This is a genomic window from Streptomyces sp. NPDC028305, assembly GCF_055569495.1.
The window spans coordinates 342,095-399,765 of record NZ_JBVHTN010000008.1 but is presented as its reverse complement, the minus strand read 5'-3'; the positions used below and the strand labels follow the sequence as shown (position 1 = coordinate 399,765).

46 protein-coding genes, 1 pseudogene and 1 riboswitch (2 of these 48 running past the window's edge) are annotated in these 57,671 nt (G+C 71.7%); of the genes and pseudogenes, 29 read left to right on the top strand and 18 right to left on the bottom strand.

The features are described from left to right. Positions 1-476 carry the 5' portion of a glutathione peroxidase gene (locus ACZ4WQ_RS35090; RefSeq protein ID WP_361185287.1) on the bottom strand. It extends 13 nt beyond the left edge of the window, so the window shows 476 of its 489 coding nt (coding positions 1-476); its start codon is at positions 474-476; the stop codon falls past the left edge of the window. A gap of 157 nt (positions 477-633) precedes the next feature. On the opposite strand from ACZ4WQ_RS35090, the gene ACZ4WQ_RS35085 reads away from it, so the two are divergent. Further along, positions 634-1,179 (top strand): hypothetical protein, encoded by a 546-nt coding sequence (locus tag ACZ4WQ_RS35085; RefSeq protein WP_398376318.1) that lies wholly within the window; start codon positions 634-636, stop codon positions 1,177-1,179. Between the two features lie 80 nt (positions 1,180-1,259). Beyond that, the gene (locus ACZ4WQ_RS35080) at positions 1,260-2,339 is read left to right on the top strand and encodes a phosphorylase family protein (RefSeq protein ID WP_398376316.1); all 1,080 of its coding nucleotides are present in this window, start codon (positions 1,260-1,262) and stop codon (positions 2,337-2,339) included. 314 nt (positions 2,340-2,653) lie between these two features. Here ACZ4WQ_RS35080 and ACZ4WQ_RS35075 read toward each other — a convergent pair whose 3' ends face one another. Next, positions 2,654-2,896 carry a hypothetical protein gene (locus tag ACZ4WQ_RS35075; protein ID WP_398376314.1) on the bottom strand — a complete coding sequence of 81 codons (243 nt, stop codon included), beginning with the start codon at positions 2,894-2,896 and terminating at the stop codon, positions 2,654-2,656. 95 nt (positions 2,897-2,991) lie between these two features. Here ACZ4WQ_RS35075 and ACZ4WQ_RS35070 point away from each other — a divergent pair, with 95 nt between their 5' ends. From ACZ4WQ_RS35070 to fxsT, 6 genes are all read left to right on the top strand, one after another. Beyond that, entirely contained in the window at positions 2,992-3,981 is a 990-nt protein-coding gene (locus tag ACZ4WQ_RS35070) for a twin-arginine translocation signal domain-containing protein (protein ID WP_398376313.1), read from the top strand. Positions 3,982-4,761: 780 nt separating this feature from the next. Then, entirely contained in the window at positions 4,762-5,607 is an 846-nt protein-coding gene (locus ACZ4WQ_RS35065) for a hypothetical protein (protein ID WP_398376312.1), read from the top strand. A gap of 143 nt (positions 5,608-5,750) precedes the next feature. Next, positions 5,751-5,963 (top strand): hypothetical protein, encoded by a 213-nt coding sequence (locus ACZ4WQ_RS35060; protein WP_385348611.1) that lies wholly within the window; start codon positions 5,751-5,753, stop codon positions 5,961-5,963. A 579-nt stretch (positions 5,964-6,542) separates the two neighbouring features. Continuing rightward, a complete protein-coding gene (locus tag ACZ4WQ_RS35055) occupies positions 6,543-8,015 on the top strand; it encodes a VMAP-C domain-containing protein (protein ID WP_358848845.1) in 1,473 nt (490 codons plus the stop codon). Further along, positions 8,012-9,199 (top strand): AAA family ATPase, encoded by a 1,188-nt coding sequence (locus ACZ4WQ_RS35050; protein WP_398376311.1) that lies wholly within the window; start codon positions 8,012-8,014, stop codon positions 9,197-9,199. The genes ACZ4WQ_RS35055 and ACZ4WQ_RS35050 overlap by 4 nt, the downstream gene beginning before the upstream one ends. After that, on the top strand, positions 9,196-13,605 hold the full coding sequence (fxsT, locus tag ACZ4WQ_RS35045) for an FxSxx-COOH system tetratricopeptide repeat protein (protein ID WP_398376307.1): 4,410 nt from the start codon (positions 9,196-9,198) through the stop codon (positions 13,603-13,605). The genes ACZ4WQ_RS35050 and fxsT overlap by 4 nt, the downstream gene beginning before the upstream one ends. A gap of 19 nt (positions 13,606-13,624) precedes the next feature. Here the strand turns inward: fxsT and ACZ4WQ_RS35040 are convergent, their stop codons facing one another. The 3 genes from ACZ4WQ_RS35040 to ACZ4WQ_RS35030 form a co-directional block, all read right to left on the bottom strand. Continuing rightward, positions 13,625-15,430, bottom strand: coding sequence for an HEXXH motif domain-containing protein (locus ACZ4WQ_RS35040; protein WP_398376305.1), 1,806 nt, complete (start codon positions 15,428-15,430; stop codon positions 13,625-13,627). Positions 15,431-15,559: 129 nt separating this feature from the next. After that, positions 15,560-15,730 carry a hypothetical protein gene (locus tag ACZ4WQ_RS35035; protein WP_398376303.1) on the bottom strand — a complete coding sequence of 57 codons (171 nt, stop codon included), beginning with the start codon at positions 15,728-15,730 and terminating at the stop codon, positions 15,560-15,562. 235 nt (positions 15,731-15,965) lie between these two features. Then, positions 15,966-16,670, bottom strand: coding sequence for a DUF4232 domain-containing protein (locus tag ACZ4WQ_RS35030; RefSeq protein WP_311726901.1), 705 nt, complete (start codon positions 16,668-16,670; stop codon positions 15,966-15,968). Between the two features lie 379 nt (positions 16,671-17,049). Next, positions 17,050-17,232: riboswitch (cyclic di-AMP (ydaO/yuaA leader) on the top strand. A gap of 5 nt (positions 17,233-17,237) precedes the next feature. Between ACZ4WQ_RS35030 and ACZ4WQ_RS35025 the strand changes: the two genes are divergently transcribed. Further along, positions 17,238-18,548 (top strand): transglycosylase family protein, encoded by a 1,311-nt coding sequence (locus ACZ4WQ_RS35025; protein ID WP_311726902.1) that lies wholly within the window; start codon positions 17,238-17,240, stop codon positions 18,546-18,548. Between the two features lie 66 nt (positions 18,549-18,614). On the opposite strand, the gene ACZ4WQ_RS35020 is transcribed toward ACZ4WQ_RS35025, so the two are convergent. Then, positions 18,615-18,908: a dsRBD fold-containing protein gene (locus ACZ4WQ_RS35020; protein WP_014174730.1), complete on the bottom strand. Its 294-nt coding sequence runs from the start codon at positions 18,906-18,908 to the stop codon at positions 18,615-18,617. Positions 18,909-18,934: 26 nt separating this feature from the next. Then, a pseudogene (locus tag ACZ4WQ_RS35015) lies at positions 18,935-19,567 on the bottom strand (phosphoribosyltransferase); the annotation flags it as partial. Between the two features lie 150 nt (positions 19,568-19,717). Between ACZ4WQ_RS35015 and ACZ4WQ_RS35010 the strand changes: the two are divergent. Both ACZ4WQ_RS35010 and ACZ4WQ_RS35005 read left to right on the top strand, forming a co-directional pair. Continuing rightward, complete coding sequence (locus ACZ4WQ_RS35010) at positions 19,718-19,957, top strand: hypothetical protein (RefSeq protein ID WP_352130838.1); 240 nt, start codon at positions 19,718-19,720, stop codon at positions 19,955-19,957. Further along, entirely contained in the window at positions 19,954-20,712 is a 759-nt protein-coding gene (locus tag ACZ4WQ_RS35005; RefSeq protein ID WP_352130837.1) for a DUF72 domain-containing protein, read from the top strand. Before ACZ4WQ_RS35010 ends, ACZ4WQ_RS35005 begins: the two co-directional genes overlap by 4 nt. A 25-nt stretch (positions 20,713-20,737) precedes the next feature. Here ACZ4WQ_RS35005 and ACZ4WQ_RS35000 read toward each other — a convergent pair whose 3' ends face one another. From ACZ4WQ_RS35000 to ACZ4WQ_RS34985, 4 genes are read right to left on the bottom strand one after another with little or no spacing between them, the layout of a single operon-like run. Continuing rightward, positions 20,738-21,562, bottom strand: a complete 825-nt coding sequence (locus tag ACZ4WQ_RS35000; protein WP_311726905.1) for a carbohydrate ABC transporter permease — start codon at positions 21,560-21,562, stop codon at positions 20,738-20,740. After that, positions 21,559-22,476 carry a carbohydrate ABC transporter permease gene (locus ACZ4WQ_RS34995; protein WP_311726906.1) on the bottom strand — a complete coding sequence of 306 codons (918 nt, stop codon included), beginning with the start codon at positions 22,474-22,476 and terminating at the stop codon, positions 21,559-21,561. The genes ACZ4WQ_RS35000 and ACZ4WQ_RS34995 overlap by 4 nt, the downstream gene beginning before the upstream one ends. Then, on the bottom strand, positions 22,473-23,903 hold the full coding sequence (locus ACZ4WQ_RS34990; RefSeq protein ID WP_398376298.1) for an extracellular solute-binding protein: 1,431 nt from the start codon (positions 23,901-23,903) through the stop codon (positions 22,473-22,475). Before ACZ4WQ_RS34990 ends, ACZ4WQ_RS34995 begins: the two co-directional genes overlap by 4 nt. A 50-nt stretch (positions 23,904-23,953) precedes the next feature. Next, positions 23,954-25,051: a carbohydrate kinase family protein gene (locus tag ACZ4WQ_RS34985; protein ID WP_311726908.1), complete on the bottom strand. Its 1,098-nt coding sequence runs from the start codon at positions 25,049-25,051 to the stop codon at positions 23,954-23,956. 155 nt (positions 25,052-25,206) lie between these two features. Here ACZ4WQ_RS34985 and ACZ4WQ_RS34980 point away from each other — a divergent pair, with 155 nt between their 5' ends. The 10 genes from ACZ4WQ_RS34980 (at position 25,207) to ACZ4WQ_RS34935 (ending at position 36,114) form a co-directional block, all read left to right on the top strand. Then, positions 25,207-25,968 (top strand): DeoR/GlpR family DNA-binding transcription regulator, encoded by a 762-nt coding sequence (locus ACZ4WQ_RS34980; protein WP_311726909.1) that lies wholly within the window; start codon positions 25,207-25,209, stop codon positions 25,966-25,968. Next, positions 25,965-27,326, top strand: coding sequence for a 6-phospho-beta-glucosidase (locus tag ACZ4WQ_RS34975; protein WP_311726910.1), 1,362 nt, complete (start codon positions 25,965-25,967; stop codon positions 27,324-27,326). The genes ACZ4WQ_RS34980 and ACZ4WQ_RS34975 overlap by 4 nt, the downstream gene beginning before the upstream one ends. Positions 27,327-27,896: 570 nt before the next feature. Further along, the gene (locus ACZ4WQ_RS34970) at positions 27,897-28,658 is read left to right on the top strand and encodes a DeoR/GlpR family DNA-binding transcription regulator (protein ID WP_311726911.1); all 762 of its coding nucleotides are present in this window, start codon (positions 27,897-27,899) and stop codon (positions 28,656-28,658) included. 64 nt (positions 28,659-28,722) lie between these two features. Next, on the top strand, positions 28,723-30,078 hold the full coding sequence (locus tag ACZ4WQ_RS34965) for an ABC transporter substrate-binding protein (RefSeq protein ID WP_385351006.1): 1,356 nt from the start codon (positions 28,723-28,725) through the stop codon (positions 30,076-30,078). After that, positions 30,071-31,054, top strand: coding sequence for a carbohydrate ABC transporter permease (locus ACZ4WQ_RS34960; protein WP_311726913.1), 984 nt, complete (start codon positions 30,071-30,073; stop codon positions 31,052-31,054). Before ACZ4WQ_RS34965 ends, ACZ4WQ_RS34960 begins: the two co-directional genes overlap by 8 nt. Further along, positions 31,051-31,938 (top strand): carbohydrate ABC transporter permease, encoded by an 888-nt coding sequence (locus tag ACZ4WQ_RS34955; protein ID WP_311726914.1) that lies wholly within the window; start codon positions 31,051-31,053, stop codon positions 31,936-31,938. Before ACZ4WQ_RS34960 ends, ACZ4WQ_RS34955 begins: the two co-directional genes overlap by 4 nt. Beyond that, on the top strand, positions 31,935-32,924 hold the full coding sequence (locus ACZ4WQ_RS34950; RefSeq protein WP_311726915.1) for a zinc-dependent alcohol dehydrogenase family protein: 990 nt from the start codon (positions 31,935-31,937) through the stop codon (positions 32,922-32,924). Before ACZ4WQ_RS34955 ends, ACZ4WQ_RS34950 begins: the two co-directional genes overlap by 4 nt. Before the next feature lie 105 nt (positions 32,925-33,029). After that, positions 33,030-34,403, top strand: a complete 1,374-nt coding sequence (locus tag ACZ4WQ_RS34945) for an NAD(P)/FAD-dependent oxidoreductase (protein WP_468022699.1) — start codon at positions 33,030-33,032, stop codon at positions 34,401-34,403. Between the two features lie 10 nt (positions 34,404-34,413). After that, entirely contained in the window at positions 34,414-35,031 is a 618-nt protein-coding gene (locus tag ACZ4WQ_RS34940) for a hypothetical protein (RefSeq protein WP_398376293.1), read from the top strand. 60 nt (positions 35,032-35,091) lie between these two features. Further along, positions 35,092-36,114, top strand: a complete 1,023-nt coding sequence (locus ACZ4WQ_RS34935) for an asparaginase (protein ID WP_361185315.1) — start codon at positions 35,092-35,094, stop codon at positions 36,112-36,114. Between the two features lie 44 nt (positions 36,115-36,158). Here the strand turns inward: ACZ4WQ_RS34935 and ACZ4WQ_RS34930 are convergent, their stop codons facing one another. After that, positions 36,159-36,926, bottom strand: a complete 768-nt coding sequence (locus ACZ4WQ_RS34930) for an HpcH/HpaI aldolase family protein (protein WP_385350996.1) — start codon at positions 36,924-36,926, stop codon at positions 36,159-36,161. 174 nt (positions 36,927-37,100) lie between these two features. On the opposite strand from ACZ4WQ_RS34930, the gene ACZ4WQ_RS34925 reads away from it, so the two are divergent. After that, positions 37,101-37,931 (top strand): DeoR/GlpR family DNA-binding transcription regulator, encoded by an 831-nt coding sequence (locus ACZ4WQ_RS34925; protein ID WP_311726920.1) that lies wholly within the window; start codon positions 37,101-37,103, stop codon positions 37,929-37,931. Here the strand turns inward: ACZ4WQ_RS34925 and ACZ4WQ_RS34920 are convergent. The 3 genes from ACZ4WQ_RS34920 to ACZ4WQ_RS34910 are packed head-to-tail and all read right to left on the bottom strand — an operon-like array spanning position 37,921 to position 45,938. Beyond that, complete coding sequence (locus ACZ4WQ_RS34920) at positions 37,921-40,521, bottom strand: family 78 glycoside hydrolase catalytic domain (RefSeq protein WP_468022698.1); 2,601 nt, start codon at positions 40,519-40,521, stop codon at positions 37,921-37,923. The genes ACZ4WQ_RS34925 and ACZ4WQ_RS34920 overlap by 11 nt on opposite strands. A gap of 33 nt (positions 40,522-40,554) precedes the next feature. Beyond that, complete coding sequence (locus tag ACZ4WQ_RS34915; protein ID WP_468022697.1) at positions 40,555-44,610, bottom strand: hypothetical protein; 4,056 nt, start codon at positions 44,608-44,610, stop codon at positions 40,555-40,557. Then, complete coding sequence (locus ACZ4WQ_RS34910) at positions 44,607-45,938, bottom strand: MFS transporter (RefSeq protein WP_311726923.1); 1,332 nt, start codon at positions 45,936-45,938, stop codon at positions 44,607-44,609. The genes ACZ4WQ_RS34915 and ACZ4WQ_RS34910 overlap by 4 nt, the downstream gene beginning before the upstream one ends. A 218-nt stretch (positions 45,939-46,156) precedes the next feature. Between ACZ4WQ_RS34910 and ACZ4WQ_RS34905 the strand changes: the two genes are divergently transcribed. Then, entirely contained in the window at positions 46,157-47,200 is a 1,044-nt protein-coding gene (locus ACZ4WQ_RS34905) for a LacI family DNA-binding transcriptional regulator (protein ID WP_311726924.1), read from the top strand. 176 nt (positions 47,201-47,376) lie between these two features. Here the strand turns inward: ACZ4WQ_RS34905 and ACZ4WQ_RS34900 are convergent, their stop codons facing one another. Next, positions 47,377-47,949 carry a snapalysin family zinc-dependent metalloprotease gene (locus tag ACZ4WQ_RS34900; RefSeq protein ID WP_358848066.1) on the bottom strand — a complete coding sequence of 191 codons (573 nt, stop codon included), beginning with the start codon at positions 47,947-47,949 and terminating at the stop codon, positions 47,377-47,379. Positions 47,950-48,172: 223 nt separating this feature from the next. Here ACZ4WQ_RS34900 and recQ point away from each other — a divergent pair, with 223 nt between their 5' ends. Continuing rightward, on the top strand, positions 48,173-50,059 hold the full coding sequence (gene recQ / locus ACZ4WQ_RS34895; protein WP_468022710.1) for a DNA helicase RecQ: 1,887 nt from the start codon (positions 48,173-48,175) through the stop codon (positions 50,057-50,059). A gap of 51 nt (positions 50,060-50,110) precedes the next feature. On the opposite strand, the gene htpG is transcribed toward recQ, so the two are convergent. Then, positions 50,111-52,096, bottom strand: coding sequence for a molecular chaperone HtpG (gene htpG / locus ACZ4WQ_RS34890; protein ID WP_468022696.1), 1,986 nt, complete (start codon positions 52,094-52,096; stop codon positions 50,111-50,113). Positions 52,097-52,374: 278 nt separating this feature from the next. Here htpG and ACZ4WQ_RS34885 point away from each other — a divergent pair, with 278 nt between their 5' ends. Next, positions 52,375-53,343: an acetylxylan esterase gene (locus ACZ4WQ_RS34885; protein ID WP_468022695.1), complete on the top strand. Its 969-nt coding sequence runs from the start codon at positions 52,375-52,377 to the stop codon at positions 53,341-53,343. Positions 53,344-53,537: 194 nt separating this feature from the next. On the opposite strand, the gene ACZ4WQ_RS34880 is transcribed toward ACZ4WQ_RS34885, so the two are convergent. Beyond that, on the bottom strand, positions 53,538-54,281 hold the full coding sequence (locus tag ACZ4WQ_RS34880; protein ID WP_311726928.1) for an SDR family NAD(P)-dependent oxidoreductase: 744 nt from the start codon (positions 54,279-54,281) through the stop codon (positions 53,538-53,540). A 230-nt stretch (positions 54,282-54,511) separates the two neighbouring features. Between ACZ4WQ_RS34880 and ACZ4WQ_RS34875 the strand changes: the two genes are divergently transcribed. The 4 genes from ACZ4WQ_RS34875 to ACZ4WQ_RS34860 all read left to right on the top strand — a co-directional run. After that, complete coding sequence (locus tag ACZ4WQ_RS34875; RefSeq protein WP_468022694.1) at positions 54,512-55,909, top strand: cytochrome ubiquinol oxidase subunit I; 1,398 nt, start codon at positions 54,512-54,514, stop codon at positions 55,907-55,909. Between the two features lie 25 nt (positions 55,910-55,934). After that, entirely contained in the window at positions 55,935-56,954 is a 1,020-nt protein-coding gene (locus tag ACZ4WQ_RS34870; RefSeq protein ID WP_468022693.1) for a cytochrome d ubiquinol oxidase subunit II, read from the top strand. Positions 56,955-57,086: 132 nt separating this feature from the next. Next, complete coding sequence (locus tag ACZ4WQ_RS34865) at positions 57,087-57,566, top strand: SPW repeat protein (protein WP_361185338.1); 480 nt, start codon at positions 57,087-57,089, stop codon at positions 57,564-57,566. A gap of 28 nt (positions 57,567-57,594) precedes the next feature. Next, positions 57,595-57,671 carry the start of a hypothetical protein gene (locus tag ACZ4WQ_RS34860; protein ID WP_311726932.1) on the top strand. It continues 85 nt past the right edge of the window, so only the first 77 of its 162 coding nucleotides appear in the window; its start codon is at positions 57,595-57,597; its stop codon lies beyond the right edge, outside the window.

Genomic DNA, 57,671 nt, shown 5'->3' with positions numbered 1-57,671 from the left:
TGCGCCTCGATCGCCGCGACGACCTCCGCCGCCTCCGGCTCGGTCCGCGGCCGGAACCGGCCGACGACCTCGCCGCCCGGCGAGACCAGGAACTTCTCGAAGTTCCACTGGATGTCGCCCGCCTCGCCCGCCGCGTCCGCGGCCTTCGTCAGCTCGGCGTACAGCGGATGCCGGCCGTCGCCGTTGACCTCGATCTTCTCCATGAGCGGGAAGGACACCCCGTAGGTGGAGGAGCAGAAGGTCTGGATCTCCTCGCCGGTCCCGGGCTCCTGGCCCGCGAACTGGTTGCAGGGGAAGCCCAGCACGGTGAAGCCGCGCTCGGCGTAGCGCTGCTGAAGCCGCTCGAGGCCCTCGTACTGCGGGGTCAGCCCGCACTTGGAGGCCACGTTGACCAGCAGCAGCGCCGTGTCCCGCTGCGCGCCGAGGGTGGTGGGCTCGCCGGAGAGGGTGTGCAGGGGGATGTCGTACAGACTCATCGGGAGAACTCGCCTTCGTCGTTCCGTCGGTGCACGGGTCGGTGCACGGATGGGTACACGGATGGGTGCACGGCAAATCTATGCGCTGCCGCCGGCCGTCCGCGGATCCACTCCAGGGTCCGGCGGCCGGTGGCGCGGCGCTCGTCGAGGGGGATGTGTGTCACGGGACGAGGAAGCCGTCGTCGGCTGGCTGCTCATCGTGGAGTACGAGCAGGTGAAGGAGGAGCAGCGGGCACGCATCGGGTTCCGGGACAATCTGCTCTACGCCACCCTCGCCTCCATGGCGGCCATCATCACCTTCTCGCTGCAAGGCGGCGGCCGGCCGGAACTGCTTCTGCTGCTGCCGCCCGCCTCGGTGCTGCTGGGCTGGACCTATCTGGTCAATGACGAGAAGATCTCGGCCATCGGCCGCTACATACGCCAGGACCTGGACCCGCGGCTGTCCGCGCTCGTCCCCGACCGGCCCCGGGTCTTCGGCTGGGAGACGGCCCACCGGGACGACCGCCGCCGGATCTCCCGCAAACGGCTCCAGCTCGCGGCCGACCTGCTGCTCTTCTCGGTGGCGCCGGTCGCCGCCCTGATCGTCTACTGGACCTCCGGCCGGATCGAGGGGCCGCTCGTCGCGATCTCGGTGGCCGAAACCCTGCTGATCTCGGTGTTGACGGTGCAGATCGTGGTGTACGCGGACCTCCTCCGGCCCTGACACCATGGGTCGCTCGGACCGGGCACGCGCGGACGTAGGGGGACAAGGTGTGGGCTGACGGGGGCGGAGGGCGCGCGGAGGTGGTCATCCTCACGGCGCTCGAGGTGGAGTACCGGGCCGTGCGGGCGCATCTGGAGGAGCTGCGCACCGTGGCGGCCGAGCGGGGATCCCTGTTCGAGGTGGGCGTCTTCCGCGACGGCCACACCGGCACATCCGTCGCGATCCATATGACGGGCCCGGGGAATCCGGGCGCCGCGGCCCTGGTGGAGCGGGCGTCGGCGCTGTTCGCGCCGCGGGCCCTGCTGTTCGTGGGGGTGGCCGGCGGCCGCAAGGATGTGGGCCTGGGGGATGTGGTGGCCGCGGACGCGGTGTACGACTACGAGACCGGCAAGGACACCGAGGGCGGTTTTCTGCCCCGCCAGAAGACCCATCAGTCGGCATACGACCTGGTCCAGCTGGCCAGGCATGTGGCGGCCCTGGACGAGTGGCAGCGGAGGATCCACCCGGCCGGGGGCGAGCCGGCGCCGCTCCCCCGGGCCCATGTCAAGCCCATCGCCGCGGGCGGGCGGGTGGTGACGCACCAGCGGTCGGACGTCGGCCGCAGGCTCGCGGCGAGCGCGGGGGACGCGGTGGCGGTGGACATGGAGGGCTTCGGGTTTCTGGCCGGCGCCTATGTCAACCGGGATGTCGACGCTCTGGTGATCCGCGGCATCTCGGATCTGCTCGCCGACAAGAACGAGGCACACGACGAGCGCTGGCAGCCCGTGGCCTCCCGGCACGCGGCGGCGTTCGCCTTCGAACTCCTCCGTCGGCTCCCCGCGACCGCGGCGCCCGCCCCTGTCACCGCGACTGCCCCGGGCCGCCCCGCAGCACGCCGCAAGCTGACGATCCGGGAACTCGGTGAACTCACCGACCTGTTGCTCACCGTGCCGGGGCTGACCTCCCCGGCCGGCTGGCAGCAGCTGCTGGACGAGCTGCCGGGTGTGGGCACGGCAGTGGCCAGGCAGTCGGCGAGCCGGACGGAGGCGCTGGCCCTGCTGCGCACCTGCGAGACGTACGGCGCATGGGCCCAGCTGATGGACGTTCTCGCGGCCATCGCGCCGGACGCCCCGGCCACGGCGGAGCTGACCGCGCGGCTGGCGCTGCTCGGCCCGAGCTGATCGCCAGGATGCGGCTTCCGCGTAGCGGACACTCCACTCGGCGGGGTGAGCGATGCCGTGCCCGTGGTAGCCGTCTTCACCGAATGCTCCCCCTGGTCAGCGCCGTCCGACGAGCTTCAAGCGGGCGGAACGCCGGAGGGAACAGCGAACGGGAGACCCCACAGGTCATTTCGGGAAGCAACCACCGAATTGGGGAACCCCGATCACAACTGCGGACTACGCTTGGAACAGATCACCGCCGTCCCGCAAGGTGCCCCATGGACGAACGCGAAGCCCGCCGCAGCAACTACCCGCTCACGATCCCCGACGGGCTCTTACACAGCGAGGCCCTGCAACGCGCCTGCGCCGCCCGCGACTTCCAGGAAAACTTCCGCCTCGTCAACCGGCGCACCGGCTCCAGCCATGCAGCGATGGCAGCAGCCATCGGAAAGATGACCAGTTCGCGCGTCAGCGACATCATCAGGGGCGTCAGAGATATCCGGGGACAAGAGGTCATCGAACGGGTTGCCGACGGCTTCGGCATCCCGGGCGAAAGCTGGGCTTGCCGACACGCCCATGGGAGTGTTCCCCGGAAAACGGCGGTGCGTCCGATCCGTTCGGCGCGGCAACCCAGTACTTTAATAATACGGTCGAAAGTGGTGGGGAGGAGGATATGGACGTGGATCGACGACGCTTCCTCGGCGCGGCAGCGGTGGCTGCGACCGGTGTCGTGGCTCTGCCCGGCATCGCGGAGGCACGGCAAGAGATCAACGCCGCGTTGTCCGGCTCCAACGCCGGCGACCTGGCCTACCTTGACGAAGCATTCGAGCGGCATCGCGGAGGGTATCGCGGTCGAGCGCCGGCAGTCGCCCTTGCGGAGATGCGAGGAGACCTCGATCTGCTGCGGGATGTCCTGCTCCGTCCGCACCCGGCAGCGGTGCGGACGGATCTGGCCCGTACGGCAGCCGGTATCACCGGGCTGGTGGCAATCATCCAGCATGACCGCGGTGACCAGCGTGACTCACACGGCTGGTTCACCACCGCCGAGCACGCAGCCCGCGGGTCGGGAGACCGTCACATGCTGGCTTGGACGCTGGCCCGATATGCAATGGTCCCGCTCAACTACGGCGCCCCAAGAGCAGCGGCCGAACTTGCCGTCCGAGCACGTGCCGAGGCCGGGCGGAAGCCCTCCGCGTCCGCGGCACTGGCCGCCGCGGTCACCGCGCGGGCTCTGGCAGCGAGCGGCGACCGGCAGGCGGCTCTCCGTGCGGTAGCCGACGCTCGTTCCATCGTCGAGCAATTGGACGGTTCACAGGCTGCCGACACGTGGTTCGGCTACCCGGCCCAGAAGCATCACGTACACCTCTCGCAGGCGTTCACCCTTATGGGCCGAACGCGCGAGGCGTACGCAGAACAGGCCGCAGCGCTCGCACTTACACGCTCATCGTCGGTGATGGCTCGGGCCCTGCTCACAATGGACGAGGCGACCTGTCTGTCTGCGGACGGGGATCCCCTTGGCGCGGCCGACGTGACCGTCGCCGTCTGGGAGGAGTTGCCGCAGGAGTACCGAGGCGGCCTGGTCCGTTCACGGGTCGAAGCCCTGCATCAGACGCTCTCCGGCACCGCTCGGGCCAGAGTAGGTGACGCGCTCGCCGGGCGGTGACCGACGGGCGTCGCCGAAGCCGAGCCGAACCACGCCTTCCCCTCTGCTATCGGCCTTCACGGGGCGCCGGTCGCACCCCGGACTTCGCCTGCTCCACCCACACACGTGGCACACTGCCAACCGAACTCGCAAAAAACCGGTCATACGGCGCCCTTTTCGGGTTACCCTGCGGCTCTTTCTGACCTGATCGACAGCATCAGGGAGCAGCTGTCAAGCACGGCCAGACGTAAACGCAGCCTCCGACCGCTCACACAACAGCAACCACCCTTCCGGCATCATCAACGACTCACGGCGGGAAGCAGGCTCACCGGGCAGGATCTCTTTCAAGTCCCGAGCCACCGGGCCGACGCATACCGGACCTGCAAGATCTTGTACTGCCATTCGAGAGCCTCGTCGTAATCCCTGGGCGTGCAGCTCGTCTCCGTGCTTCGCGCGGAACTCCGCGAACGCCAGCAGCTCTACCCGGTCCGCCGTGATCGAACCGTGCTCGTGCTCGCACTTGTACAGCAGGCGCTTACGGCACCGCAGTCCGCCATCCATCCGGCACCCGAGCGACCACACGACCGCCGCCCATTCAGCTCATCTGGGGCGGGCGGACGCCCCGCGCGCCTTGGAACTCATCCAGATGTTCCTCGAGCGCAGCCGCCTCTCAGGCTGGCTGGCGGCCGACCAGCTGCTCAGCGCGGTGAATCTGGTGACGTCTCAGGCCCATCGTCCGGGTCCCGAGTGGGAGGAGCTACTGCACGCCGTCTGGCACCGGCTGGGTACAGCAGGCCCGACATGACACAGGACCCAGGCAGCAGGTCCTCCGAGCACAGCCGGCCGGACCTCGACTGGCAGCAGATCGCCAACGCGTTATGGCTCACGGTCGTCAGGGCGGAGGCCGACCGCGAGACCGGCCGCCCCGCCCTCCGCCGCGCCCCCGACCCGCCATGGAGTTCGCCCGCGGACGCCGAGGACGAGGAGCCGGAGTCCGAGGGCGAACTGGTCCTGCCCGCGCCGCGGCAGGCCACGGTCGCTGTGCTGCACGTGCTGACTCAAGGTCTCTGGTATCACACGGGGCTCACGCCCGAACGGGTTCGGGTGCGCGTGCCCGAGCCGGGCGCGCCCAACGGCACCTGGCAGCGCCCCGACAGCGCCCCCTGGGCCGGAGGCGAACCGCCGGTCCCGGTACTGGAGCTCGAGGCGCGGTGGCTGCACCGCTGGGCACAGCTCGTGACCCGGCCCTCGGCCCGCGGCCGCGACACCCTCGCACTGCTGCCGGGAGTACCGGCCGAACGCTGGGAGCGGGAACCGGAACCCACCGCCCGGGAGCGGGTGTTCCGCTTCCGCGCCACCGCGTCGCCGAGCGCCTTCAAACTGGCCTCCCGACTGGCGGCCGCGCCGCTGAACATCCCGGTGATGGAGTTCGTCCAGGGCATGCACGAGCCACAGGGCGTCGCAGACCCTGCCCGAGCTCCCGGACACCGAGCGGCTGCTGCCCTACATGCGCGTCCAGGAGCAGGTCTGCAAGGCGCTCTCCGGGCCCTACCTGGAGGGCGCGCGCACCTTCCACGCGCACGTGCTGGCGCACCAGGCGCTCGCCCGGTCGGGCGGTCGATCGGGACGCCCCGGCGAACCAGTTGAAGATCCACCGAATAGGGGAAGTCCGATCCCCGAGGCGGCTGCCGTGACTGATTCCATGAAGTCCCGATCCGACGGGTTGATAGCGACGCTTCGCCCCGTTCCGCATGGGGCCTCCCGCACGCCTGAATTCGAAGGAGAGGCAGATGGCCAACGACCCGAACCAGCACCGCAATGATCGGAATCACGACATACGGGTGTACCTGCTCTTGCTTACCCTGGCAATGATCCTGGTTGTCGTCACGGCACTGGTCTATGTCACCTACCAGCATCCGGCCCTCACCGGCCCGCTGGGAGTCGGCTGCACAGCTGCCGCGGTGCTGGTGTCCGGGCTCGGGTTCGCCATCACGAGGCGGTGAAGCAGCGGCCGCCCGGTCGCGCTCGCCTCGTACCTCCCCGACCGCCGCTGGATGTCATCGCCACGTGTACACGCCGGGCTGCTGGCGCCAATGGTGCTGACGTCTGGCCACAGCCCGGACGCAGGGCCGACCGACCGCGCCCCCAGCCCCGCGGGCTAGCCACCAGATGCCCCGACCTGCGAAGACGACCCGGTCCTCGCCCCGCAGCGCGAGCATGAGGAATGGCGAGAAGCAGCGGAGCGCACTGGCACCACGGTAATGCTCCTGTGCCGTTTCCAGGGGCGCCGCGACGTGCCTGGAGTGTGCTGTCGACGGCGGGCCACGGGCGGAGCCGGCAGCCCGAGGTTGGCCCAGCGGCGCGCCCCTTCGACTCGCCGCGCCCTGCCTCTGACAGCCCGCCATATGCCGGCCACAGCCGTGTGACGGGCGCGACTCTCGCGTCTAACGGGGTGTTATGTATGGCGTTCCGGGCATACAAGTGGTCCGGAGCCCGGGCCGGGCGGCGTCCGCCTGTGGCAAGGTCTCCAGCAAAGATCACCGGCGGCGGGGACTGGTGATGGGGGCGCGGGAGGTCATGGCATGGTGGCCACGGGGGAAGGTGGCCTGGCATCGGTCAACCATCTCGTCACGGCTTTGCGGGAGTTCCGGGTGCTGAGCGACCCGGACTCGCGTGCGCTGTGTCTGGAGCTGGTCGCCAGGGAGCTGGACACGGCGCCGCCGGTCCGCAGCCATCGGGTGACCGACTACTTTCTGGCGGAGCTCGCCAAGGAGTGCCTGGACAACGAGCGGTTCATGCGCGCGCTGCGCGAGTCGCTCGCCATCCTGGCACCGTCGGACGCTACCGCCATCCGCCAACTCGACTCGGTCATACACCAGATGACGGCCCGCCCGGTACTGTCCGCGGCCGCCACCGAGCGGCTGCGCCCGCTGCTGGCGGGTCTGCAGGTGGCCGATCTGGCGGGGCTGTGCCGCGGCGCGGCGGGGCCGCTGCCGGAGGTGCCTCCGGTCACCGACCCGTGGCAGGCCTTCGAGATCCTGAACCGGATGAACGCCAGGCCGGACGGACTGCCGCCGGGCCTGGCCCTGGTCGAGTATCTGGCCGCCTCGGCCTGGCCGCTGGGTCTGGCCGACCGCCTGCGGAGCTGGGCGGACGAGCAGGCGCGCGAGCTGTCGCTGACCTCGCAGCTGAGGTCGCTGCGGCAGCAGGTGGGGCATGCCGCGCCCGCCGAGGCGATCGACGCGTATCTGGTGATCCAGTTGCTGCCGCAGGACGAGCCCGGCCGCTATGAGCTCTCCTCATGGCACCACTACGACCCGGCGGACTGGAATCCGGTCCGCGGCCCGGTCAGCAAGGTCACGGCCGCCACGGTCGAGCGTGCCGTGCAGGACCTGGTGCACGAGGCCGTGGTGGAGTGGGAGGACGCGCACTGCATCCACCTGGAGTTCGTGCTGAGCGCCGAGGACCTCCATCTGCCGGTGCACATGTGGCGCGACGAGCTGGACAGCGACTTCGCCACTCCCCTGTGCTCGACCTACTCGGTGGTCGTACGGAGCCTGGAGCGCAGCCGGACCCGGCACTGGTACCCCTCTTGGAAGAAGCGGTGGAATACCTTCCGCTCGCAGCCGGAGCGGTCCCGGCAGTTGGTCGTCGACGGGCCGGATCCGGACAGTCCGCGCGCCGGTGACCCGAGTGCCCTGGTGGCCCGGCTCAACGCCGACGAGCATGTGGCCGCCCTGGTGCTGAACGCGCCGCCGGGCGCGAGCCGGGAGGGAAACCTCCAGGCCGCGGCGGCGTGGCGGGCGGGCGTCCCGGTCGTCGTATGGGATCGGCGGCACCCCAGGAATCCGGATTTCGTTCATCAGTTGGGCGGGGACCTGGCACGGTTGCGCGAAGCCGTGAAAGAGTTGCGGATGGAGGCCCAAGGCATCGCGCCCGCGGAGCGCGAGGACCACCTTGGGCAACACGTCATGATCGTTTGGGACGACGCGAACCGTCCTGTGGGCGTGGCCGGGCGCTTGGCGGGGCCGGACGAAGGGGTGGGCGGTCGATGACCGACGCAGGGCCTACGAGGCGGCACAACGGACACGCCAACGGCGAACCGGGCCCCGCCTCCCATCTCGGCCCGCCGTCGTCCAGTATCCCCCGCCCCTGGTGGATCTATCAGGGCACCGGCCGCCCGCTGCACGACGTCAGCCTGGAAGAGATCCTTCCGCCGCCGCCTCCCTGGCGCACCTTCAACGGCGTCTCCGCGGGCCCCGCCGACGGCGGCGAGGCGTTATCACCGGAGGACGGCGAGGCGCCGACCGAGCCGCCCGCCCCGCCGGAGGACGAGCAGGACGCCGCGCGGCGGCTGGGCGCCGCTCCCCTGGGCATGCGGTCGGACCCGGAGGAGGCCGATGTCGTCAACGCGGCGCTGATCCTGCGCCGCCCCCTCCTGGTGACGGGCCGCCCGGGGACGGGCAAGTCCACGCTGGCGTACCGGATCAGCAGAGAGCTGGGTCTTGGCCGCGTGCTGCGCTGGCCGATCACCACCCGCACCACGCTGCGGTCGGGGCTGTACGACTACGACGCGGTCGGCCGGGTGCACGCCGCGGCGGCCGGGCAGGCCGCGGACGCCGAATACGCCGAGCACCATGCCCCTGGGCCGGAGGACATCGGGGACTTTCTCCAACTCGGCCCGCTGGGCACGGCGATGCTGCCGCACCGGCTGCCCCGCGTCCTGCTCATCGACGAGTTCGACAAGAGCGATATCGATCTGCCCAACGACCTCCTCGACATCTTCGAGGCCGGCGAATACGCCATTCCGGAGCTGGTGCGCATCCGCAGCCGCCGCCCCGCCGTCCGCGTGCTCACCGACGACCCGGACCGCAGCGCCGTCATCGCCTCCGGGCGGGTGCGCTGCCGCGCCTTCCCGGTCGTCATCATCACCAGCAACGACGAGCGGGAGTTCCCGCCCGCGTTTCTGCGCCGCTGTCTACAGCTGCGGCTGCCCGACCCGGACGCCGACCGGCTCGCCGCGATCGTGGCCGCGCACCTGGGGCGGGCCGACGACCCGCGCGCCCTGGAACTCGTCCAGATGTTCCTCGAACGCAGCCGTCTCGAAGGCGGGCTGGCCGCCGACCAGCTGCTCAACGCCGTGTATCTGGTGACGTCTCAGGCCCATGTTCCGGGTCCCGAGTGGGAGGAGCTGCTGCACGCGGTTTGGCACCGATTGGATGTCGCGGGCCCGCAATGACACAGGACCCGGGCGGCAGGTCCTCCCAGCGCGGTCGGCCGGATCTCGACTGGCAGCAGATCGCCGACGCGTTATGGCTCACGGTGTGCAGGGCGGAGACCGACCGCGAGGCCGGCCGCCCCGCCCCCGCCCCGCCTTCGGCCGCACCTCCCGCGCAGGAGCCGCCCCGCGCCCCGGACCCGCCGCGGGGCTCACCCCCGGACGCCGAGGACGAGGCTCCGGAGCCCGAGGGCGAGCTGGTGCTGTCCGCGCCCCGTCCGGTGGAGCTCGTCGGCGTGCCGGCGCCGTCCGGCGAGCCCCTAGGGCAGGCGGTCGCCGCCGATGTCGTCACGCCCGCACCCCGCCTGGCCGCCGTCTCCCCGCCAACCGCCGAGCGTGCCCTGTCCCGGGCGCTGCGGCCGCTGCGGCGCACCTCGCCCTCGCCGGTCGCGAACGAGGTCGACGAGGAGGCCACGGCCGAGCGCGCGGCGCGCGAGGGGCTGTGGCTGCCCAGTTGCGTCCCCGTGCGGGAGCGCTGGATGGACATGGTCCTGGTGGTGGACCGCAGCAGCTCCATGGTGGTGTGGCGCAGAACCGTCGACCATCTGGTCACCGTCCTGGTGCGCACCGGGGCGTTCCGTACGGTCAGCGTGCAGCGGATCAACTTCGACCACCCCCTCCCCGCGGATCCCGCGGGCGACCGGAGTGGGCCGGTCCGCGAGCGGGGCGGCGGGCGCTCACCGGTGGACGGGATTCCGCCCCGCGGCAAACGGGCCGTGCTGGTCCTCACCGACGGCATCGGCGCGGCATGGGCGGACGAGACCGGCAAGCGCGCTCTGGCCCGCTGGGCCCGGCAGGCCACCGTCGCCGTCCTGCATGTGCTGAACCAGGGCCACTGGCACCACACGGGGCTCACCCCCGAACGGGTGCGGGTGCGCGTGCCCGAGCCGGGCGCGCCCAACGGCACCTGGCAGCGCCCCGACGGCGCCCCCTGGCCCGGAGGCGAACCGCCGGTCCCGGTACTGGAGCTCGAGGCGCGGTGGCTGCACCGCTGGGCGCAGCTGGTGACCCGGCCCTCGGCCCGCGGCCGCGACACCCTCGCACTGCTGCCCGGAGTACCGGCCGAGCGCTGGGAGCGCGAGCCGGAACCCACCGCCCGGGAGCGGGTGTTCCGCTTCCGCGCCACCGCGTCGCCGAGCGCCTTCAAACTGGCCTCCCGGCTGGCGGCCGCGCCGCTGAACATCCCGGTGATGGAGTTCGTCCAGGGCATGCACGAGCCGCAGGGCAGCCCCGGCGACCTCGCCGAGATCCTGCTGGGCGGGCTGCTGCGCAAGGTCGGCGCGGCGGACCCGATGGACGAGACCGGGATCGGCTACGAGTTCCACCAGGGAGTGCGGGAACTCCTGCTGTCGGCCGGGATGCGGGACGAGTCGCTGTACATCCTGCGCAGCGTCCTGGACCGGCTCGGCCGCCGCTGGAAGCCCCTGCACGTCCTGCGGGACGCACTCAACCACCCCTCGCAGACCCTGCCCGAGCTCCCGGACACCGAGCGGCTGCTGCCCTACATGCGCGTCCAGGAGCAGGTCTACAAGGCGCTCTCCGGGCCCTATCTGGAGGGCGCGCGCACCTTTCACGCGCGCGTGCTGGCGCATCAGGCGCTCGGCCGGTCGGGCGAACGCCGCGGCGAACCAGTTGAAGATCCACCGAATAGGGGAAGTTCGTTTCCCGAGGCGGCTGCCGTGACTGATTCGATGATGTCCCGAAATTCCCGTTCCAACCCGTCCTCCCCGAAGGACGAATCGTCACCCCCGTCGGCGCACGGCACGCCGGGCGCCGCGGGTGAGCATCCGAGAGGAAGTTTTGTGCCCGTGACCGCTGCCCGGTCCCTGCCCGCCGTGGAGGAGCGCCGTGCCGGGGATCCCCCGGCCATCTGGGGGAACGTCCCGCCCCGGAACAACAACTTCACCGGGCGCCAAGCGTTGCTCGACACCTTGCACGAGCGTCTGAGCAGCGAGGGCACGGCCGCCGTGCTCCCCGAGGCCCTGCACGGGCTCGGCGGCGTGGGCAAGTCGCAGATCGCCCTGGAGTACGTGCACCAGCACGCCTCCGACTACGACGCGGTGTGGTGGATCCCCGCGGAGCGCCCCGAGCAGATCCGGCAGGCACTGGTCCAGCTGGCCGACCGGCTGGGGCTGCACGTCGGCCAGGAGTCCAACATCGCGGTGCCCAGCGTTCTGGAGGCGCTGCGCACCGGCCGCCCCTGCCGCGACTGGCTCCTGGTCTTCGACAACGCGGAAGAGCTGGATACGGTACGGCCCTTCTTCCCCAGCGGCGGCCCCGGCCGGATCCTCGTGACGTCCCGCAACGCCCAGTGGTCCCGGGCCGCCCGCACGGTCGAGGTGGATGTCTTCGACCGGGAGGAGAGCATCGAGCTGCTGCGGCGCCGGGGCCCTGAGCTGCCGGACGAGCAGGCGGACCGGGTGGCCGAGGCGCTGGGCGATCTGCCGCTGGCGATCGAGCAGGCGGCCGCGTGGCTCACCGAGACCGGCATGCCGGTCGACGAGTATCTGCACGTCTTCGAGGACGAGCGGGCCGATGTCAGCACCCGGCGCGCCGAGTTGCTGGCCCAGGGCGTCCCGGTCGACTACCCCGAGCCGGTCGCGGCGGCCTGGAACATGTCGCTGCGGCGGCTCTCCGAGCACCACCCCGGGGCGCTGCAACTGCTCCAGGTGTGCTCCTTCTTCGCTCCGGAGCCGATCTCGCGACGCCTGTTCTCCGGGGTTCGCGGGGTCTCCCTCTCCCCCGAGCTCTCCGAAGTGCTACAGGACCCGATCAAGCTCGGTCATGCGATCCGCGAGATCAATCGCTACGCGCTGATCAAAATCAATCACCGGAATAACACCATCGAGATGCACCGGCTGGTGCAGGCGGTGCTGATGGGCCAGATGTCCCCGCAGCAGCAGGCGGACATGCGGCACAGCGCCCATGTGCTGCTCGCCTACGGCGACCCCAACGACGTCGCCCCCGTCAACTGGCCGCGCTACGCGGATCTGCTGTCGCACGTCCGCGCCTCCCGCGCGCTGGACTGCGACGACAAGTGGGTCCGCCAGATGGTGCGCAATCTGATCAGCTTCCTGTTCGCCTGGGGCGACCACCAGGGCGCCCGCGAGTTCGGCAGCCAGGTGGTGGAGTCCTGGCGCCAGTCCCTGGGCGAGGACAGCCTGGAGACGCTGTCGGCCTCCCGGACCCTCGGCCACGCCCTGACTGCGCTCGGCCACTACAAGGAGGCTCGGGAGCTCAACGACCGGATCCTGGAGTTGCTGCGGGCCCATGCGCAGGCGGGCGAGAACCACGAGGACACCATCGCGACCATGGGGGCGGTCGCCAACAGCGCCCGACTCCAGGGGGATTACGCCCGGTCCGTAGAGCTGGAGAAGGACCGGTGGACCAGGGCGCTGCGCGTCTTCGGTGACGAGGACCCGTACACCCTGGGTGCCGCGAACGACTACGGGCTGGCGCTTCGCGCCATGGGCGACTTCTCACTCGCTCAGGAGATCCACGAGTCCGCGCGCGACGCCGCGGCCATCGTGCTCGGCGAGGACTCCCTCAGCGCGATCCTGCTCGCCACCAACCTCTCCAGCGACATCCGCGGCAACGGCCAGTACCACGCGGCCCGCGCCATGCAGGAGGAGACTTTCGCGCGCGCCTTGCGCAGCGTGCCGCCGAACGCGCCCGTGTTCGTCAACGCGATGCGCACCCTGGCCGTGGCCCGTCGCAAGGCGGGCGATCACGAGGGGGCTATCGAGCTGACCCGGCAGGCCCTGGACAGCTACCGGCTGCGCTATATCGAGCCCAACCTCGACATCACCACGGCTGAGATGAACCTCTCGATGGACCTGCGCCAGAACGCCGACCTGGCCGGCGCCCGGGAGCTGGGGATGAAGTCCCTGGAAGACCTGCGGATCATTCTCGGCCCCCGGCACCCCTACACCTCGAGCGCGGCGACCAACCTGGCCGTCACGCTGCGGCTGCTCGGCGAGACCGAGGAGGCGCTGGCGCTCAACAAGGAGACGCTGCCGGTGTTCGTGGAGACGCTGGGGTCCGACCACCCCTCGGCCCTCGTCTGCGCCATCAACCTGGCCAGCGATCTGTACACGCTGGCGGACTACGAGGAGGCGCACGGCCTGGACACCGAGAGCCTGGCCGTCTGCCGGGAGCGGCTGGGCGAGGACCATCCCACCACGCTGGCCTGCGCGGTCAATCTCTCAGCGGACCTGCGCGCCCTGGGCGAGAGCCGGTCGGCGGAGGAGCTGCACAACGACGCCCTGGAGCGGTTCCGCCGGGTGCTGGGCACCCAGCACCCGGCCACCATCGCGGCGGCCCGTGGCATCCGCGCGGACTGCGACCTGGAGGCGTACACGTTCTGACGCGGCGCCGCCCCGGCGTTCAGCGGCGGGTCCCGATCCAGTGGGCGAGAGTCACCGGGTCGGGGCCGCCGAGGGACGGATCGCGCAGCGCCCGGTGCACCGCGAGCACGACTTCCGGACAACCCCGCAGCGCCTCCCTCGCCGGGCTCGCGGGCAGGGTCAGGGCGAGCCCCGACCACGCCGGGAGGTTGTCGGGGCACGCGGCGAGGCGGTCACGGTAGCCGTCCAGCGCGGCCGCGGTGTCACCGGCGGCCCAGTCGAGATCGGCCTTCAGCGGGGCGTCCATGCCGTCGAAGGGACGCTCCTCCGGTTTCTCCCGCACTTGGTCGAAACCGGCCGGGTCGCGCAGGCGCAGCCGGATCAGGGCCGGGCGCGCCACCACCGCCGTCCGGGACGCGCGCAGCACGGTCGTGGGCAAGGTATCCGGTGCTGGCTGGCCCAGCCGCCAGGCCCGCGCCCACTGCCCGGTCCGGCTGGGGTCCACCGCCAGATGATGCAGACGGTAGAGCAGTTGGTGATCGAGGCTGAGGTCCTCGGCGGCGCGCAGCGGAACCTCCGGGACAGGCTCCGTGAGCCACACGGCCAGTCTCTCTTCGAGCCCCCGCAAGAATCGGTCGCCCAGGGCGGTGAGCTCCGCATGGGCGCGCAGCGTCCGCAGCCCGTGCGAGGTCTGCGAGCGCCGCAGCGCGAATTCGAATTCCGCGGTCTGTGTGCTCTCGTCCGGTGCATACCTGCGGGACTGCCAGAATGCCGTGACGCCCAGAAAGGCGTACACACCATGCAGTAGACCGCGCAATGGGCGGGGATCCGCGCGCCAGGGCGCGTAGTGGATCTCCTCCATGCCGCCGTGCATCAGGGGCACCAGGTCCAGCAGCGCGCTGAGTTTGACGTGCTGGGCTTCATGGATCAGTGACGCCGCGAGGGTGGCCGGATCGGTCGGAGGGTTCAGCAGCACGCAGCCGTAGGCCTCGGGTGACGAGGCGCTGAACGGTTCCGCCCGAGCGGGATAGCGCACGGGCACGACGGAGATCAGACAGTCGGCGACACCGGCTGGATCCACATTGCTCTGCCCCGCGACGAGCGCCCAGGCGCTGTCGAAGTGTTGCTGCCACCGCCGTGCCTCCGGTTCGCTCAGCCGCGCGGGAGCAGTGGGGCGCAGAAAGTCCCGGTAGGGGTCGAGGTCGTCCAGGTAGGGCGAGCAGGGGTGGACGGGGTGTCGGCCGTGCAGCCGTCTCAGGGGGTGCCAGCCCTTGGCGTCCAGGGTGAGGTCGGAAGGCAGCAGCACCGTGTGCGAATCGGCTCGCAACCTCCGATCGCCCGCGCCATCGGCGGAGATCTCGGCGACGGGGGAATCGCAGCCCGCGAGTTCGACGAAGCCCAGCGCGGGAAGCATCACCCCGCCGTCCCTGACGCCGACCGCAATCCGGAACTCGATCCCCGCGAGCAGGGCCGCCGAGGCGGCCACGGTGTGCAGATAGCCGGTCTCCAGCCATAGCGGGACCTCATCGGCCGTCTCACCCTCGACGCCGCGCAGCCTGCGCAGGCAGCGGCTGAGCCATGCGCCGATCTGGGGGTGCAGCAGCAACTGCTCCGCGCTCGACGGGCTGCGCCGCTCGGCCCGTATCAGCAGCTCCCATGCATCACGCGGCGCGGACAGCGGCCCTGGCACCTGGGGATGGGAGGAGGCGAGGTCGGTCAACGCGCGTAGCAGCAGCATGAGGCGGCTGCGTTGGCCCGCCCGTAACTCGGCGATCGCCGCCGCGCCTCCGCCACCGCGCGTCAGCTCGTCGAGGCACGCCGTGGACAGCCGGTGGTGACGGCTCATCGGGGACGCGGTGAGCGGCTGTGTGCGGCGCAGAGCCGGAAGCGGGGAGGGAGGGCCAGCTGAATAGTCCGCCGGCATGGCCGCCTTTCTCGATGGAGTGAATACTGGTGTGCCACCGCCGGAACTACGTCAACAACCCTGGTTGGCATCAGCGGCGGTCGCGAGCGTCGGCGGGGACTGTACGAGTTCGAGCAACCGCCGGGTCGCGAGGGTGAACTCCTGACTGTCCCCCAGTTCTTCGAGCGTCGTTCCCGAGAGGTCCACCAGCTCCGTCTCGACCCCGGTCGCCGCTCGCTCCATGACATCGTTCCCCTCTAGACGCTCCGTGCCGGCTCAGGCGAGGCCTCTTCACATGGTGGCCCACCCGATAATGATTGCGGAAGGGCGAAAGGGGCCAGTGGGTGTCGCGGCCATCAAGATTTTCGGACACCCAAGGGCGTCATGTGGCCGCGCTTCCCGGCCAATTCATTTCCGGCGCGTCCGGGCGGGGCGCGGGGCGGGGGCGGCGGTCCGCGCCCCGTCGTGGTGCCCCGGTTCAGGGCTGGGAACCCGGCTCGACGGCGGTGACCTCGAATACGCCCCCGCAGACCCGGAAGGAGCGCGCGGATACCTTGATGGAGCGGTGGGAGTCCGGGGGGTAGGCCCGAATTTCGGCCGCGGTCCGCCAACAGGGCTTGTCGGACAGGCCTTTGTTCACCGTGTGCAGACTCGCGTAGGCGCTGTCGCCGGGTTTCAGGACGACCGTGGGGCGCCCCGGTCCGCGGCGGGTGGCGGGGTCGCCGATAGCGGCGCCGGGGGCGTCGAGGAGCGAAACGCCGGGATACCCGGTCAGCGTGCAACTGGCCGCGCCGGTATTGGTGAAGGCCAGGGGGACATAGACATTGCCCGCGCCGATATCCGCCCGGCCGGTGGACAGTTTCAGCTGATCCTTGGAGCAGATGCGGCGGACAGCGGGCGGGGCGGCGGAGCCGGCCTCGGTGGTGACGGACGGCTCGGCCGCGCTCGGCGCCTTCGAGGCCGGATCGGCCTCGGGCGGGGCCGTGCTGGGCGCAGCGGTGCCGGGCCGGGCGGTGCCCGTGGCCGAGTGGGACTTGCCGGCCGAGCCGGGCGGCGCGGGCGCCCCCGACGTCGTATCGGAGCCGCAGGCGGTGACCGCGGCCAGGGCGCCGACGACCAGCGCGGATATGGATAAGACCGGCGGCCGGCGCCTCGCGGGCGCCCCGCCGTGTGGCTGTGTCATGGCCAACCTCCTGTGGGTCGGGCCTCCGGCGGCTCGTCGGCCGCCGCACCGAGTGCCCCGACAGCCCCCGTCCGTTCCCCTTCCCACTCCCCTTCCCTCGATGGGCGCCCTTATTCCGGTCGATATGCGACTCCGCCGCGCGGCCCCAGCATTAATCACATAATTACGGCAATTCGGCATTACGGATTCCGGGCCGCAATCACCCCATCCGGAAAGCCGTGACCCGGGTCACATTTCATCAGCGGCGTGATCGATTTCAGGACACAGGTCCGTCGAGACCTTGTCGTGACCAAAACGGTGTGTTTACTGTGCCGCACCCGGCGCATTCGTTGCGGCGGGTCCTCCTCCGCCGGAGCGCCGAGTCCTGCCGTGGTGGAGGGGTGACACGACGACCTGTCACGGCAGGAGCGGGGGAACCAGGTAGGCGCCGTGCCGCACGACATCGGGCGGTACGGCTAGGGGTGAAGTCGCGCCGCGGTGCCGGGGGGCACCGGGGAAGGCGCGGCCGGGCAGCTCCCGCCCGAACCCGACAGCTCACCTCGCAGGCGTCAGGAGAGGATGAGCTCAATGGCTGCACGCGGACGTCACCGACGGCCCCGGCCCCGACGCGTCTCCCGCGCCTCGCTCGCGTTCACCGCGGGCGGCGCCGGGGTCGCGCTGCCCCTCATAGGCGTCGGCCAGGCGAACGCCGCCTCCGTCGACACCTGGGACAAGGTGGCGGAGTGCGAGTCCACCGACAACTGGAGCATCAACACCGGGAACGGCTACTACGGCGGCCTCCAGTTCTCCCAGTCCACCTGGGAGGCGTTCGGCGGGACGACCTACGCGTCCCGGGCCGACCTGGCCTCCAAGGACCAGCAGATAGCCATCGCCGAGAAGGTGCTCGACGCCCAGGGGCCCGGCGCCTGGCCGGTCTGCTCGGTCAAGGCGGGCCTGACCCGCGGCGGCCAGCCCGCTGACGTCTCCCCCGGCACCTCGGGCTCCTCCGGCTCCTCCCAGGCCGCTCCCAGGACGGCCCCGAAGGCCACACCGAAGGTCACGCCGAAGGACGCCCCGCGGGCCGCTCCGAAGGCCACCACCAAGGCCGTCGACCAGAGCGCGGCCGCCACCGGGCGCTCCGCCGCCTCGTACACCGTGGTCGGCGGCGACACGCTGTCCCGGATAGCCGACGCCCGGGATGTGGACGGCGGCTGGCAGCGGCTCTACGAGGCCAACCGCCGCGTCATCGGCGGCGACCCCGACCTGATCTACCCCGGTCAGAAGCTCACCCTCGACGGCAGCGGGTCCCCGGCCGCGAAGACGCCCGAGAGCCGGCCCCGGGCCGAACAGCCAAATCAAGCCAAGCAGCGCGCCGAGCAGGCGGACCGGGCCAAGCAGCAGCGGGCCGAGCAGGCGGCCAAGCAGCGGATCGAGCAGGCGCAGAAGGCGCGCGAGCGCGCCGCGAAGTCCGGCTCGTCGGCGCGCTCCTCCTCGTCCTTCACCACCCCGGTCGCCAGCCACGGCATCGGAACCGCCTACGGCGTCTCCGGCAGCAACTGGTCCAGCGGCCACCACACCGGGGTCGACTTCCCCGTCGCCACCGGCACCCAGGTGCGGGCCGTGGGCTCGGCCGAGGTGGTCGCCGCGGGCTGGGGCGGGGCGTACGGCTACCAGGTGGTGCTGCGCCACCCCGACGGCATGTACAGCCAGTACGCGCACATGTCGGCGCTGTCCGTCCACGTCGGCCAGTCCGTGTCCGGGGGCCAGCAGCTCGGCCGTTCCGGGGCGACCGGCAACGTGACCGGGCCGCATGTGCACTTCGAGATACGTACCGGGCCCGACTACGGCTCCGACGTCAACCCGCTCGCCTACCTCCGCTCCAAGGGCGTCCAGATCTGAGAAATCCGATGTGAAAGGTGTCGTGAAGGGTGCTCTGCCGCGGCCCGGCGCCGCGGCAGACCGGCCCTACATCACCAGATGTGCCTTCGCGTGCGTGACCTCCTCGATGTCACCGCCCGCCTTCGAGATCAGCCGGTGAGCGAGGTTGTTCAGCGCCCGCGCCGCCGCGATCTCCTCGCCGACCCGCGGCTGTGCCGGGTCGTCGGGATTCCGGTTCGCGCGACCCTGAGCCAGGATCTCGGTCCCGTCGTGCATCCTCAGCCGGACGACCGCCTCGGTGAGAGGTCCGAGCTCACGGAACTCCATTTCGATGTCGCATCCCACGATCGTCTCCATCGCGGTCATCACCTCCTGCTTCATTTACCAGGATGCGCCCCACCCGGCAGATCGGTCGACCGGGAGAGCAGGTCGACGACCTCGGCGTCACTGGTCTGCGAGAAGTCCTGGTACCACTCGCCGACCGCCGAGAACTCCGGTGGGGTCGACAGACACACCACGTCATCCGCGTCCTGACGCAGCGCCTCGGCCGCGTCGGGCGGCGCGACCGGGACGGCCAGCACCACCCGGGCCGCGCCCTGGGCGCGGGCGACCCGGCAGGCGGCCCGGGCGGTGGCGCCGGTGGCGATCCCGTCGTCCACGACGATCACCGTCCGGCCGCCGACCGCGACCCGCGCCCGGCCGCGCCGGAACCGCCGCGCCTGGCGCGCCAGCTCCTCCTCCTCGTCCCGCTCCACCTCCGCGAGCTCCTCCTTGCCCGCCCGGCTCATCCGCACGATCGCGTCGTGCACCACGCGCACTCCGCCCTCGCCGATGGCGCCGAAGCCCAGCTCGCGGTGGAAGGGGACGCCGAGCTTGCGGACGATGATCACGTCCAGGGGCGCCTTCAGCTCCCGCGCGACCTCGAAGGCCACCGGCACCCCGCCGCGCGGCAGGCCGAGCACCACGGGGTCCTCGGCGCTCAGCGGGCGCAGCCTGGCGGCCAGGCGCCGCCCGGCGTCCGCGCGGTCGACGAAGATCATGACTCACCCCCAGCGCAGGGAGACCCGGGGCCGGGAAACCCGCCCCGTCCTTACGACTCCATCCGAAGATTCCCCCGTCCGCAAACCGGCGGGGACCCGGTCGGCCGCGCCGACGCGCGGAAGCGGGCCGGCGCGGCCCACCCTGGAAACATGGAGAACGCCACGGATCCGAGCGAGTCCGGCCATCTCGTCTTCGTGGACGCGTACGACGCGGACACCAGATACCGGCGGGTGTGGCTGCGCGGCCCGGGCTGGGAGCCGCTGGAGCGGGAGGAGTTCGAGCCGCGGGTGCGGCGGCTGTTCCCGGACATCGACCTGGACGACCCGCGGCAGGTCCACTGGGTCGACCGGCCGGGCCAGTGGCCGCCGTGGCACCCGGGCGAAGCATGACCGTCCTCGTCGGCACCTCGGGGTGGCAGTACAAGGACTGGCGCGACGTCCTGTATCCGTCCGGCTGCCCTCAGCGGCTGTGGCTGGAGGAGTACGCGCGGGGGTTCGCCACCGTCGAGTCCAACAACGCCTTCTACCGGCTGCCCACCCGCGAGCAGTTCGCCGCCTGGCGGGACCGTACCCCCGACGGGTTTGTGATGGCTCTGAAGGCCAGCCGCTATCTGACCCACATCAAGCGGCTCCGGGACCCCGAGGAGCCGGTCGCCCGGCTGATGGCGCACGCCGAGGGCCTCGGGGACCGGCTGGGCCCCGTCCTGCTCCAGCTGCCGCCCACCCTGCGCGCGGACAGCGGGCTGCTGGACGCGGCGCTCGGCTGCTTCCCCTCCGGGACGCGGGTGGCCGTCGAGCCCCGCCATGACTCATGGTGGTCCGACGGGGTACGGAAGGTGCTGGAGCGCCGCGGCGCCGCGTTGTGCTGGGCGGACGCCGCCGCCCAGCCGGTGACCCCGCTGTGGCGTACGGCCGGGTGGGGCTATCTGCGTTTCCACCACGGCCTGGCCAGGCCCGCGCCGCGCTACAGCCACCAGTCGCTGACCGCCTGGGCGCGCCGGGTGGCCGATGCCTGGCCGGAGCGCGGCGATGTCTACGCGTACTTCAACAACGACCCGGGCGGGGCGGCCGTCCACGACGCCGTGGTCTTCGCCCGGGCCGTGGAGCGGCGCGGCCGCGAGGTCAGCCGCACGCCTGCCCTGTGACCGGCCGCCCCGCGACCGGCGCCGCTCACTCCTTGACCGCGCCGCCGAGCATGCCCTCGATGAACCGGCGCTGGAGGGCCACATAGACGACCACCACCGGCAGCGCGATCAGCACCGAGGCCGCCGCGAGCAGCGCCGCGTCGGAGCTGTGCTGCCCCTGGAAGAAGGCCAGGCCGAGCGGGACCGTGCGATGGGCGTCGTCGCTGACCATGACCAGCGCCATCAGGAACTCGTTCCAGGTCCACATGAAGGTGATGACGACCATGGTGGAGATGGCCGGGCGGCCCATGGGGACCAGGACCCGCCACAGCGTGGTCCAGGTGTTCGCGCCGTCGATCCGGGCCGCCTCGATCACCGACCGGGCGCTGCCCCGGAAGTACGTCCGCATCCAGAACACGCCGAAGGCGAGGGACTGCGCGGTCTGCGGCAGGATCAGGGCCCAGTAGGTGTCGGTGAGCTCGGCGTACCGCAGGTCGAAGTAGAGCGGCACGACCAGTGCTTCCTGGGGCAGCGTCAGGCCGATCACGAAGAGGTAGAACAGCACCGTGGAGCCGGGGAAGCGCATCACCCCGAAGGCGTACGCGGCGAGCACCGCCAGCACGGTGGTGGCGGCCACCACGACCGCCGTGACCAGGACCGAGTTGCCGAGGTAGGTGCCGAAGTGGCCGCGGTTCCAGGCGTCGGCGAAGTTGCTCCAGTGGAGCCCGCCCTGGGGCAGTGAGAAGCCGGTGTCCAGGGAGTCCTGTGAGCTGAAGGCGGTGGAGAGGATGCCGATGACCGGGGTGAGCGCGATGACGGAGAAGAGGGCGAGGATGCCGTAGGTGACACTGCGTTCGAGGCGCGTGGTCATGACCGCCGCCCTTCCACGAGCCGGGAGACCGTGACGGTCAGGACGAAGATCAGGACCGTGAGGGCCACTCCGACGGCGGCCGCCGAGCCGACCTGGTTGGTCTCGAACGCGCGGTGGTAGACCTCGTAGGCGGGCACGGAGGTGGAGTTTCCGGGGCCGCCGCTGGTCGTGATGTAGATGAGGTCGAAGTTGCGCAGCCCGGCCACGATGGTCAGGGTCAGCGCGACCGCGATCTGCGGCCGCAGACCGGGCAGGGTGACGGAGAAGAACTCCCGCACCGGCCCGGCGCCGTCCATCCGGGCCGCCTCGTACAGCTCGCGCGGGATGCGCTGGGCGCCCGCCAGGAAGAGCACCATGCACAGCCCGGTGCCGACCCAGGTGCCCACCACGCCCACGGCGGGCAGGGCCCAGTCGTAGTCGCCGAGCCAGGGGCGGGCGAGCGAGCCGAGGCCGACCGCGCGGAGCGTGTCGTTGAGCAGCCCGTCCGGGGCGAGGATCGAGCGCCAGGCGACGCCGACCACGATCAGCGCGAGGACCTGGGGCAGGAAGAGGACGGTGCGGAAGAAGGTCATGCCGCGGACCCGGGCCCGGGACATCGCGGCGGCCAGCAGCAGCCCGATGGCCACCGGCAGGGCCGCGTAGAAGACGAGCAGCAGCAGCGCGTGTGCGAAGGGGGCACGCAGTTCGGGGTCGGTGAACAGGTCGCGGTAGTTGTCGAATCCGGCGGGGGTGGCGACGGTCAGTCCGTCCCAGTGGACGAACGACAGCCACACCGACTGCCCGAAGGGGTAGAGCAGAAACGCGGCGTACAGGACGAGGGCGGGCAGGATGTAGAGGTAGCCGATGGCGCGAGGCTCGCCCGGGGCCCGCCGCCGGTACGCGGCGGCGCTGAGCGAGTGAAGAGGTTTTTTCATTTCGGCTCCGCCGGGGCGGGGGTGGCCGCGTGGCGCTCGCGCTGTTTCTTCATGAAGGCGCCGTAGTCCGTCTGAAGGGTGGCGGCGAAGTCCCCGGGCGAGGTCTTGCCGCTGATCACGCCCTGGAGCGCGGCGGTGATGGTGTCGAAGAAGGTGGGGGTCGAGTAGTCGAGGTACGGGACAAGACCGTCGGCCGCGCTGAGCCGCTTCCACCCGGCGATCATCTGGCCGTCCACGGTGTCCGGGTCCACCCGCTCGGCGGCCGTTCCGGGCACCGCGGGCAGCACGCCGTGCTCGGTCATCACATCGGCCGCGTGCTTGTTGGTGATGAAGTCGAGGTAGGCGGCGGCGACTTCGGGGTGCTTGGAGCGGGAGGTGATCGACCAGGCGAGCCCCTGGCCGCCGGTGGTCACTGGGGCGCCGCCGGCCGAGGCCGGGGGCGGGACCATCATGCCGAGCTTGTCGCCCATGCCCTTCTTCAGGTCGGCCAGCAGCCAGGTGCCGGTCACCAGATAGCCGCCGTCGCCGGCGGAGAACTTCTTGGCGGCGTCGTCGTAGCCGAGCCCGTTGGCGCCCTTGGGGAGGTAGCCGCGCTTGGTCCAGTCGGCGAGGGTGGCCGCCGCGTCCTTGGTGGCGGCGGTGTCGAAGCCCGTGCCGCGGCCGAGGACGGTGTCACGGACCTCGGTGGCGGCGAGCTGACCCTGGAGCACGCCGAAGGTGTGGATGGCCGGGTACTTGTCCAGGTTGCCGAACTGGATGGGCAGCTTGCCGCGGTCCTTGAGGCGCGCCAGGCTCGCGGTGAACTCGCTCCAGGTCTTCGGCGGCTTGACACCGGCCTTCGCCAGCACGTCCTTGTTGTAGTAGATGCCTATGTACTCGCCGGTCTGGGATATGCCGTAGAGCCGGCCGGTGCCGAAGTCGGTGCCGTCGGCGGAGACCCGGTTGAGGTTGAGCAGGGTGTTCGGGTAGCGGGTGTTCCAGGCGTAGATCCCGGCGTAGTTGTCGAGCGGGGCGAGCAGCCCGGCCCGGACGAAGGACACCATGTCCGGGTAGCCCTGGTTGGCCTGGATCACATCGGGCGGGTTGTTGCCCGAGACGGCGAGCTTCAGCGTGGTCTTCAGGTCGTTGAAGCTGCGCGCCACCCGCTTGATCTTCACATTGGGGTACTTGCGCTCGAACTCCTTGTTGAGCTGCTCCAGTTCCCCGTTGGTGCCGCCCCGGATCTCCTGGTCCCAGACCGTCAGCGTGACCTTCCCGGCCTTGGCCGGGTCCGGCACGGCGACGGCGGGGCCGCCGCCCGGGCCGTAGGCCTGGGAGCCGTCGGTGCCCGGCACACAGGCCGAGGCCAGCAGCGCCACCCCGGCGGTGAGCAGGGCCGTCACGGCCCTCCGGCGTACGCGGCGCGCGCCGGTACGGGGGAATCCCATGGACATCTCCTTGAGGCGTGTCGGACGTATCGGGGGACCCGCGGGCATCGTCACTCGCCCCGGAAGCCGATGGTGGGCTGGGCCCGCAGGCGGGGCCACTCGCGCACCCCGGCGGGAATGAGCTCGTTCAGGAACCCGTAGCGGTGCGCCAGTTCGCCGCAGGCCGCGCCGTCGCCGGCGGTCTGGGCCGTCAGCGCCCACCACGCGGCCACCTCCGCCCAGCCGGGGGCGGCCAGCGAGCCCCCGAAGTGCTGGACCGAGAGGGCGGCGGTGAGGTTGGCGAAGGCGAGCCGGTCGGCGAGCGGCCAGCCCGCGAGGGTGCCGGTCATGAAGCCCGCGACGAAGACATCGCCGGCTCCGGTCGGGTCGAGCGCGGCCACGTGCAGCCCCGGCACCTCGGCGCTCTCCCCGGTGAGCGAGTCGATGGCCACGGCCCCCTGGGCGCCCTTGGTGACCACCGCGATGGGCACCAGGTCGGCCAGCGCGCGCACGGCCTGCTCGGGGGTGTCGGTGCGGGTGTAGCGCTGTGCCTCGGCCGCGTTGGGCAGAAAGGCGTGGGCGTACGCGAGGTCGGGCAGCGCGGCCAGGTCCCAGCGGCCGGAGTCGTCCCAGCCCACGTCGGCGAAGATCCGGCTGCCCTGGGCGTGCGCCTGGCGCACCCACTCCTCCTGCCGCCCCGGCTCGAAGGCCGTGACACAGGCGCGGGAGGGCGGCGGTGCGCTGGGGGTGGCGGGCGGCGGGGGCGGGTGCTCATGGGTGACCATGGTGCGCTCGCCGTCGTACGCCATGGAGACGGTGACCGGCGAGTGCCAGCCCGGCAGGCGCCGGGAGGGGGTGAGGTCGACGCCCTCGCCGGTGGCCAGGGCCTCCCAGCAGTAGTCGCCGTACACATCGGTGCCGAAGGCCGCGGCGAGGGTGGTGTGCAGGCCGAGGCGGGCGAGGGCGGTGGCCATGTTGGCGATGCCGCCGGGGCTGGAGCCCATGCCGCGCGCCCAGGACTCGGTGCCGCGCACCGGGGCGTGGTCGAGGCCGGTGAAGATGATGTCGAGGAACACGGTGCCTGTGAGATAGACGTCGTGCTCGGGGTCTCCGGGGGCGCGCAGGGCGGCCAGCGGGTCTATGGAGTCTGCGGTTCCGGCAGTGCTCACCGGCGCGCCCTTCCTGTTCAGTGCTCTGTGTCGTGCTGCTCGGCGTGCATTTCATATGGCAGCTACGTGAGCGACACCTTGCATTGCCCGAGCGGCGAATGCAAGAGGTCGGTCACACTCGCGCAAACCCGCTCACGTGGAGTACGTTTGCCGACATGTTGCGAGAGACCCGGCACGAGAAGCTGCTGAGCATCCTCGGTGAGGAGGGCGTGCTGCCCATCGGGGAGATCGCCAAGCGGCTCGGGGTCAGCGAGGCCACCGCCCGCCGCGACCTCACCGAGCTGGGCCGGGCCGGCCGGCTCACCCGGGTCTACGGGGGCGCGGTGGCCACCCCCCAGCCGGACGAGGAGCGGCCCTTCAGCGAGGTGGCGGTCGACGACCTGGCCGACAAGACGGCCGTCGCCCGCCGGGCCGCCCGGCTGATCGCCGACGGGGACGTGGTGCTGCTGGACATCGGCACCACCACACTCCAGCTCGCCAAGCTGCTGCGCGGCCGCCCGGTCACCATCGTCACCAGCAACCTCGCGGTCTACGACGAGCTGCGCGACGACCCGGAGGTGACCCTGATCCTGCTCGGCGGGCAGGTGCGCAGCAACTACCGGTCCGTGGTGGGCTTCCTCACCGAGTCCAACATCCGCCAGCTGCACGTCGGCCGCCTCTTCCTCGGCGCCAGCGGTGTACTGCCGGACGGAAGCGTGCTGGACAGCACGCATGTGGAGGTGCCCGTCAAGCGGGCCATGCTCGCCTCGTCCCGCGAGGTGGTCCTGCTGGCCACCGCCGGGAAGTTCCCCGGCGACACCGGGCTCGCCCGGATCTGCGGGCCGCAGCAGATCGACACCCTGATCACCAACAAGACATCAGACCCGGCGACCCTCGACGTGTTCCGCGAGGCCGGTGTGGAGGTAGTGACCGTATGAGGCTGACTGTGCTGGGCGGCGGCGGGTTCCGGATGCCGCTGGTGTACCGGGCCCTGTTGGAGGACAGCGGGGACGAGGCCGGGCGCTGCACCGAGCTGGTCCTGTACGACACCGACCGCGGCCGGCTCGACGCGATCGGCAAGGTCCTGGCCGAGCAGGCCGCCGGCCGCCCCGCCGCCCCCGCCGTACGGGCCACCACCGACCTCGACGACGCGCTGCGCGGGGCCGACTTCGTCTTCTCCGCCATCCGCGTCGGCGGCCTGGCGGGCCGGGCGCGCGACGAGCGCGTCCCGCTGGCCGAGGGCGTCCTCGGGCAGGAGACCGTCGGCGCCGGCGGGGTGCTCTACGGGCTGCGCACCCTGCCGGTGGCGCTGGAGATCGCCGAGCGGATCGCCGCCGTGGCCCCCGACGCCTGGGTCATCAACTTCACCAACCCGGCCGGCATGGTCACCGAGGCCATGCAGCGGGTGCTCGGCGACCGGGTGATCGGCATCTGCGACTCCCCGGTCGGGCTGTGCCGCCGCGCCGCGCGGGCGCTGGGCGCCGACCCCGACCGGGCCGGCTACGACTATGTGGGCCTCAACCACCTCGGCTGGCTGCGCGGGGTGAACGTGGACGGGCGGGACCGGCTGCCCGAACTGCTCGCGGACAGCGCGGCCCTGGAGTCCTTCGAGGAGGGCAAGCTCTTCGGCGCGGGGTGGCTGCAAGCCCTGGGCGCCCTGCCCAACGAGTATCTGCACTACTACTACTTCAACCGGGAGGCGGTGACCTCCATCCGCCAGGCCCCGGCCACCCGCGGCGAGTTCCTCCGCGACCAGCAGGCTGGCTTCTACGCCGAGGCCGCGGCGGCGGGAACGGCCAAGGGGGCCGCTGGGGCCGGGGCGCTGGAGCTGTGGGAGCGCACCCGGATGGAGCGCGAGGCCACGTACATGGCGGAGAGCCGGGAGGCCAGCGGCGGCTGGGAGCGCGACTCGTGCGACCTGGACGGCGGCGGCTACGACCGGATCGCCCTGGCCATCATGCGGGCCATCGCCCGCAACGAGCGCGCCACGCTGATCCTCAACGTGCGCAACCGCACCGCGGTCCCCGGCCTGGACGCGGACGCCGTGGTGGAGGTCCCCTGCCTGGTCGACGCGGGCGGGGCGCGGCCGCTGGCCGCCGGCGCCGTGGCGCCGGACCAGCTCGGGCTGATGCTCTCGCTCAAGGCCGTGGAACGTGCCACGATCGCCTCGGCGACCACGCGCGGCCCCGCCGCCCGCGCCGCGGCCCTCCGCGCCCTCGCCCTGCACCCGCTCGTCGACTCCGTCAACGTGGCGGACCGCATCCTCGACGCCTCCGGAGCACTCCGGACTCCCTAAGGCCTTGCCTCCCCGGTCTCTGCGGGCCCGCGACGCCTGGCACGCGCCCCCAGCTACCGCTGGGCGGTGCCCCCGCGCCGCGTTGTCGGGCCCGCCCGAGTAGGCCCGCCCCCAGCCTTCGGCCGGGAGGTGCCCCCGCGAGGGCGACCCTCCGCCTTGCGATCGCACGCGCCCCCAGCTACCGCTGGCGGGGGTACCTCCCAGCGGTAGCTGGGGGCGCCCCCTGACGCCGCGGCCCCCGCGGCGTCAGCCGCTGATGTCACCGTCACAGAGACCGGGGAGGCAAGGCCTAGCACATGCCCGAACGGGCTTTCCCTAGTCTCTGAACGCGCCCGGCCGGGCGCCGATCGTGCCCATTTCGCAGAAACGGGCGGCGAACGGGCCCGGCGGGCGCGTAATCGGTCACCCCACCGCGCCACCGCTCCTCCCCGCACCGCCGCCGACCAGGTAAGACAACGGTCGTACAACGGGCACATCCGGGCACGATCCGCGTCGCGACAGCCCTGGCCACCCTGTTGCCTGTTTGTAAAACTGCCACGCAAGTCAACAGTGGCAGGCAGGAGGTGCGGTGTGGACGCGGACGAACGCCGTCGGGAAATCCTCGACGCGGCCCGGCGTGCGGGGTCGGTCGATGTCGGCAAGCTCGCCGCGGACCTCGGCGTCTCCAAGGAGACGGTGCGACGCGATCTGCGGGTGCTCGAGGACCACGGGCTGGTGCGGCGCACCCATGGTGGCGCGTACCCCGTGGAGAGCGCCGGGTTCGAGACCACCCTGGCCTTCCGCACCACCATGCACGTCCCGGAGAAGTCACGGATCGCCGCGGCCGCGGCCGATCTGCTCGGCGACGCCGAGACCGTCTTCATCGACGAGGGCTTCACCCCGCAGCTGATCGCGGAGGCCCTGCCCCGGGACCGTCCGCTCACCGTGATCACCGCCTCGCTGGCGGCCGCGAGCGGCCTGGCCACCCGCGAGAACACCACCGTGCTGCTGCTGGGCGGCCGGGTCCGCGGCGGCACCATGGCCACCGTCGACCACTGGGCCACCCATATGCTCTCGGGCTTCGTCATCGACCTGGCGTTCATCGGCGCCAACGGCATCTCCCGCAAGTACGGGCTCACCACGCCCGATCCCGCGGTCAGCGAGGTCAAGGCGCGGGTGGTCCAGGTGTCGCGGCGGAAGGTGTTCTCCGGGGTGCACAACAAGTTCGGGGCCGTCAGCTTCTGCCGGTTCGCCGATGTGTCGGACTTCGAGACGATCGTGACGGACACCGGGCTCCCGCTGACCGAGGCCAATCGCTACTCGCTGCTGGGGCCGCAGATCATCCGGGTCTGACGCCCCGTCCGCCCGCTCTCCCGGCTCCCCTCACTCTTCAACTGTTCCTTCGATTGGACCTGTTATGCCCATCCTGACACTTCGTGCTGCCCGGATACCGGTCGTGGCCATGGCCGCGGGGGCACTCCTCGCGGGGTGCGCCGGTATGGGGGGCGGCGGTTCCGGTGGCAAGACCATCAATGTGCTGATGGTGAACAACCCTCAGATGATGGACCTCCAGAAGCTCACCGCCAAGCACTTCACCGCGGAGACGGGCATCCGGGTCAACTTCACGGTGATGCCCGAGAACGATGTCCGCGACAAGATCAGCCAGGACTTCTCCAACCAGGCCGGGCAGTACGACGTCGCCACCATCAGCAACTTCGAGGTGCCGTTCTACGCCAAGAACGGCTGGCTGCTGCCGCTGGACGACCATGTCTCCGACGACCGGGCCTTCGACCAGAAGGACATCCTGCCCTCGATGCGGCAGTCCCTGACCGCCGACGACGGCAAGCTGTACGCCCAGCCGTTCTACGGCGAGTCGTCCTTCCTGATGTACCGCAAGGACATCTTCGCCGAGAAGAAGCTCAAGATGCCCGAGCGCCCCACCTGGGAGCAGGTCGCCGACCTCGCGGCCAAGGTCGACGGCGCCCGCAAGGGGATGAAGGGCATCTGTCTGCGCGGGCTGCCCGGCTGGGGTGAGCTGATGGCCCCGCTCACCACGGTCGTCAACACCTTCGGCGGCACCTGGTTCACCAAGGACTGGAAGGCCCAGCTGGACTCGCCCGAGTTCACCGCGGCCACCAACTTCTATGTCGACCTGGTACGCGAGCACGGCGAGGCCGGAGCGGCCCAGTCGGGCTTCGCCGAGTGCCTCAACAACCTCACCCAGGGCAAGACCGCGATGTGGTACGACGCCACCTCCGCCGCCGGCTCGCTGGAGAGCGACAAGTCCCCGGTCCGGGGCAAGATCGGCTACGTCCAGGCGCCCGTGGTGAAGACCAAGAGCTCCGGCTGGCTCTACACCTGGGCGTGGGGCGTGCAGAAGGCCACCCGCAACAGCGACAACGCGTGGAAGTTCGTCTCCTGGGCCTCCAGCAAGAAGTACGAGGAGCTCGTCGGCCGGACGCTCGGCTGGTCCAACGTGCCCGCGGGGAAGCGGACCTCCACCTACGCCAACGCCGAGTACCAGCAGGCCGCCGGCACCTTCTCCGAGGTCACCCGCCAGTCCATCACCAGCGCCGACCCGCGCGACCCGGGGGTGCAGCCGCGGCCGACCATCGGCATCCAGTTCGTCGACATCCCCGAGTTCTCCGACCTCGGGACCAAGGTCGCCCAGGAGATCAGCGCCGCCATCGCCGGAAAACAGTCCGTCGAGTCGGCATTGCAGAAGTCTCAGAAGCTGGCCGAGAAGGTGGGCGAGGAGTACCAAAATGACTAATCCACTCACGGCGACACCCGTGCGCAGCGAACCGCCCCCGACCGTGGCCGCCCCGCCCCGGCGCGCCCCGCGGAAGCCCAAGGCGGCCCGTGCCTGGGCCACCCGGGCGCCGCTGATGCCCGCCCTGATCTTTCTGATCGCGGTCACCCAGCTGCCGTTCGTGGCGACCTTGGTGATCTCCCTCTTCGACTGGAACTCGCTCAAGCCCGACGAGCGCGCGTTCACCGGCCTGTCCAACTACACCTCGGCGGTGAGCGACGAGGCGCTGCGCGAGTCGATCGTCACCACCGTGCTGCTGACCGCGACCGTGGTCATCGTGAGCGTCGTGCTCGGGCTGATGCTGGCGCTGCTGATGGACCGTAAGTTCCGCGGCCGGGGCCTGGTGCGCACCATGCTCATCGCGCCGTTCCTGCTGGTGCCCGTGGCGTCCGCGCTGCTGTGGAAGCACGCGCTCTACAACCCGGAGTACGGGCTGTTCAACGGCGTACTCAGCTGGGTGGGCGATCTGTTCGGCGTGGACAACCCGCCGCAGCCGGAATGGGTCTCCGATATGCCGATGTTCGCGGTCGAGGCCTCGCTGGTGTGGCAGTGGACACCGTTCATGATGCTGATCCTGCTGGCCGGACTGCAGGGCCGCCCCCTGGAGATGATCGAGGCGGCCCGGCTGGACGGCGCGAGCAACTGGCAGATCTTCCGCTATCTGACCCTGCCGCATCTGCGGCGCTATCTGGAGTTGGGCACCCTGCTGGGCTCCATCTACATCGTGCAGAACTTCGACGCGGTGTTCACCATCACCCGAGGCGGGCTGGACACGGCCAACCTCCCGTACACCATCTACGAGACCTTCTACAACGCCCACGAGTACGGGCAGGCATCCGCCGCGGGTGTGCTGGTGGTGATCGGCACGATCATCATCGCCACCTTCGCGCTGCGCGTGGTGTCGTCCCTGTTCCGTGAGGAGGCGTCCCGCGCATGACCTCCTTGACCGCCACGGCCCCGGCGGCCCCCGTGACCGCCGTCCCCCCGGCCGCTCGCAAGGCCCGCCGCCGCGGCGCCGCGCTGGGCCTGCTGGCCTGGCTGACCGGCATCGTCTTCGTCCTGCCCGTCGCCTGGATGCTGCTGACCTCGTTCCACTCCGAGGCCGACGCCGCCACCAACCCGCCCTCCCTGGCCGCCCCGCTCACCCTCGACGGCTACCGCGAGTTCTTCGGGGTGAACGGCGGGGCCGATCCCTGGCCGCCGCTGCTCAACTCGCTGGGCGCCAGCCTGTTCTCCACCCTCTTCGTACTGGTGCTGGCACTGCCCGCGGCGTACGCGCTGTCCATCCGACCGGTGCGCAAGTGGACGGATGTGATGTTCTTCTTCCTGTCCACCAAGATGCTTCCGGTGGTGGCCGGGCTGCTGCCGGTGTATCTGTTCGCCAAGAACACCGGTTTCCTGGACAACATCTGGCTGCTGGTCATCCTCTACACCTCGATGAACCTGCCGATCGCGGTGTGGATGATGCAGTCCTTCCTCTCCGACATCCCGGTGTCCATCATCGAGGCGGCCCAGATGGACGGGGCGAAGCTGCCGACCGTACTGCTCAGGGTCGTCGCCCCGATCGCCGGGCCCGGTATCGCCGCCACCTCGCTGATCTGCTTCATCTTCAGCTGGAACGAACTGCTGTTCGCCAATGTGCTCACCGGCGTGGTGGCACAGACCGCGCCGGCGTTTCTGACAAGCTTCGTCACCAGTCAGGGCCTGTTCCTGGCGCAGGTGTGCGCGGCCTCGATCGTGATTTCCCTGCCGGTGCTCGCCGCCGGCTTCGCCGCCCAGGACAAGCTGGTCCAGGGCCTGTCGCTAGGAGCAGTCAAATGAGGGCCGCCGTCATCGAAGCCCCCGGCAAGGTCACCGTCGCCACCGTCCCCGACCCGACCCCCGGGCCGCGCGAGGTCGTGGTGGATGTGGCGGCCTGCGGACTGTGCGGCACCGATCTGCACATCCTCCAGGGGGAGTTCGCCCCCACCCTGCCGATCGTCCCCGGCCATGAGTTCGCCGGTGAGGTCGTCGGCATCGGCAGCGAGGTCACCGAGGTGGCCGTCGGCGACCGGGTCGCCGTCGATCCCTCCCTCTACTGTCACGAGTGCCGCTACTGCCGTATCGGCCGGGGAAACCTGTGCGACCGCTGGAACGCCATCGGCGTCAGCGTGCCCGGCGGCGCCGCGGAGTTCGCCGTGGCGCCGGTGGCCAACTGCGTACGCCTGCCCGAGCATGTGGACGTCGCGGACGCGGCGCTCATCGAGCCGCTGTCCTGCGCGGTGCGCGGCTACGACGTGCTGAACAGCCGCATGGGCAACGAGGTGCTGATCTACGGCTCGGGCACCATGGGCCTGATGATGCTGGAGCTGGCCAAGCGGACCGGGGCCGCGAGCGTGGACGTGCTGGACATCAACTCCGAGCGGCTCGCCACCGCGAATCTGCTCGGGTGCAGCCGCTCCGCCGCCTCGGCCGACGAGCTGGACCAGCCGCGCGGCTGGGACGTGGTGATCGACGCGACCGGCAACCAGGCCGCGATCCAGGACGGGCTCGGCCGCGTCGCCAAGGCCGGCACCTTCCTCCAGTTCGGGGTCTCCGACTACGCGACCAAGGCCGTCATCGAGCCGTACAAGATCTACAACCAGGAGATCACCATCACCGGCTCCATGGCCGTGCTGCACAGCTACGAGCGCGCCGCCCAGCTGTTCGCGACCGGGGTGCTCGACCCGAAGGTGTTCATCAGCGACCGGCTGCCGCTGGAGCGGTACCCGCAGGCGCTCGAACAGTTCCGGTCGGGGCAGGGGCGGAAGATCGTCGTCGAACCCTGAGACAGCAACAGGCCTGCCACCACGCGCCGTTGACGGCCCGAGCCCGGCACCCCAGGCTTGGGCCGTACTGATCTCCGATCTCCGGATGCAAGGGAGGGGTGCGGCATGAGCGGCGACGCGGTGGTGGTGGGCGGCGGCCTGGCCGGGACGCTCGCGGTGGCGGCGCTGCTCGGGCACGTGGACTCGGTCACCGTGATCGAGCGCGACCGCTACCCGGAGCAGCCCGTCTTCCGCAAAGGGGTGCCCCAGGGCCGCCATCTGCACGTCTTCCTCTCCGGCGGCCAGCGCGCCCTGGAGCGGCTGCTCCCCGGGGCCATCGCGGAGCTGGAGGCGGCCGGCGCGCACCGCATGGAGGCGCCGCGCGATGTGCTCACCAGGACCCCGAACGGCTGGCACCGCCGCCTTCACGAGGGCAGACACGCCGTGATCAGCTGCACCCGCCCGCTGTTGGACGCCACCGTGCGGGCCCAGCTCCTCGCCGAGGCCGCGGGGTCCGGGACCCGGGTGGAGGTGCTGGAGACGTGGGAGGCGGTCGGGCTCCTCGGCGGCGCGGACCGGGTGACCGGGTTACGGGTGCGCTCGCGCGACACCGGGCACGCCGAGCGGGAGCTGCCCGCCGACCTGGTCGTCGATGCCTCCGGGCGCGGCTCGCGCGCCCCGCGGTGGCTGGCGGAGCTCGGCCGCCGGGCGCCGCGCGAGGAGGTGATCGACGCCGGAATCGGCTACTCCACCCAGATGTTCCGGCCCGCCGAGCCATTGCGCACGGCCGTGGTCCTCGAACCCAGGCCCGCTCTCCCGCGCGGCGCGGCGTGGTCGCCCGTCGAGGGCGGCAACTGGCTGCTGACCCTGGCCGGGGTGCGCGGCCATCACCCGCCCACCGACGCTTCCGAGGTGCCCGACTTCGTGTCCTCGCTCGACGAGCCGTATCTGCTGGACCACCTCAGGACCTGCGAGGCGGTGTCCCCGCCGTACGCCTACCGCGACACGGCCAACCGCCGCCGCGACTACCACGCTCAGGGCGGGGTCCCGGAGGGTTTCCTCGCGGTGTCGGACGCCGCCTGCACCTTCAACCCGATCTACGGGCAGGGCATGTCGGTGGCCATGCTGAGCGGACTGGCCCTGCGCGAGTGCGTGGCCGACGGCGGTCTGCGCCGCCCCGGCTTCGCGGCCATGGCCCAGCGTGCCGTCGCCCGGGCGGGCGAGACCGCGTGGCTGACCGCCGTGGGCGCGGACCGCCCCTACGCCGCGGGGGCCGACGACACCTCGCCGGGGGCGGCCGAGCGGCTTCAGACCTGGTACTTCGGGCGGCTGGCGGCCCGGGCGACGCATGACCCGGTGGTCGGCGCCGCCTTCCGCGACGTCACGCATCTGACCGCGCCGCCGTCCCGGCTGCTGGCCCCCGCGGTGGCCCTGCGCACGGTGGTGCTGCCGCGGCGGCCCGGCCTGGCGAGCATCCCCCTGCGCGTGGAGGGCGCGTAGCGCGAGTCTCATGCGACCTGGCGCAGAAATGGCCATCGTGCCCCTGGTGCACTCCTTCACCACGGGCGACGGCCTCGTACTGGTTCACCCCTGGATGAGCGGCGAGGTGCTCTACCACCCGACGCTCTCACGCCGTGGGGGCCGGGCGGCTCCCGGCAGCCCGATGGCACGGTTCAGGGCCCAGCCTCTGGCCCGGATTCACACGGCGCTGGATTCTCTCCTGTCCGCCCATCTCGCCGTGGAGGAAGCGGGATTCGTCGCGGTCGACCTCTATGACGGATGCATGTTGTACGACTTCGACGAGCACCGCATGATGCTGTGCGACATGGACGAGTACCGGGCGGGCCCCTTCGTCCTGGAGGCGGACCGGCTGCCCGGGTCCACGCGCTACATGGCGCCGGAGGAGTTCGTGCGCGGAGCGGTGATCGACATCCGGACCACGGTCTTCGCGCTGGGCCGGGCGCTCCGTCTGCTCCTGGACGCCGGCGACCAGGAGAGGCAGTGGCGCGGGACGGCCGCGCAACTGGAGGTCGTCGGGACGGCGACCTCCGCCGCCCCGGAGCGCCGCTTCCCCTCGGTCCACTCCCTCGTCGAGGCCTGGCGATCGGCCGGACCCCGCCACGCGTAGGACCCGCGAGCGCGGTGACGTAGAGTCCGACTTCTTCCCCCCGACAAGGAGACATGTGGCATGCCCGACCGAGCTCGGATTCAGTTCCTCTACACCGGGGGCACCCTTGGGATGGTCGGCTCGCCCCGGGGCCTGGAGCCCGGGGCCGATGTGCGGGGAGAGATCGCCGCGCTGCTGCGCGACAGCGGTCTGGACGTGTCGTCCGGGTTCAGCGAGTTCCACCGCACCATCGACTCGTCGAACGTCACCCCGGCCGACTGGCAGCAGATGGTGGACCACCTGCGCCGCCACCGGGACGAGTACGACGGGTTCGTGATCCTTCACGGCACCAACACACTCGCCCACTCGGCGGCGGGCGTTTCGTACGCCCTCACCGACTTCGGCAGGCCGGTGGTGTTCACCGGCGCTCAGGTGCCTTTCGGGATGGCGGGGTCGGACGCGCCCGGCAATGTGCTGGGCGCCGTCGAGGCGGTGATATCGGGGGCGTTCGCGTCGGTCGCGCTGTTCTTCGACGGCGTGCTGCTCGCGGGCGCCCGGGCCACCAAGGTGTCGGCGCTGGACATGCGCGGCTTCGCCAGCCCCCATGCCGAACCTCTGGAATGGCGTTCGGGGAGTGTGCGGGAGGAGCCCGATCCCCTGGCGCGTCCGCAGGGCTGGAAGAACCCGCTGCCGTACCGGGGGCACGACATCGCCGTCATCACCGCCGTGCCCGGCATGAGCGCGGAGCGCTTTCGCGCCATGACGACCCCTCGCCCCAGCGCGGTGATCTTCCGTACCTATGGGGCCGGGGAGGGGCCCGGTGAGGAGGAGGGGCTGCCCGAGGCGGTCGGCGAGCTGGTGTCGGGGGGCACGCCGGTGGTCGTGGTGAGCCAGTCCCTGCGGGCGCGGGTCGATCTGGGGAGGTACGCCGCCGGGGAGTTTCTGCGGCGGGCGGGCGCCATCGGCGCGGAGGACATGACGTTCGAAGCCGTGTACACCAAGCTCATGTTCCTGCTGAGCCAGGGCGTCGACGGACAGCACATGGAGAAGTGGCTGCTGACCGACCTCGCCGGTGAGGTGTCCGCCCCACGGCCCGCCCGCTGACGGAGCGGCCCCGCCCCCGCGCGGGGGCGGGGTGCGGGTGGCGGTCAGCCGAGGGCGTCGCGCAGATGGGCGGCCGCGGCCTGCTCCAGGTGGACCAGGTCGCTGCTGACCGTGGCGAAGGTGAAGCCCTGGGCGAGCCGCTTGGCGGCCGTGGCGCCGTTCGGGCAGTGGATCCCGGCCGCGATGCCCGCGGCCTTCGCCGCCTCGGCCACCTTCGTGAGCGCCGCCTCGAACGCCTCGGCGACCGAGGTGTCGGTGGAGGTGCTCCCGCCGAGGGCGATGGTCAGGTCGGAGGGGCCGATGTAGACGCCGTCGAGCCCCTCGGTCGCGCAGATCTCCTCGGTGTTGCCGAGCGCCTGGGCGGTCTCGATCATCACGATGCAGGCGACCTGCTCATTGGCCTCGGCCGGGGCCGGGCCCACCCGCAGCCCCGAGCGCATCGGCCCGTAGCTGCGGACGCCGTGCGGCGGGTAGCGGCAGGCGCTGACGGCGGCGGCCGCCTCCTCGGCGGTGTTGACCAGGGGGACGATCACACCGCGGGCGCCGGCGTCGAGGGCCTGGCCGATCCAGAAGCCGTCGTTGGCCGGGACCCGGACCATGCCGGCGCTGGTGCCGCGCGCGTCGATGGCGGTCATCGCGCCGAGGGTGCCCTTGTAGTCGAGGAGCCCGTGCTGGGCGTCCACACAGACGTAGTCGTAGCCGAGCCCGGCCAGGCGTTCGGTGCCGACCGGATTGTCGAGGACGACCCAGTAGCCGAGGATCCGCCGGCGTGCGCGCAGGCGGGCCGCGAAGTGGGCGGGGGGATTGGTCATATTGCCAGCTTCTCTCATCAGATCTCCCCACCTCGTGCGTGTTATGAGCGAAACGCTCGCATAATTGCACGCAACACGCAAGACTTAGCACCACGACCGAGAGGAATGGCGCAGAATGCGCAGACTGATAAGGTGACCCGCCAATCGCGGCCAGTCACGGAGAGGAAGACAGGCATGAGTCCGGCAAGTTCGCGCACATCACGCACGTCGGCCGCACCGACCGGAGCGGAGGACCGCGGAAGGCTGCGGGCCCAGGACCGCCGGGCACTGATCGCCCGCATGATCCAGACCGACGGGACCGTGGTCGTCGAGGAGCTGGCCCACTCCCTGGAGGTCACCCCGTCCACGATCCGCCGGGACCTCGCCCTGCTCACCGAGCAGGGGACCATCGCCCGCACGTACGGCGGCGCGATGAGCGCGGGGCACACGGCCGAGCCGACCCTCGGGCAGCGCAGCGGCCTGGCCGTGGCCGAGAAGGATCGCATCGGGCGCTGGGCGGCCGCCCGGATCGCGCAGGGGGACACCGTCATCCTGGACGCCGGCACCACCACCGGGCGGCTCGCCCACCATCTGCGCGGCCGGACCGAGCTCACCGTCATCACCAGCGGGCTGACGGCCCTGCGGGAGCTGGCCGAGGCTGACGGCGTCGAGCTGATCACGCTCGCCGGGACGCTGCGCCATGTCAGCCAGGGCTTCGTCGGCCCGCTCGCCGAGCTGACCCTCTCCCGCCTCACCGCGGACAAGGTGTTCCTGGGCGCCGACGGCCTCGACGCGGAGCTCGGCATCTGCGAGGCCAGCCTTCAGCAGACCGCGCTCAAGGAGCTGATGGCCCAGCGCGGTGGGCAGGTGTACGTACTGGCCGACAGCAGCAAGCTCGGTCAGTCGCCCTTCACCGCCTGGGCCCCGCTCACCGCGCCCTGGACGCTGGTCACCGACAGCGGCGCCACCGATGACCAGCTCGCGCCCTTCCGGGCCCTGTCCGAGGTGGACGTGGTCACCGTCTGAAGACGTGCCGCCCCGAGCCCACCTCGAACGGCTCGTCGTCGCCCGGCAGCTGGACCTCGGCCCGGGTGTTCGGCGGCACCAGCACCTCGACGACCAGCCGATGACCGCTGTCGCTCTCGCCACGCTCGTAACGCCAGCCCGCCTCGGCCCGCCCGTACGGCGTCAGATGGGCGGCCTTCGCGTGGTCGAGCCCGCCGCCGGGGACGGGCGCGATCCGCAGCCGCCGCCAGCCGGGGGCGGCCGGGGCCAGCCCGGCGACGGTGCGGTGCAGCCAGTCGGCCACGGCGCCGAGGGCGTAGTGGTTGAAGGAGGTCATCTCCCCCGGGTTGATGGTGCCGTCCGGGAGCATGGAGTCCCAGCGCTCCCAGATGGTGGTCGCGCCCATGGTGACCGGGTACAGCCAGGACGGGCAGCCCCGCTCCAGCAGCATCCGGTAGGCCAGCTCGGGCTCACCGGCCGCGCACAGCGCGTCGCAGATCAGCGGGGTGCCCGCGAAGCCCGTGGCGATCCGGAAGTCCGCGTCCCGCACGATCGCGGCCAGCCGCGCCCCGGCCCCCGCCCGCTGCCGCTCGGTCGGCAGCAGCGCGAAGCACAGCGCCAGCGCGTAGGCGGTCTGGGCGTCGGAGGACAGCCGTCCGGCCGGGGTCAGGAACTCCTCCTGGAAGGCCGACCGCGCCTCCTTCGCCAACGCCTCGTAGCGGAGCGCGTCGTCCGTCTCGCCCAGCAGCCGGGCGGTCTCGGCCAGCACCTCGGCCGAGCGCACCAGATAGGCGCCCGCCACCAGATCGCCGTCCGTACGGGCGACTTCCGGGCGGTCCGGCGGGGCCGTCGGGTCGAGCCAGTCGCCCAGGTGGTGGTGGTCGCGCCACAGCCCGCCGCCTTCGCGCGCGTACCGGGCGGCGGTCTCCACCCAGGCGCGCATGCTGGGGTACTGGTCACGCAGCAGCCCCAGGTCGCCGAAGCGCTGGTGGAGCACCCACGGCAGCAGCACCGCGACATCCGCCCATACGGCCTGCGCCCGGGGGAAGGGCTCGAACTCCGGCGGTATGACGTCGGGCACCACCAGCGGCGGCACCTGCTCGGGGTGGGCCAGCTGTTCGGCTGACAGGTCGCGCAGCCAGCCGGCGAGCATGCCGGAGCAGTCGTAGAGGAAGGTGGCGGTCGGCGCGAACACCTGGATGTCGCCGGTCCAGCCCAGGCGTTCATCGCGCTGCGGGCAGTCGGTGGGGACCTCCAGGAAGTTGCCGCGCATGCTCCATACGACGTTCTCGTGCAGCCGCTCCACCAGCGGCTCGGAGCAGGAGAACCAGCCGGTGCGCGCCATGTCGGTGTGCACCACCACAGCCTGCACATCCGCCGGGTCCAGCGGCTCCGGCCAGCCGGTGATCTCGGCGTAGCGGAAGCCGTGGAAGGTGAACCGCGGTTCGTAGGTCTCGGTGCCCCCGCCGCGCAGGGTGTAGACGTCGGTGGCCTCGGCCTCGCGCAGCGGCCGCACCCCCAGCTCGCCGCCTTCCAGCACCTCGGCGTGGCGCAGGGTGACGGTGTGCCCGGCCGGGCCGCTGACCGTGATGCGCAGCCGCCCCACCAGGTTCTGGCCGAAGTCCAGGACGGTACGGCCCGACGGGGTGGTGATCACCTCGGTCGGCGCCAGGGTCTGGACGCGCCTGACCGGCGGGCCGGTCGGCGCCACCAGCTCCCCGGCCGGCGGGTCGGCCTGCTCGACCGGGCTCCAGCCGGTGGTGTCATGGCCGGGGCGGGACCAGCCGTCGCGCTCCAGGCGGGCGTCGTACACCTCGCCGTCGTAGATCTCCGAGCGCAGCAGGGGGCCGGTGGCCGCCCGCCAGCCGGGGTCGGTGGCCACAGTCTCGCGCGTTCCGTCGGCGTACCGGATCTCCAACTGGGCCAGCAGTGCGGTCTGTTCGCCCCCGATTGCGCGCCGCCCGCCGTTGAAGCCGATGCGGCCCGCGTACCAGCCCTCCCCCAGCAGCGCGCCGACGGCGTTCGCGCCCTCGCGGAGCAGGTCGGTCACGTCAAAGGTGTGGTAGCGCAGCCGGTGGGCGTACGAGGTCCAGCCCGGGGCCAGTACGTGGTCGCCGACCCGTACGCCGTTGAGCTCGGCCTCGTACACGCCGCAGGCGGTGATGTACAGCCGCGCGGCCGTCACCGGGCCGCGGACGGTGAACTCGCGGCGCAGCAGGTCGGCCGGGTGCGGGCCGTCCGCCTGGGGCCGGCCGGACGTGATGGGGCGGGCCGTCCAGTCCTCGGGCAGCAGGAGCCCGGCCTCGGCGTGGGCGGGCTCGGACCATTCGGAGGGTCCTTCGCCGCCGGTGCCCCAGACGCGGACGCTCACGGCCACCCGCTGCCGCGAGCGCAGCGCCGGGCCGGGCCAGGGGACGAGCACGGACTCCGCGGACTCCACCCGCGTCGGGGCGGCGAGTTCGGTGCCGTCCTCGGCGCACACCCGCACCTCGTACGCGGTCTGCTGCCAGCTCGCGGCGTCGGTGACGGTGTGCCAGCTCAGCCGGGGCTCGGCCTCGCCGATGCCCAGCGGCTCCCGGTGGTGTTCAAAGACCGGTGTGGTGACCTGCAACGCTGCTTACCTTCCTTACGAGTCGGACCGGCCTTACGAGTCGGACCGGATGAGTCGGACCGGGCCGAACAGGCCCGTGCGTACCTGGCCCGCCGCGACCGCGCGGGTCGGCGAGGCGTCGTCGAGATACCCGGCGAGCGTGCCGCTCACCACGATCTCGATGTCGTTGTCGCCCGCCCTCAGGGCGTCGGTGACCTCGACCGCCCACGGCCCCCACACCCGGCGGCCGACGAGGGTGCCGTTGACGTGGATCTCGGCGGTGCCGCGGACCTCCCCGAGGTCGAGGAGGGTCCGCCCGGCCGGGGCCTGCGGCAGCCGGGCGGTGGTGCGGTAGCGGACCCGTCCGCCCAGGGCGCGCAGGCCGAGCTCCTCCCAGGCGGCGAGCTCCACCTCGGCCTCGGCGACCTCGGCCTCGATCGCCGCGTCGAGCAGCGCGCCGCCCCGGCGGCCGTCCACCGCGACCACCTTGAGCAGCACCGGGGTGGCGGCGGCCAGCGGGGCGGGCAGCCTTACCCACCCGTCGCCGTCCGTCGCGTACTCCCGGCCCTCGACCAGGACCGTGACCTTGAGCGGGGTGGGGACGCGCAGCGCCGTCGTGCCGAGCGGGGCCGGGAAGCGCAGCCACTCCACGCGCTCGGGGCCGGGCGCCAGGTCAGGGACGAGCAGCTCGACGCCACCGCCACCGCCGTCGCCGGGGGCGGCGGCCGGCTCCAGCCAGTGGGCGCCGGGCAGCGGGTGGGGGCGGGCCCAGGCGCAGATCCACCGGGGGTCGCGGCCCCCGGTGGAGGTGCGCGGCCGCAGCGGCACGGGCGCGCCGTCGCGGCTCGCCTCCCAGCCGTCGCTGCCGCCACTGCTGCCGCTGCTGCCGCTGCTGCCGCTGCTGCCGCTGATCCAGCCGAGGCCGCCGCGCGCCGCCGGGGCCGAGTCGAGGGCCGCGCCGGTCGGGGCGGTGCCCGCGTCGGTGACCCGCAGCGTGAGGGTGTTCTCGCCGACGCGCAGCAGCTCGCCGAGGTCGTACGGGTGGACGCGGATGTCGCGGTGGCCCGGATACGGGTTGAAGTCGCCCTGGCGGCCCACCTCGACGCCGTTGACCAGCACGGCGCACGCGCCGTCGGCGGCGACCTGGACGACCGTGTCGTCCGGGACGCGGTCCAGTCGGGCGCGCAGCGTCAGTTCGTGGGTGCGGCCGGGGACCGAGCCGTCCCCGGCCTCCAGCCACTCGGGGCGGCGGAAGGCGTCCGGGTCGCCGACCACCGCGAAGGACGCGCGCACCGGCCCGTCCTCGACGGCGGTCAGCTCGATCTCCAGGGCGACGGTGCGGCCGCGGGCGGACGGCGGCAGCGGGCTGAAGGTGCGGTACCCCTCCCCCGCCGCGGGCAGCTCCGCGCCGTCGAGCAGCACCCGGCGCGCCGCGCCCGCGCCGACCGCGAGGTGCAGCCCGGCGCGGTCGGGGAGAGTCAGGTGCGTACGGACCGCGACCCGGCCGCCCGCCGGGACGGCGCGCCAGTCCAGGAACTCCTCGGGGACATATCCCTTGGGGCCAAGACGCTCGTCGTGCAGCGGGTCGTCGGGGATGCCGCGCGACAGCGACCACACCGCGGGCCGCCACGTCTCCGAGTCCGGGCCTCTGACCAGCGCGAACGGGCCGAATCCGGCCGTGACGGGCGACCAGCCCCGCTCGGCGGCCTCAGGTTCCAGGGGTGCCAGGGGTGCCAGGGGTGCCAGGTGTTCCAGCCGCCACACCTCGATGGGCAGCACCCCCGTGCGGTGCGCCGCCGCGAGATCCCCGTCGCCGTTGTCCAGGGTGGAGGTGGCCAGCCCGCGCCAGGGGCCGGGCAGCGGGACGGTCCCGGTGGCCGGGCCGAGCGATGCGCGGGTCGGCTCCGGCAGCTCCTCGGCGAGCACCACCAGCGCCACCGCCCCGTCCTCGAACGGCACTTCCAGGAGCCAGGCCCCGTCCGGCGCCCGGGTCACGGCCAGCTCGGTGCGGTCCCCGGTGCCCGGGTCCCAGCGCTGGGCGCGCGGCCGGTCCTGGCCCTCCAGACGCACCCGGGCGGTGCGGCCGTCGGCGGGCACGAAGTCGTAGCCCTCGGTGCGCAGTTGCTCCCAGTACCGCTCCCAGGAGAAGCCGTCGGTGGGCCAGTCGCCCATGGGGAAGGCGACGATCGGCGCCCTGGTGCCGCTGCGGTCGTCGTGCGCGATGAGGGTGAGGACCAGCGCGTCGCGGTGGCGGCGGAGCAGGTACGGGGCGTCGGCGGTGACCCGCACGGGGCCCCGGGCCACCGCGCCGGGCACCTGCTCGGCGCTCTCGACGACGGTGACCAGGCCCCGCGCGACGGCGTCGGCGAACAGCCGCGCGGCCTCCGCGCCGTCGTCGTCGGAGCCGCCGGGGAACAGTTCGGGCGCCCGGGCCACGCACACCACCCGCCCGCCCGCCGCCGCGAAGCGGACCAGGGTGCGGGCCGCCGCGGCGTGCAGGGCGAGCGGTCCGGGCAGCACCACGGTGCGATAGCGTTCCTGGCCGATGACCAGGGCGGCGCCCGCCCCGTCGGCGGTCACCTCGCCGCCCGCCAGCGTGTTCTCGTCGAAGGTGTCGTGGTCGAGTCCCGCGCGCTCCAGCACCCCGCGGCGCTCGGCGAACCAGCAGTTGACGCCGTTGAGCTCGTGGTAGAGGCGGCCCGCCTCGGCCGCCGGCGCCAGCGGCCCGTCCAGCGTGAGATACGCCTGCGCGGCCGTGGTCGGCGACAGCAGGACCGTGTCGCACACATGGGCGCCCTCGGTCAGCACGGCGCACAGCCGCGCCACGGCGGTGGCGAACACGTGGTACGAGGGCCAGTACGGCTGGCGCCAGCAGGTGGACGGCGGCGCCCACTCCCACCAGCCGCCGACGGTGCTGTAGTAGACCGCGTGCGGGTCGTAGAGGGTGGCGCCCCGGCGCAGGAAGGGCGCGAGCCAGTCGTAGGTCTCCTCCAGCGTGCCGCCCCAGCCGGAGGAGTGGAACGCCTCGATCCAGGTGCGCCCGTGACCGAGCGCGTGCGCCATCGAGCTGTGCACCTTGGCGTCGCCCCAGTGGTCGCTACCCGGCGCCCCGTATCCGGCGTGGGTGCCCTGGTAGTCGCCGTACACCCGCACCCCGCCCACCGGGTCGCCCTCGCGGGCCGGCGAGGGCTGGTCGAAGCCGCAGACCAGGCCGTGCCGGGCGAAGAACGCCTCCTGGGGGTCGAAGAAGGCCCGGCGGCCCAGCCGGGCGCGGTGTTCGTGGTAGTCGCGGCGCACCCGCGCGGCATGCGGGTCCTCGCCCTCCCACAGCGCCCACAGCTCGGGAACCAGGTCGTAGCCGTACACCTCGGCGAAGCTCGCCGCGAAGTCGCGGCCCCAGGTGGGCAGGGCGGGCAGCTCGTCCTGGAAGAAGCCGCCGATGGAGCGGCCGAACCACTTTCCGACGTGCCGTTCGAGCGTGCCGTGCACCCGGTCGAGCAGCGCCGCGCAGGCGGCCTCGCCGAAGTAGTCGAAGCCGCTGACCCCGCTGTGCACCAGGGTGACCTGGGCCGGGCCGCCGCTCCAGCGGGCCGCGCCGCCGGTGATCGGCACCGCGACCCGCCCGGCCGCGGCGCCGCCGTCCCGCATGGGGACGGCGTACGCCGCGAGCGCGGTGTGGCCGGTCGGCGGCCGCACCACGGTCTCGCCACCCTCCGCCGTTACGCTCGTACGGTGGAGGGCGAGCCCGGCGAACTCCGGGTTCCGCGCGGTCAGCTGCCCCTGGAAGTTGGCGCCCGAGAACCCGATCTGGTCGTACATCCAGAGGCTGAACCCCAGCTCGTCGGCGTCCGCGCAGGCCCCGTCGAGCAGCCGCAGCCACTCCGCGCTCAGATACGGCGGGTCGTCCGCCAGCGAGCCGAAGGTCGGTCCGGTCGGCGCGAGGCACATCACCACGGCCTGCCGGATGCCCTGGGAGGTCAGCTCCGCCATCTGCCGCCGCAGCCGCTCCCGGGTCACCTTCGCACCGCTCCACCACCAGATCGGCAGCGGCCCGTATTCGGGTGCGGGGTCGGTGAACCGGGAGAGCAGTTCACGTGCTGCGTCCGTCACACCGCCGCCCGGCGCTCGGCCTCGATCGCGTCCAGGGACTTCCCGGCCGTGTCCGGCATGAAGAAGTACCCGATGCCGCCGCTGATGACCAGGAACGTGGTCAGCAGGGCCGCGATGGTGGTGATCCCCGAGTCGGCGAGGTGGGGCACGAAGTAGCTCCAGATGCCGAGGCAGGTGCGCGCCGTGCCGAAGGTGAAGCCCTGGGCGGTGCCGCGCAGCATGGTCGGGAAGAGCTCCTGGCTGAACGTCTTGTAGAACGCCTCACCGGCCAGCGAGGCCCCCACGCCGAACAGGAAGGTGTTCAGGAGGATCGTCGGCACGGTGAAGGGGAACCACAGGAAGAGCGCGTAGGCGATGATCTGCATCACCGCTCCGACGGCCCACAGCATCCGGCGGGTGCGGTGGTCGCGGTCGGTCAGCGGCATGAACACCAGGACCGTCGCGGCGATGCCGACGCCGAACCCGGCACAGGACAGCGCCACGCTGGTCCCCTGGCCGCCCGCGCCCAGGTTCTTGACCATGTACGGGGTGAACAGCCCGGCGGTGCCCGCGGCCAGGTTCCAGAACAGGTAGAAGCTCCCGGTCCACAGCAGCGCCTTCAGGTGCGCCCCGCGGAACAGCTGCCGCACCCCGGCCGCCGCGGCGGCCGCACCCTCGCCCGCCTTGCCCGCCTTGCTCGCCGCGGCCTTCCACACCGCCGACTCGGTCATCCCTCTGCGCAGCGCCCAGGTGATCAGCGCGACCACGAACAGATGGAGGAAGACGATGCGGATGCCCAGCAGATCCAGCGGGGAGAGCGCGAACGCCAGCAGGAGCACGATCAACGGCCCGACGTTCCAGGCGACCTGGGTGAACCCGAGCAGCTTGCCCCGGGCCCTGGCCGGCGAGAACTCCCCCACCAGCGCCAGCGAGGTCGGCACGTCGGCGCCCACCGCCACGCCCACCACGAAGGTGCCGATGAACAGCATCGCCGGGTTGACGGCGAGCGCGATCAACAGGATCGCGGCCGCGTACACCAGCAGGTCCCACTGGTAGATCCGCTTGCGGCCGAGCTTGTCGCCGAGCCGCCCGCCGATGAAGGCCCCGACCGCCGCGCCGATGGCGTTGGGGCCGATGGCCGCGAGCGCGCCGACGCCGGTGAGGCCCGAGTCGCTGAGATTGAGTTCGTCCTGGAAGAGCGCCAGGCCCGCGCCCAGCGCCACGATCGACCCGGCGTCCAGGTACGAGGCCATGCCGGCCAGGACCGACCATTTCCACTGCTGACGGCTGATGGTGCCCTCGGCCTCGGCCTCGGCCGAGGATCCTTGGGTCTCTTGATGCATGGTCATCCGGTCGCTCCCGTCCTCATTGACGTGTAGAAGCGGTGTGTAGAACGTTCTCCGAATTGAAACGACTCAACCGTGGGGCTCGGGGGGTGCGGGGGTCAAGTCACGGGCAGATAACGATGCGAAATCCAAGGTCCAGCGATCATGGAGGGTGGGTTCCCTTCGACGGCGTACAGTGGCGGACGTAGACCGTTTCACAGGACACCGGAGAGAGAGAACCCATGGCCCGCACGAGCGGCCGGCGCCGCGTGACGATCACGGATGTCGCACAGCACGCCGGGGTCTCGACGTCAGCCGTGTCCAAGGTGCTGCGCAACGCCTACGGCGTGAGCCCCGCCATGCACGAGCGCGTGCGCTCCGCCATGGCCGAGCTCGACTACCGCCCGCACGCCGCCGCCCGCGGCATGCGCGGCCGGACGTACACGATCGGCGTCCTGCTGGACAACATCCGCAACGCCTTCTTCGCCGACATCCTCGACGGTGTCAACACCGAGCTCCGAGGCGGCGACTACCAGGTGCTGATCGGCGCGGCCGGCTTCGACGAGGAGGACCAGACCAGACTGGCCCGGGCGCTGGTGGACCGGCAGATGGACGGGCTGATCCTCATCGGCCCCGGCTTCCCCCGCACCGAGGTACTGCGCACGGCGGCCACCGTGCCCACGGTGGTGATCGGCCACCACGACCTGGCCGAGGAGCACGACTCGGTCGTCGACGCCGACGCCCTGGGCGCGGGCCTGGTGATCGACCACCTGGTCCGGCTCGGCCACCGCCGGATCGCCCTGACCTCCACCCACGGCAACCGGGGCAGCGGCTGGTCGGGCACGCCCGAGCGGGTCCAGCGCCGCGGCTACCACGAGGCGATGCGGCGACACGGCCTCCAGGACCTGGCGCGGGTCGCCATGACCGCGTTCTCCGAGGAGGGCGGCTACCGGGCCGGGATGGAGCTGCTGTCCGCGGCGGACCGGCCGACCGCCGTCTTCGGAGGTGCGGACGTGGCCGCGATGGGGGTCTTCCGCGCCGCGCGCGAGCTGGGGCTGCGCATCCCCGAGGACTTCTCGCTCGTGGGCTACAACAACACGGCCGTCGCCGCGCTCGCGCCCGTCCGCCTCACCAGCGTCGACCAGGCGGGCGGCCTGATGGGCACGACGGCGGCGCGGCTGCTCCTGGAGCGCATCGAGGGCCGCACGCGGTCCGTGCTGATGACAGTGTCCCCGACCCTCGTGGTCCGCGGCACCACGGGCCCCCCACCGCCGGCCGACGGGTAGGGGTGTCCGAAGGATCTCTCCCCTCCCTGCCCCTTCCCGCAACCAGGGGCTTCGCCCCTGGACCCCCGCGGTCTGGGGCTACCGCTCCGCAGCGTGGCCGCCGCAGGCGTCAAGATCCGCCGGCCGACGGCCAGGCGGCTGCGGGCCGGGAGGGGGGCTCCCGGCCCGCGTGGGGGTCAGTCCACGAACAGGAGGTCGCGGGTGGCCGCCGCACCCGTGAGCGCGCCGGCGAAGTTGTCCTCGACCTCGGCCTTCTCCGCCGCGTTGGGGTTGGGGTTGGTGCACGGGATGCCGGCCGTGGAGCCGGACATCAGGCTCGAGCAGGGGCCCGGCTTCATGTCGGGCAGCCCCAGGATGTGGCCGAACTCGTGGGACGAGATCCGCACGGTGTTGTAGCCCTCGTCGACGGCCTGCCGCCCGAAGTAGATCGTGCCGCTGCCCAGGCTGGACGTGGCGGTGCGCGGCCAGCCGTTGTCCGCGATGATGCGGATGTTCGCCCGCTGGCCCGAGGCGACCGGCTTCAGGTCCACGTTCGCCACGCTGTCGTTCCAGATCGCGGCGCCCTTGGTGACGGCGTCCTTGAACTCCGCGGCCTGGGACGCGTCGTACGTCAGCACCCTCGCGGCGATGGCGTGCTGCTGCGCCGACCCTGACCCGGACGCGGGCGCCGCCACCGCCTGGCCGCCCGCCAGGGCGAGCACCGCCACCGCGACGGCGGGTAATGCGCGCAGAGCCTTGCTTGATCTCACGATCGGCCTCCTCGTGGGGTAAGGGCTGTATCGATATGCGGCTACGCCGCGCGGTTGTTGACGCGGGCATGACGATCCCACATGCCTCACGGCCACATTGCCCACCCACAGCCATCCCCAACCGGCCCCCGCGGGCGGCCGCCGCCCGGCACGATCCACCTTTTCGGCCTACTAGACTCGCCGGGTGCCTCTCCCCGAGAACGATCCCCTCACGAACGGTGACATCGGCGACCCGGACCCCGGCGGCCCGGACACAAGAGAGCCGGTCCCGAGCGGCGCGAGCGACGCGCTGCGCGTCCTCGGCCGGGTCTTCGGCTACGACTCGTTCCGGGGCGATCAGCAGGAGATCATCGACCATGTGATCGCCGGGGGCGACGCGCTGGTCCTGATGCCGACGGGCGGCGGCAAGTCGCTGTGCTACCAGATCCCCGCGCTGGTCAGGAAGGGCGTCGGGGTCGTCGTCTCGCCGCTCATCGCGCTGATGCAGGACCAGGTCGACGCGCTGCGGGCGCTCGGCGTGCGGGCGGGGTTCCTCAACTCCACCCAGGACCTGGACGAGCGGCGGCTGGTCGAGGCGGAGTTTCTCGCGGGCGAGCTGGACCTGCTGTACCTCGCGCCGGAGCGGCTGCGGGTGGAGTCGACGCTCTCGCTGCTGGGCCGGGGCTCGATCTCGCTGTTCGCCATCGACGAGGCGCACTGTGTGGCGCAGTGGGGCCATGACTTCCGGCCCGACTATCTGGCCCTGTCCGAGCTGCACGAGCGCTGGCCCGACGTACCCCGTATCGCGCTGACCGCGACGGCCACCGAGGCCACCCACGCCGAGATCGCCTCGCGGCTGAAGCTCCAGGACGCCCGCCACTTCGTGGCCAGCTTCGACCGGCCCAACATCCAGTACCGCATCGCGCCCAAGAACGACCCCAAGCGCCAGCTGCTGGAGCTGCTGCGCACCGAGCACCCGGGGGACGCGGGCATCATCTACTGCCTGTCCCGGGCCTCGGTCGAGAAGACCGCCGAGTTCCTGGTGCAGAACGGGATCGCGGCGCTGCCGTACCACGCGGGGCTCGACGCCCGGACCCGGGCCGAGAACCAGGCGCGGTTTCTGCGGGAGGACGGGCTGGTCGTGGTCGCCACGATCGCGTTCGGCATGGGCATCGACAAGCCCGATGTGCGGTTCGTCGCCCATCTGGATCTGCCCAAGTCGGTCGAGGGCTACTACCAGGAGACCGGCCGGGCCGGGCGGGACGGGCAGCCCTCCACCGCCTGGCTGGCGTACGGCCTCCAGGACGTCGTGCAGCAGCGCAAGATGATCGACGGCTCTGAGGGTGACGCGGCCCACCGGCGCCGCCTCGCCGCCCATCTCGACGCGATGCTGGCGCTGTGCGAGACGGTCGAGTGCCGTCGGGTGGGGCTGCTCGCGTACTTCGGCCAGCCGAGCACCGCGTGCGGCAACTGCGACACCTGTCTGACGCCCCCGGAGTCCTGGGACGGCACCGTCGCCGCGCAGAAGCTGCTGTCCACGGTGGTGCGGCTCAAGCGGGAGCGGAACCAGAAGTTCGGCGCCGGCCAGTTGATCGACATCCTGCTCGGCAAGAAGACCGCCAAGGTGATCCAGTTCGACCACGACTCCCTGTCCGTGTTCGGGATCGGCACGGAGCTGCGCGAGGCCGAATGGCGGGGTGCGGTGCGCCAGTTGCTCGCCCAGGGGCTGATCGCCGTGGAGGGCGACTACGGCACGCTGGTGCTCTCCGAGACGAGCGGCGAGGTGCTGGGCGGGCAGCGCCAGGTGATGCTGCGGCGCGAGCCGGAGCGGGCGCCCCGGGCCGCGAAGGCGTCCTCGTCCGGCAAGTCCGGCCGCGCCGCCGCCGCTCCGGCCGATCTGGCGCCGGAGGCGGTGCCGGTGTTCGAGCGGCTGCGGGCATGGCGCGCGGCCACCGCCAAGGAGCAGGGCGTCCCGGCGTATGTGATCTTCCATGACGCCACGCTGCGCCAGATCGCGACGCTGTCGCCCGGCACCCTGGCGGAGCTCGGCACGGTCAGCGGTGTCGGCGAGAACAAGCTGGCCAAGTACGGGCAGTCGATCCTGGACACGCTCGCGCTCACGGAGGAGTGACGCGGGTGAGGGGCGGGTCCGGCCGGACCCGCCCCTCACCCGGTTTCCGCGCTACAGCGTCTGTTGCAGCCGGTCCGCCATCAGCGTGATGAAGCGCCCCGGGTCGCTCAGCTCGCCGCCCTCGGCGAGCAGCGCCATGCCGTGGATCAGCTCGGCCGTCTCCGCAAGACCGTCCCCCTCCGCGTTCGCGCCGTGGGCCTCGCGCAGGCCGGTCACCAGCGGGTGCGTGGGGTTGAGTTCGAGGATGCGCTTGATCTGGGGCATGTCCTGGCCCATGGCGCGGAACATGTTCTCCAGCGCCGGGGTGACATCGTGGGTGTCACCGACGATGCAGGCGGGCGAGGTGGTCAGCCGGGAGGACAGCCGCACCTCCTTCACCTGCTCGCTCAGGGTCTTCGTCATCCAGGACAGCAGCTCGGCGAAGTCCTTCTGCCGCTGCTCGCGCTCGGCCTCGCCCTCCTTCTTCTCCTCCTCGGTGTCGAGGTCGACCTCGCCCTTGGCGATCGACTGGAACTGCTTGCCGTCGAACTCCGGCACGGACCCGATCCACATCTCGTCGATCGGGTCGGTGAGCAGCAGCACCTCGTAGCCCTTGGCCCGGAAGGCCTCCATGTGGGGCGAGCTCTCGATGATCGAGCGCGACTCGCCCGTCACGTAGTAGATGTGCTGCTGGCCCTCCTTCATGCGGTCCAGGTACTGCCGCAGGGTGGTGGGCCGCTCCGCGTCGTGGGTCGAGGCGAAGGAGGAGATCTCCAGGATCGCGTCGCGGTTGTCGAAGTCGTCGAGGAGGCCTTCCTTGACGGCGCGGCCGAACTCCCGCCAGAACGTGGCGTAGCCCTCGGCGTTGGCGGACATCATGTCCTTGACCGTCGACAGCACCTTCTTGACCAGGCGCCGGCGCATCAGCTGGATCTGGCGGTCCTGCTGGAGGGTCTCGCGGGACACGTTCAGCGACAGGTCCTGCGCGTCGACGACGCCCTTGACGAAGCGCAGATACTCCGGCATGAGCTCTTCGCAGTCGTCCATGATGAACACGCGCTTGACGTAGAGCTGCACACCGCGCTTGCGCTCCCGCATGAACAGGTCCAGCGGCGCCTGGGACGGGATGAACAGCAGCGCCTGGTACTCGAAGGTCCCCTCCGCCTGCATGCGGATGGTCTCGAGCGGGTTGTTCCAGTCGTGGCTGATGTGCTTGTAGAACTCGTGGTACTCGTCGTCGGAGACCTCGTCCCTGGAGCGCGCCCACAGCGCCTTCATCGAGTTGAGCGTCTCGGGCTCGACGGCGGGCTCGGCCTCTTCTTCCTTGTCCGAGGCGGTGTCCGAGGCGGTGTCCGAGGCGGCGTCCACGGCCGTGTCCGCGGCCGTGGACTCGGCGGCCATGCGGATGGGCCAGGTGATGAAGTCGGAGTATCGCTTGACGATCTCCTTGATCTTCCGCGGGGAGGTGTAGTCGTAGAGGTGGTCCTCGGTGTCCTCCGGCTTCAGCCGCAGGGTCACGGAGGTGCCCTGGGGCGCCTCGTCGACCGCCTCGATCGTGTAGGTGCCCTCGCCGGTGGAGTCCCAGCGGGTGCCCTGGCTCTCCGTCGCGTGCCGCGTCACCAGCGTGACCTGGTCGGCCACCATGAAGCCGGAGTAGAAGCCGACGCCGAACTGCCCGATGAGATCGTCCGGAGCCGCGGCGTCCTTCGCCCCCTCCTTCGACTCCTTCAGTTCGCGCAGGAACTCGGCGGTGCCGGACTTGGCTATGGTCCCGATGAGCTGGACCACGTCGTCATGCGACATGCCGATGCCGTTGTCGCGCACGGTCAGCGTGCGGTGCTCGTCGTCCACCTCGATCTCGATGTGCAGATCGGAGGTGTCCGCCCGCAACTCCTCGCCTCGGAGCGCTTCCAGCCGCAGTTTGTCCAACGCGTCGGACGCGTTGGAGATGAGCTCCCGGAGGAAGACGTCCTTGTTGGAGTAGATGGAGTGGATCATCAACTGCAAGAGCTGGCGCGCCTCGACCTGAAACTCGAACGTTTCGGCCTGTGTGTTCACATGCTTCCCTTCACGAGCGAGTACCTGACGCCAGCTTAGAGGCGGCCGCCGCCCTCGGAGGGGCGGAACGGGGCAGGACTAGGGGGGGTACGAACCGGCATGCTGACGCCCGGCCCGGCGGCCACGGCGTCGGTGCGGCCTGTTGGGCCCTTGCCAGGGGATACGGCACGATGATTTTCTTCGCACGGCATGAGCCGCCTCGGCGCGATCAGGCGACATCGTCGGTCCGAGACATGCCCCGTCCGTGCGTCCTGGCGTCAAGAGGGAGCTGCCTGCCCATGGCCCTGTTCGACCTTCCGCTCGATCAACTGCGCGACTACCGGCCGCGGATCACCGAACCCGAGGACTTCGACCGGTTCTGGGAGAAGACCCTCGCCGAGGCTCGCGAACACGAGCTGAACGCCACGTTCACGCCGGTCCGCACGGCGCTCACCGGTATGGAGGTGTACGACGTCACCTTCGCGGGGTTCGGCGGCCACCCGGTCAAGGGCTGGTTTCTGCACCCGGCCGGGGCCCGGGAGCCACTGCCGGTCGTGGTCGAGTACATCGGCTACGGCGGCGGCCGCGGGCTGCCGCACACCCATCTGGTGTGGCCGGCCGCGGGCTTCGCCCATCTCGTGATGGACACCCGTGGCCAGGGCAGCGGCTGGACCAACGGTGACACCCCGGACCCGGTCGGCTCGGCGCCCGCGTACCCGGGGTTCATGACCCGGGGCATCGAGAACCCCGAGGACTACTACTACCGGCGGGTCTTCACCGACGCCGTGCGCGCGGTGGAGGCGGCCCGCTCCCACCCGCTGACCGACCCCGCCCGCACCGCGGTCGTCGGCGCCAGCCAGGGCGGGGGCATCGCGCTGGCCGTGGGCGGCCTGGTGCCCGACCTGGCCGCGATCGCCCCCGACGTGCCCTTCCTGTGCCACTTCCCGCGGGCGGCGACGCTGACCGACCGCGATCCGTACCGCGAGATCGGCAACTACCTCAAGACCCACCGCGGCAAGGACGAGCGGATCTTCCGCACGCTCTCCTATTTCGACGGGGTCCACTTCGCCGCCCGGGGGCGGGCGCCGGCGCTCTTCTCGACCGCGCTGGAGGACCAGACCTGCCCGCCGTCCACCGTGTTCGCCGCTTACAACACCTACGCGGGCGAGGACAAGCGCATCGAGGTGTACTCGTTCAACGGCCACGAGGGCGGCGGCCCCGTCCACCAGGAGGTCCAGCTGGACTGGCTGCCGCCGAAACTGCGGTAGTCCCCGAGCACCCCAAGGGCGGACGGCCGGGCCCGGAGATGGTTGAGAGCCTTCGGGGAGGCTCCCTCCGGACCGGCCGTCCGTCCTTCTTTCCCCCCACCTTGTGGGGATAAATCCTGGCTGGTGGCCGGCGGCGGGGGCAGGGCCGTCCGACCCCGGAACCAGGGCCGTCCGGCCCTGGACGAATGATCGGTTCAGCGGCCGAACTGCGCGCCACCGTTGATGTGGAGCACCTGGCCGGTGACATAGGCCCCCTCCGGGGAGGCCAGATAGCGGATGGCGGCCGCGATCTCGGCGGGGTGGCCGGGCTGCCCGGTGAGCGTCTGCCCGATCTGCTGCGCGATGAACTCGGGAGTGCCCCGCTCGCCGAAGAACTCGGTGTCCTGGACATAGCCGGGGGCCACCGCGTTGACCGTGACGCCCTCCGCGCCGAGCCGCTTGGCCAGGTCGTAGGTGTAGACGTGCAGATGCGCCTTGGTGCCGCCGTAGGAGCCGGGGCCGCGCAGCGACGCCACGGAGGACAGGTGCACGATCCGGCCGCCGGGCCGGGTGAGGTGCGGCAGCAGGCCTTCGGTCAGCAGCACCGCGGTCAGCACATTGGCCGTGAAGTTCCGCTGGAACTGGTCGGCTATGCCTTCGAGGGTGCCGTCGTTGCCGGGCGCGACATTGCCGCCCGCGTTGGTGACCACGACGTCGACCGGGCCGTCCGCGGCGATGAACTCGACGGCGCGCCGGGTCTGCCCGGGGTCGCTGAGGTCGGCACTGGTCCAGGTGACCAGGTCGGCCCCGTGCGCGGCGTTGACCTTGTCCGCCGCGGCGCGCAGCACCTCGGCGCGGCGGCCGAGGATGACCACCCGGTCCCCGTCGGCGGCGAAGGACTCGGCGGTCGCGAGCCCGATGCCCGTGCCGCCGCCCGACACCACGATCCGTCGTCCCATCCCGGCCTCCCCGTGCAACTTATTGAACCTTGGCCATATCCGTGAACAGACGCTAGGGAGTAAGCGCTTTCCCGTCAAGGGGCCCACCGACCCTCGGGGCCTCGACGGGCCGTCGGCGAGCTCCTCGCTCCGGACCGCCGTTCGGCCGTATCCGCGTTTGGCCGCCGGGCCGCCGGGATACGGCAGCGTTTGGCTCCATACCTTGCCCCGCCCCGCCCCGGAGGCTCCAGGTGTTCGCTGTCCCGCTCGCTCACGCCGCCACCGAGGGCGATCTCAGCGGGGCCCGGGCGCAGATGGGGTTCTCGCTGGCCTGGCACATCGTGGTGGCCTGTCTGGGGGTGGGACTGCCGCTGCTCACCCTGATCGCCGAATGGCGGGGGTGGCGCACCGGGGATCCGGCCCTGCGGATCCTGGCCCGGCGATGGGCGCGGGCCATGGGGGTGCTGTTCGCGGTCGGCGCGGTGTCGGGCACGATCCTCAGCTTTGAGCTCGGGCTGCTGTGGCCGGGGCTGATGGGGACGTACGGGCAGGTGATCGGGTTGCCGTTCGCGCTGGAGGGGATCGCGTTCTTCATCGAGGCGATCTTCGTGGGCCTCTATCTCTACGCGTGGGACCGGCTGTCGCCCGGCAAACACCTGCTCACCGGGGTGCCGATCGTCGTCGCCGGGGTGGCCTCGGCGTTCTTCGTGGTGTGTGCCAACGCCTGGATGAACCAGCCGCGTGGCTTCGAGCTGTCCCGCGACGGGCGCGTGGTGTCCGTCGACCCCTGGGCCGCGATGATCAACCCGGCCGCGCCACCGCAGACCACGCATATGATCCTGGCCGCGCTGATGGTGGCCGCGTTTCTGACCGCGAGTGTGTACGCCGTGGCGCTGCTGCGCGGCCGCCGGGACCGGTACCACCGGGCCGGGTTCTTCATCCCGTTCACGGTCGGGGCGGTCGTCACCCCCTTCCAACTGGTCGTCGGGGACTGGGCGGCCCGTTTCGTGGCCGAGTTCCAGCCGGTCAAGCTCGCCGCCATCGAGGGCGTCTACCGCACCGGCGACCATGCGCCGCTGACGATCCTCGGCATCAGCAACGGCCACAGCGGGCTCAAGTACGGCCTGGAGATCCCGAGCGGCCTGTCGCTGCTGATCGGTTACAGCCCGGACACCGTGGTGCGCGGCCTGTCGGAGGTGCCCCGGTCCCAGTGGCCCGCCGTGACCGGGGTCCACCTCGCCTTCGACCTGATGGTGGGGGCGGGGATGTTCCTGCTGTTCATGGGCGTATGGCTGGTGCTCGCCCGGTGGTGGCGGCGGCGCTCCGGCACCGACGACATCCTGAACGTGCCCGGCACCCGGCCCTTCCTGCTCCTCGCGGTCCTGACCGGACCGGCCGCCGTGGTGGCCCTGGAGTGCGGATGGGTGGTCACCGAGCTGGGCCGTCAGCCCTGGGTCGTGCAGGGGATCATGACGGTCCGGGAGGCGGTGAACCCCGCGCCCGGGCTGCTGAACGGGCTGTGGCTGGTGCTGCTGGTCTATTTCGGCATGACGGTGGCCACCGTGTACGTGCTGCGCCGGCTGGCCCGGGACCGGCCGGTGCCGATCGCCCCGCAGGACAGCGACGTGCCCCGGTACCCGGTGACATGAGCGGTGACATGAGAGGGGCCGGCCGGTGCTCGCGAATCTGACGCTCGCGGTGATGTGGATCGGGCTCACCTGCTACGCCCTGTTCGGCGGCGCCGACTTCGGGGCCGGGCTGTGGGACCTGCTGGCGGGCCGCAGCGGGCCCGGCGCGCCGCGGCGGGCCCTCATCGAGCACACCATCGGGCCGGTGTGGGAGGCCAACCACGTCTGGCTGATCTTCGTGGTGGTGCTGCTGTGGGCGGGCTTCTCGCCGGTCTTCGCGGCCGTGATGTCCACGCTCTACATCCCGCTCACCCTGACCGCGCTCGGCATCATCGCGCGCGGCGCGGCCTTCGCCTTCCGCAAGGCCAGCACCGAGCTGTGGCAGAAACGGCTGTTCGGGGCCTGCTTCGCGCTGTCGTCCGTGCTCACCCCCTTCTTCCTGGGCACCGTCGCCGGCGGTGTCGCCTCGGGCCGTATCCCACCGGGGCTGGCGGCCGGGGACCTGATCACCAGTTGGCTGAACCCCACCTCCCTGCTGGGCGGGGTGCTGGCGGTGCTGACCTGCGCGCACCTCGCCGCCGTCTATCTGTGCGCGGAGACCGCCCGCCTGGGACGCCCGGAGCTGGGGGCGTGGTTCCGGACCCGGGCGCTGGTCAGCGGGCTGGCCGCCGGAGCGGTGGCGCTGGCCGGGATCGCGATCCTGCACGCCGACGCCCCGCACCTGTTCCATGGGCTCACCCATCGCGCCCTGGCGCTGGTGCTGCTCAGCGCCTGCGCCGGGGTGGCCGCCCTGGCGCTGCTGCGGGGCAACCCCGGCCTGGCCCGGCCGCTGGCGGCGCTGGCGGTGGCGGCGATCCTCTGGGCGTGGGGCATGGCCCAGTACCCGGCCATGCTCGTCCCCGGTGTCACCGTCGGCGATGCCGCGTCCACCCACGCGGTGCTCGCCGCCTGCCTGCTCAGCCTGGCGATCGGCTCGCTGGTCCTGGTGCCGTCCCTGTGGTGGCTCTACTCGGTGTTCCAGCACGAGCCGGACGCGGAGCCGTCGCCGGGCGACGCCGCCCACTAGGCCCGGACAGGGCCTCGGGGTGTGCGGCTGATCCGGCGCCCATTTATGTCGATGTTTATGGCGGTCCGCGCGATACCGGACCGCATATCGGGCACTCGGGGCTCTGGAGCGAAATGATTGCAGGAGGCGATCATGACGGAACCGACCCATGCGACTATGGAGTCGCATCCCGACATCCTGGAGATGCGGGAACGCCACACCTGGGCCGAGCGGGCGGCGAGCACTCCCGCGGCCCAGGCCGTCGAAGCGATATCCCTGATCACCGGCCTCTACCTTGCCGCATCCGCCTGGATCGTGGGTTTCAACGGCATGATGACCCTGGCCGTGACCAACCTGATCGTCGGAGTCGCTTACGCGCTGCTGATGGGCGGCTTCGGCCATGCCTATGAGCGCACCCACGGCATGGCATGGGCCGCCGCGCTGCTGGGCGTGTGGACCATCATCGCGCCGTGGGTGGTCTCGGGAGCCGTGGCCACCATGCGCACCATCATCAGCAACGTCGTCGTCGGCGCTGTCGCCCTGGTACTGGCGCTCGCCGCCAGCTCGCTCGCGCAGAAGGCTGCCCCGGGCAGCCAGGGCAGCCGGGGCACGACCGCTCGTGCGGGGCGCTGACGGCCCGGAACAAGAGCGGAGGCGTGCCATGACCGAGCCCTACCGCTCCACCCCGTCCCAAGCGGAAGGCGAGCGAGAGAACGAAGTGCCTGCCGAAGCCATGCA

Coding starts and splice junctions, on each gene's coding strand:
- ACZ4WQ_RS34940 (WP_398376293.1), top strand. CDS start 34,414: ATGCGACCTGGCGCAGAAATGGCCATCGTGCCCCTGGTGCACTCCTTC.
- ACZ4WQ_RS35050 (WP_398376311.1), top strand. CDS start 8,012: ATGACCGACGCAGGGCCTACGAGGCGGCACAACGGACACGCCAACGGC.
- ACZ4WQ_RS34910 (WP_311726923.1), bottom strand. CDS start 45,938: ATGACCATGCATCAAGAGACCCAAGGATCCTCGGCCGAGGCCGAGGCC.
- ACZ4WQ_RS35030 (WP_311726901.1), bottom strand. CDS start 16,670: ATGACACAGCCACACGGCGGGGCGCCCGCGAGGCGCCGGCCGCCGGTC.
- ACZ4WQ_RS35055 (WP_358848845.1), top strand. CDS start 6,543: ATGGTGGCCACGGGGGAAGGTGGCCTGGCATCGGTCAACCATCTCGTC.
- ACZ4WQ_RS35025 (WP_311726902.1), top strand. CDS start 17,238: ATGGCTGCACGCGGACGTCACCGACGGCCCCGGCCCCGACGCGTCTCC.
- ACZ4WQ_RS35070 (WP_398376313.1), top strand. CDS start 2,992: ATGGACGTGGATCGACGACGCTTCCTCGGCGCGGCAGCGGTGGCTGCG.
- ACZ4WQ_RS34995 (WP_311726906.1), bottom strand. CDS start 22,476: ATGAAAAAACCTCTTCACTCGCTCAGCGCCGCCGCGTACCGGCGGCGG.
- ACZ4WQ_RS35005 (WP_352130837.1), top strand. CDS start 19,954: ATGACCGTCCTCGTCGGCACCTCGGGGTGGCAGTACAAGGACTGGCGC.
- ACZ4WQ_RS34925 (WP_311726920.1), top strand. CDS start 37,101: ATGAGTCCGGCAAGTTCGCGCACATCACGCACGTCGGCCGCACCGACC.
- ACZ4WQ_RS35040 (WP_398376305.1), bottom strand. CDS start 15,430: ATGAGCCGTCACCACCGGCTGTCCACGGCGTGCCTCGACGAGCTGACG.
- ACZ4WQ_RS34930 (WP_385350996.1), bottom strand. CDS start 36,926: ATGACCAATCCCCCCGCCCACTTCGCGGCCCGCCTGCGCGCACGCCGG.
- ACZ4WQ_RS35065 (WP_398376312.1), top strand. CDS start 4,762: ATGACACAGGACCCAGGCAGCAGGTCCTCCGAGCACAGCCGGCCGGAC.
- ACZ4WQ_RS34960 (WP_311726913.1), top strand. CDS start 30,071: ATGACTAATCCACTCACGGCGACACCCGTGCGCAGCGAACCGCCCCCG.
- ACZ4WQ_RS35000 (WP_311726905.1), bottom strand. CDS start 21,562: ATGACCACGCGCCTCGAACGCAGTGTCACCTACGGCATCCTCGCCCTC.
- fxsT (WP_398376307.1), top strand. CDS start 9,196: ATGACACAGGACCCGGGCGGCAGGTCCTCCCAGCGCGGTCGGCCGGAT.
- ACZ4WQ_RS34980 (WP_311726909.1), top strand. CDS start 25,207: ATGTTGCGAGAGACCCGGCACGAGAAGCTGCTGAGCATCCTCGGTGAG.
- ACZ4WQ_RS34905 (WP_311726924.1), top strand. CDS start 46,157: ATGGCCCGCACGAGCGGCCGGCGCCGCGTGACGATCACGGATGTCGCA.
- ACZ4WQ_RS34865 (WP_361185338.1), top strand. CDS start 57,087: ATGACGGAACCGACCCATGCGACTATGGAGTCGCATCCCGACATCCTG.
- ACZ4WQ_RS34880 (WP_311726928.1), bottom strand. CDS start 54,281: ATGGGACGACGGATCGTGGTGTCGGGCGGCGGCACGGGCATCGGGCTC.
- ACZ4WQ_RS34955 (WP_311726914.1), top strand. CDS start 31,051: ATGACCTCCTTGACCGCCACGGCCCCGGCGGCCCCCGTGACCGCCGTC.
- ACZ4WQ_RS34975 (WP_311726910.1), top strand. CDS start 25,965: ATGAGGCTGACTGTGCTGGGCGGCGGCGGGTTCCGGATGCCGCTGGTG.
- ACZ4WQ_RS34950 (WP_311726915.1), top strand. CDS start 31,935: ATGAGGGCCGCCGTCATCGAAGCCCCCGGCAAGGTCACCGTCGCCACC.
- ACZ4WQ_RS35035 (WP_398376303.1), bottom strand. CDS start 15,730: ATGGAGCGAGCGGCGACCGGGGTCGAGACGGAGCTGGTGGACCTCTCG.
- ACZ4WQ_RS35075 (WP_398376314.1), bottom strand. CDS start 2,896: ATGGGCGTGTCGGCAAGCCCAGCTTTCGCCCGGGATGCCGAAGCCGTC.
- ACZ4WQ_RS34965 (WP_385351006.1), top strand. CDS start 28,723: ATGCCCATCCTGACACTTCGTGCTGCCCGGATACCGGTCGTGGCCATG.
- ACZ4WQ_RS35060 (WP_385348611.1), top strand. CDS start 5,751: ATGGCCAACGACCCGAACCAGCACCGCAATGATCGGAATCACGACATA.
- ACZ4WQ_RS35010 (WP_352130838.1), top strand. CDS start 19,718: ATGGAGAACGCCACGGATCCGAGCGAGTCCGGCCATCTCGTCTTCGTG.
- ACZ4WQ_RS34885 (WP_468022695.1), top strand. CDS start 52,375: ATGGCCCTGTTCGACCTTCCGCTCGATCAACTGCGCGACTACCGGCCG.
- ACZ4WQ_RS34990 (WP_398376298.1), bottom strand. CDS start 23,903: ATGGGATTCCCCCGTACCGGCGCGCGCCGCGTACGCCGGAGGGCCGTG.
- ACZ4WQ_RS34945 (WP_468022699.1), top strand. CDS start 33,030: ATGAGCGGCGACGCGGTGGTGGTGGGCGGCGGCCTGGCCGGGACGCTC.
- ACZ4WQ_RS34935 (WP_361185315.1), top strand. CDS start 35,092: ATGCCCGACCGAGCTCGGATTCAGTTCCTCTACACCGGGGGCACCCTT.
- ACZ4WQ_RS35020 (WP_014174730.1), bottom strand. CDS start 18,908: ATGAAGCAGGAGGTGATGACCGCGATGGAGACGATCGTGGGATGCGAC.